Annotated in this window: 57 protein-coding genes and 4 pseudogenes (2 of these 61 running past the window's edge); 32 read left to right on the top strand and 29 right to left on the bottom strand. The window is 64.8% G+C overall.

All coding sequences use genetic code 11. The features are described 5' to 3' along the window. On the top strand, positions 1-950 hold the 3' portion of the coding sequence (locus O1A05_RS04790) for a LacI family DNA-binding transcriptional regulator (RefSeq protein WP_270106918.1). The gene continues 52 nt to the left of window position 1, outside the view; only the last 950 of its 1,002 coding nucleotides appear in the window; its start codon lies beyond the left edge, outside the window; the stop codon is at positions 948-950. A 15-nt stretch (positions 951-965) separates the two neighbouring features. Here O1A05_RS04790 and O1A05_RS04785 read toward each other — a convergent pair whose 3' ends face one another. After that, positions 966-1,853 carry an IclR family transcriptional regulator gene (locus O1A05_RS04785; RefSeq protein WP_270106917.1) on the bottom strand — a complete coding sequence of 296 codons (888 nt, stop codon included), beginning with the start codon at positions 1,851-1,853 and terminating at the stop codon, positions 966-968. Positions 1,854-1,972: 119 nt separating this feature from the next. Here O1A05_RS04785 and O1A05_RS04780 point away from each other — a divergent pair, with 119 nt between their 5' ends. The 3 genes from O1A05_RS04780 to O1A05_RS04770 are packed head-to-tail and all read left to right on the top strand — an operon-like array spanning position 1,973 to position 5,284. Then, the gene (locus O1A05_RS04780; RefSeq protein WP_270106916.1) at positions 1,973-2,932 is read left to right on the top strand and encodes a PDR/VanB family oxidoreductase; all 960 of its coding nucleotides are present in this window, start codon (positions 1,973-1,975) and stop codon (positions 2,930-2,932) included. 10 nt (positions 2,933-2,942) lie between these two features. After that, the gene (locus O1A05_RS04775) at positions 2,943-4,247 is read left to right on the top strand and encodes a cytochrome P450 (RefSeq protein WP_270106915.1); all 1,305 of its coding nucleotides are present in this window, start codon (positions 2,943-2,945) and stop codon (positions 4,245-4,247) included. 41 nt (positions 4,248-4,288) lie between these two features. Then, positions 4,289-5,284, top strand: a complete 996-nt coding sequence (locus tag O1A05_RS04770) for an ABC transporter substrate-binding protein (protein ID WP_270106914.1) — start codon at positions 4,289-4,291, stop codon at positions 5,282-5,284. A 61-nt stretch (positions 5,285-5,345) separates the two neighbouring features. Here the strand turns inward: O1A05_RS04770 and O1A05_RS04765 are convergent, their stop codons facing one another. From O1A05_RS04765 to O1A05_RS04755, 3 genes are read right to left on the bottom strand one after another with little or no spacing between them, the layout of a single operon-like run. Further along, positions 5,346-5,750 (bottom strand): arsenate reductase ArsC, encoded by a 405-nt coding sequence (locus O1A05_RS04765; RefSeq protein WP_270106913.1) that lies wholly within the window; start codon positions 5,748-5,750, stop codon positions 5,346-5,348. Then, on the bottom strand, positions 5,747-6,859 hold the full coding sequence (arsB, locus tag O1A05_RS04760; RefSeq protein WP_270106912.1) for an ACR3 family arsenite efflux transporter: 1,113 nt from the start codon (positions 6,857-6,859) through the stop codon (positions 5,747-5,749). Before arsB ends, O1A05_RS04765 begins: the two co-directional genes overlap by 4 nt. Before the next feature lie 16 nt (positions 6,860-6,875). Then, on the bottom strand, positions 6,876-7,019 hold the full coding sequence (locus tag O1A05_RS04755) for a hypothetical protein (RefSeq protein ID WP_270106911.1): 144 nt from the start codon (positions 7,017-7,019) through the stop codon (positions 6,876-6,878). A gap of 91 nt (positions 7,020-7,110) precedes the next feature. On the opposite strand from O1A05_RS04755, the gene O1A05_RS04750 reads away from it, so the two are divergent. Then, positions 7,111-7,512, top strand: a complete 402-nt coding sequence (locus O1A05_RS04750) for an ArsR/SmtB family transcription factor (protein ID WP_270106910.1) — start codon at positions 7,111-7,113, stop codon at positions 7,510-7,512. Between the two features lie 4 nt (positions 7,513-7,516). Next, entirely contained in the window at positions 7,517-8,143 is a 627-nt protein-coding gene (locus tag O1A05_RS04745; RefSeq protein WP_270106909.1) for a TIGR00730 family Rossman fold protein, read from the top strand. A 294-nt stretch (positions 8,144-8,437) separates the two neighbouring features. On the opposite strand, the pseudogene O1A05_RS04740 reads toward O1A05_RS04745, so the two are convergent. Continuing rightward, positions 8,438-8,758 (bottom strand): annotated as a pseudogene (locus O1A05_RS04740) (integrase core domain-containing protein); the annotation flags it as partial. Here O1A05_RS04740 and O1A05_RS04735 point away from each other — a divergent pair. Further along, on the top strand, positions 8,750-8,986 hold the full coding sequence (locus O1A05_RS04735) for a hypothetical protein (RefSeq protein ID WP_270106908.1): 237 nt from the start codon (positions 8,750-8,752) through the stop codon (positions 8,984-8,986). The pseudogene O1A05_RS04740 and the gene O1A05_RS04735 overlap by 9 nt on opposite strands. Positions 8,987-9,193: 207 nt before the next feature. On the opposite strand, the pseudogene O1A05_RS04730 reads toward O1A05_RS04735, so the two are convergent. The 3 genes and pseudogenes from O1A05_RS04730 to O1A05_RS04720 form a co-directional block, all read right to left on the bottom strand. Beyond that, positions 9,194-9,724, bottom strand: a pseudogene (locus tag O1A05_RS04730) (IS3 family transposase); the annotation flags it as partial. 54 nt (positions 9,725-9,778) lie between these two features. Beyond that, positions 9,779-10,279 (bottom strand): group II intron maturase-specific domain-containing protein, encoded by a 501-nt coding sequence (locus O1A05_RS04725; RefSeq protein WP_270107506.1) that lies wholly within the window; start codon positions 10,277-10,279, stop codon positions 9,779-9,781. Next, a pseudogene (locus O1A05_RS04720) lies at positions 10,262-10,963 on the bottom strand (reverse transcriptase domain-containing protein); the annotation flags it as partial. The gene O1A05_RS04725 and the pseudogene O1A05_RS04720, both read right to left, overlap by 18 nt. Here O1A05_RS04720 and O1A05_RS04715 point away from each other — a divergent pair. Continuing rightward, on the top strand, positions 10,943-11,176 hold the full coding sequence (locus O1A05_RS04715; RefSeq protein WP_270106907.1) for a hypothetical protein: 234 nt from the start codon (positions 10,943-10,945) through the stop codon (positions 11,174-11,176). The pseudogene O1A05_RS04720 and the gene O1A05_RS04715 overlap by 21 nt on opposite strands. A 659-nt stretch (positions 11,177-11,835) precedes the next feature. Here the strand turns inward: O1A05_RS04715 and O1A05_RS04710 are convergent. Then, a complete protein-coding gene (locus tag O1A05_RS04710) occupies positions 11,836-12,117 on the bottom strand; it encodes a transposase (RefSeq protein ID WP_270106906.1) in 282 nt (93 codons plus the stop codon). Positions 12,118-12,203: 86 nt separating this feature from the next. Between O1A05_RS04710 and O1A05_RS04705 the strand changes: the two genes are divergently transcribed. The 6 genes and pseudogenes from O1A05_RS04705 (at position 12,204) to O1A05_RS04685 (ending at position 19,715) form a co-directional block, all read left to right on the top strand. After that, on the top strand, positions 12,204-12,761 hold the full coding sequence (locus O1A05_RS04705) for an RNA-guided endonuclease InsQ/TnpB family protein (protein ID WP_270106905.1): 558 nt from the start codon (positions 12,204-12,206) through the stop codon (positions 12,759-12,761). Between the two features lie 60 nt (positions 12,762-12,821). After that, positions 12,822-13,397: pseudogene (locus tag O1A05_RS15715) on the top strand (RNA-guided endonuclease InsQ/TnpB family protein); the annotation flags it as partial. A 261-nt stretch (positions 13,398-13,658) separates the two neighbouring features. Continuing rightward, positions 13,659-14,057 carry a hypothetical protein gene (locus O1A05_RS04700; protein WP_270106904.1) on the top strand — a complete coding sequence of 133 codons (399 nt, stop codon included), beginning with the start codon at positions 13,659-13,661 and terminating at the stop codon, positions 14,055-14,057. A 756-nt stretch (positions 14,058-14,813) separates the two neighbouring features. Next, the gene (locus tag O1A05_RS04695; protein WP_270106903.1) at positions 14,814-17,318 is read left to right on the top strand and encodes a SpaA isopeptide-forming pilin-related protein; all 2,505 of its coding nucleotides are present in this window, start codon (positions 14,814-14,816) and stop codon (positions 17,316-17,318) included. Positions 17,319-17,382: 64 nt separating this feature from the next. Beyond that, entirely contained in the window at positions 17,383-18,756 is a 1,374-nt protein-coding gene (locus O1A05_RS04690) for a SpaH/EbpB family LPXTG-anchored major pilin (protein WP_270106902.1), read from the top strand. Positions 18,757-18,866: 110 nt separating this feature from the next. Next, positions 18,867-19,715 carry a class C sortase gene (locus O1A05_RS04685; RefSeq protein WP_270106901.1) on the top strand — a complete coding sequence of 283 codons (849 nt, stop codon included), beginning with the start codon at positions 18,867-18,869 and terminating at the stop codon, positions 19,713-19,715. Positions 19,716-19,908: 193 nt separating this feature from the next. On the opposite strand, the gene O1A05_RS04680 is transcribed toward O1A05_RS04685, so the two are convergent. Next, the gene (locus O1A05_RS04680) at positions 19,909-20,316 is read right to left on the bottom strand and encodes a hypothetical protein (RefSeq protein ID WP_270106900.1); all 408 of its coding nucleotides are present in this window, start codon (positions 20,314-20,316) and stop codon (positions 19,909-19,911) included. Positions 20,317-20,736: 420 nt separating this feature from the next. On the opposite strand from O1A05_RS04680, the gene O1A05_RS04675 reads away from it, so the two are divergent. Continuing rightward, positions 20,737-22,278, top strand: a complete 1,542-nt coding sequence (locus O1A05_RS04675) for an IS1634 family transposase (RefSeq protein WP_442867665.1) — start codon at positions 20,737-20,739, stop codon at positions 22,276-22,278. Between the two features lie 382 nt (positions 22,279-22,660). On the opposite strand, the gene O1A05_RS04670 is transcribed toward O1A05_RS04675, so the two are convergent. Then, the gene (locus O1A05_RS04670; RefSeq protein ID WP_270106899.1) at positions 22,661-22,954 is read right to left on the bottom strand and encodes a hypothetical protein; all 294 of its coding nucleotides are present in this window, start codon (positions 22,952-22,954) and stop codon (positions 22,661-22,663) included. Between the two features lie 18 nt (positions 22,955-22,972). On the opposite strand from O1A05_RS04670, the gene O1A05_RS04665 reads away from it, so the two are divergent. Continuing rightward, entirely contained in the window at positions 22,973-24,547 is a 1,575-nt protein-coding gene (locus tag O1A05_RS04665; RefSeq protein WP_270106898.1) for a DEAD/DEAH box helicase, read from the top strand. A gap of 4 nt (positions 24,548-24,551) precedes the next feature. On the opposite strand, the gene O1A05_RS04660 is transcribed toward O1A05_RS04665, so the two are convergent. Then, entirely contained in the window at positions 24,552-27,788 is a 3,237-nt protein-coding gene (locus O1A05_RS04660) for a cytochrome P450 (protein ID WP_270106897.1), read from the bottom strand. Further along, complete coding sequence (locus O1A05_RS04655; RefSeq protein ID WP_270106896.1) at positions 27,785-28,204, bottom strand: HtaA domain-containing protein; 420 nt, start codon at positions 28,202-28,204, stop codon at positions 27,785-27,787. The genes O1A05_RS04660 and O1A05_RS04655 overlap by 4 nt, the downstream gene beginning before the upstream one ends. 76 nt (positions 28,205-28,280) lie before the next feature. On the opposite strand from O1A05_RS04655, the gene O1A05_RS04650 reads away from it, so the two are divergent. From O1A05_RS04650 to O1A05_RS04640, 3 genes are all read left to right on the top strand, one after another. Next, on the top strand, positions 28,281-29,231 hold the full coding sequence (locus tag O1A05_RS04650) for a LysR family transcriptional regulator (protein ID WP_270106895.1): 951 nt from the start codon (positions 28,281-28,283) through the stop codon (positions 29,229-29,231). A 56-nt stretch (positions 29,232-29,287) separates the two neighbouring features. Beyond that, positions 29,288-30,325, top strand: a complete 1,038-nt coding sequence (locus O1A05_RS04645; RefSeq protein WP_270106894.1) for a C40 family peptidase — start codon at positions 29,288-29,290, stop codon at positions 30,323-30,325. 245 nt (positions 30,326-30,570) lie between these two features. Then, positions 30,571-31,701, top strand: coding sequence for a YkvI family membrane protein (locus O1A05_RS04640; protein WP_270106893.1), 1,131 nt, complete (start codon positions 30,571-30,573; stop codon positions 31,699-31,701). Between the two features lie 216 nt (positions 31,702-31,917). On the opposite strand, the gene O1A05_RS04635 is transcribed toward O1A05_RS04640, so the two are convergent. Genes O1A05_RS04635 through O1A05_RS04625 form a run of 3 tightly spaced genes read right to left on the bottom strand, consistent with a single transcriptional unit; the run spans position 31,918 to position 35,084 of the window. Next, entirely contained in the window at positions 31,918-33,036 is a 1,119-nt protein-coding gene (locus O1A05_RS04635; RefSeq protein ID WP_270106892.1) for an LLM class flavin-dependent oxidoreductase, read from the bottom strand. Positions 33,037-33,064: 28 nt separating this feature from the next. Further along, positions 33,065-34,345 carry a histidine kinase dimerization/phospho-acceptor domain-containing protein gene (locus O1A05_RS04630; protein ID WP_270106891.1) on the bottom strand — a complete coding sequence of 427 codons (1,281 nt, stop codon included), beginning with the start codon at positions 34,343-34,345 and terminating at the stop codon, positions 33,065-33,067. A 37-nt stretch (positions 34,346-34,382) separates the two neighbouring features. After that, entirely contained in the window at positions 34,383-35,084 is a 702-nt protein-coding gene (locus O1A05_RS04625) for a response regulator transcription factor (protein WP_270107504.1), read from the bottom strand. Positions 35,085-35,338: 254 nt separating this feature from the next. On the opposite strand from O1A05_RS04625, the gene O1A05_RS04620 reads away from it, so the two are divergent. From O1A05_RS04620 to O1A05_RS04605, 4 genes are all read left to right on the top strand, one after another. Then, positions 35,339-36,844, top strand: coding sequence for a SulP family inorganic anion transporter (locus O1A05_RS04620; protein WP_270107503.1), 1,506 nt, complete (start codon positions 35,339-35,341; stop codon positions 36,842-36,844). Between the two features lie 69 nt (positions 36,845-36,913). Next, a complete protein-coding gene (locus tag O1A05_RS04615) occupies positions 36,914-37,528 on the top strand; it encodes a TetR/AcrR family transcriptional regulator (RefSeq protein WP_270106890.1) in 615 nt (204 codons plus the stop codon). Then, on the top strand, positions 37,525-37,902 hold the full coding sequence (locus O1A05_RS04610) for a DMT family transporter (protein WP_270106889.1): 378 nt from the start codon (positions 37,525-37,527) through the stop codon (positions 37,900-37,902). Before O1A05_RS04615 ends, O1A05_RS04610 begins: the two co-directional genes overlap by 4 nt. 51 nt (positions 37,903-37,953) lie before the next feature. After that, positions 37,954-38,409 (top strand): MarR family winged helix-turn-helix transcriptional regulator, encoded by a 456-nt coding sequence (locus O1A05_RS04605; RefSeq protein ID WP_270106888.1) that lies wholly within the window; start codon positions 37,954-37,956, stop codon positions 38,407-38,409. Here the strand turns inward: O1A05_RS04605 and O1A05_RS04600 are convergent. Continuing rightward, entirely contained in the window at positions 38,374-38,610 is a 237-nt protein-coding gene (locus O1A05_RS04600) for a hypothetical protein (protein WP_270106887.1), read from the bottom strand. The two genes, O1A05_RS04605 and O1A05_RS04600, sit on opposite strands and share 36 nt — an antisense overlap. Positions 38,611-38,771: 161 nt before the next feature. After that, positions 38,772-39,515: a ubiquinone/menaquinone biosynthesis methyltransferase gene (locus tag O1A05_RS04595; RefSeq protein ID WP_270106886.1), complete on the bottom strand. Its 744-nt coding sequence runs from the start codon at positions 39,513-39,515 to the stop codon at positions 38,772-38,774. Between the two features lie 107 nt (positions 39,516-39,622). Here O1A05_RS04595 and O1A05_RS04590 point away from each other — a divergent pair, with 107 nt between their 5' ends. From O1A05_RS04590 to O1A05_RS04575, 4 genes are all read left to right on the top strand, one after another. Next, positions 39,623-40,690 carry an ABC transporter substrate-binding protein gene (locus O1A05_RS04590; RefSeq protein ID WP_270106885.1) on the top strand — a complete coding sequence of 356 codons (1,068 nt, stop codon included), beginning with the start codon at positions 39,623-39,625 and terminating at the stop codon, positions 40,688-40,690. Positions 40,691-40,814: 124 nt separating this feature from the next. Then, on the top strand, positions 40,815-41,483 hold the full coding sequence (locus tag O1A05_RS04585) for an SDR family oxidoreductase (protein ID WP_270106884.1): 669 nt from the start codon (positions 40,815-40,817) through the stop codon (positions 41,481-41,483). 405 nt (positions 41,484-41,888) lie between these two features. After that, positions 41,889-43,760, top strand: coding sequence for an HNH endonuclease signature motif containing protein (locus O1A05_RS04580; protein WP_270106883.1), 1,872 nt, complete (start codon positions 41,889-41,891; stop codon positions 43,758-43,760). Positions 43,761-43,899: 139 nt separating this feature from the next. Further along, complete coding sequence (locus O1A05_RS04575) at positions 43,900-44,100, top strand: hypothetical protein (protein ID WP_270106882.1); 201 nt, start codon at positions 43,900-43,902, stop codon at positions 44,098-44,100. Positions 44,101-44,196: 96 nt separating this feature from the next. Here O1A05_RS04575 and O1A05_RS04570 read toward each other — a convergent pair whose 3' ends face one another. The 6 genes from O1A05_RS04570 to O1A05_RS04545 form a co-directional block, all read right to left on the bottom strand. Further along, positions 44,197-44,979, bottom strand: coding sequence for an ABC transporter ATP-binding protein (locus O1A05_RS04570; RefSeq protein ID WP_270106881.1), 783 nt, complete (start codon positions 44,977-44,979; stop codon positions 44,197-44,199). Then, positions 44,976-46,001, bottom strand: coding sequence for a FecCD family ABC transporter permease (locus tag O1A05_RS04565; RefSeq protein ID WP_270106880.1), 1,026 nt, complete (start codon positions 45,999-46,001; stop codon positions 44,976-44,978). Before O1A05_RS04565 ends, O1A05_RS04570 begins: the two co-directional genes overlap by 4 nt. After that, positions 46,001-46,972, bottom strand: coding sequence for a FecCD family ABC transporter permease (locus tag O1A05_RS04560; protein WP_270106879.1), 972 nt, complete (start codon positions 46,970-46,972; stop codon positions 46,001-46,003). Before O1A05_RS04560 ends, O1A05_RS04565 begins: the two co-directional genes overlap by 1 nt. A gap of 64 nt (positions 46,973-47,036) precedes the next feature. Then, a complete protein-coding gene (locus tag O1A05_RS04555) occupies positions 47,037-48,065 on the bottom strand; it encodes an iron-siderophore ABC transporter substrate-binding protein (protein WP_270106878.1) in 1,029 nt (342 codons plus the stop codon). Positions 48,066-48,116: 51 nt separating this feature from the next. After that, the gene (locus O1A05_RS04550) at positions 48,117-48,827 is read right to left on the bottom strand and encodes a Pr6Pr family membrane protein (RefSeq protein ID WP_270106877.1); all 711 of its coding nucleotides are present in this window, start codon (positions 48,825-48,827) and stop codon (positions 48,117-48,119) included. Beyond that, the gene (locus O1A05_RS04545; protein WP_270106876.1) at positions 48,824-49,399 is read right to left on the bottom strand and encodes a YbhB/YbcL family Raf kinase inhibitor-like protein; all 576 of its coding nucleotides are present in this window, start codon (positions 49,397-49,399) and stop codon (positions 48,824-48,826) included. Before O1A05_RS04545 ends, O1A05_RS04550 begins: the two co-directional genes overlap by 4 nt. Positions 49,400-49,590: 191 nt before the next feature. On the opposite strand from O1A05_RS04545, the gene O1A05_RS04540 reads away from it, so the two are divergent. The 3 genes from O1A05_RS04540 to O1A05_RS04530 all read left to right on the top strand — a co-directional run bounded on the left by O1A05_RS04540 (position 49,591) and on the right by O1A05_RS04530 (position 52,713). Beyond that, entirely contained in the window at positions 49,591-50,127 is a 537-nt protein-coding gene (locus O1A05_RS04540; protein WP_270106875.1) for an NADPH-dependent FMN reductase, read from the top strand. Positions 50,128-50,220: 93 nt separating this feature from the next. Next, positions 50,221-52,023 (top strand): FAD-binding protein, encoded by a 1,803-nt coding sequence (locus O1A05_RS04535; protein ID WP_270106874.1) that lies wholly within the window; start codon positions 50,221-50,223, stop codon positions 52,021-52,023. Between the two features lie 135 nt (positions 52,024-52,158). Then, the gene (locus tag O1A05_RS04530) at positions 52,159-52,713 is read left to right on the top strand and encodes a YceI family protein (RefSeq protein ID WP_442867664.1); all 555 of its coding nucleotides are present in this window, start codon (positions 52,159-52,161) and stop codon (positions 52,711-52,713) included. Positions 52,714-52,734: 21 nt separating this feature from the next. Here O1A05_RS04530 and O1A05_RS04525 read toward each other — a convergent pair whose 3' ends face one another. From O1A05_RS04525 to O1A05_RS04505, 5 genes are read right to left on the bottom strand one after another with little or no spacing between them, the layout of a single operon-like run. After that, a complete protein-coding gene (locus O1A05_RS04525) occupies positions 52,735-53,331 on the bottom strand; it encodes an alkaline shock response membrane anchor protein AmaP (RefSeq protein ID WP_270106872.1) in 597 nt (198 codons plus the stop codon). Then, positions 53,328-53,888, bottom strand: a complete 561-nt coding sequence (locus O1A05_RS04520) for a DUF6286 domain-containing protein (protein WP_270106871.1) — start codon at positions 53,886-53,888, stop codon at positions 53,328-53,330. The genes O1A05_RS04525 and O1A05_RS04520 overlap by 4 nt, the downstream gene beginning before the upstream one ends. Next, positions 53,885-54,298 (bottom strand): Asp23/Gls24 family envelope stress response protein, encoded by a 414-nt coding sequence (locus O1A05_RS04515; protein ID WP_270106870.1) that lies wholly within the window; start codon positions 54,296-54,298, stop codon positions 53,885-53,887. The genes O1A05_RS04520 and O1A05_RS04515 overlap by 4 nt, the downstream gene beginning before the upstream one ends. A 5-nt stretch (positions 54,299-54,303) precedes the next feature. Further along, positions 54,304-54,486 (bottom strand): hypothetical protein, encoded by a 183-nt coding sequence (locus tag O1A05_RS04510; protein WP_270106869.1) that lies wholly within the window; start codon positions 54,484-54,486, stop codon positions 54,304-54,306. Between the two features lie 5 nt (positions 54,487-54,491). Beyond that, positions 54,492-54,953, bottom strand: a complete 462-nt coding sequence (locus tag O1A05_RS04505) for an Asp23/Gls24 family envelope stress response protein (RefSeq protein ID WP_270106868.1) — start codon at positions 54,951-54,953, stop codon at positions 54,492-54,494. 226 nt (positions 54,954-55,179) lie between these two features. Here O1A05_RS04505 and O1A05_RS04500 point away from each other — a divergent pair, with 226 nt between their 5' ends. Further along, complete coding sequence (locus tag O1A05_RS04500; protein ID WP_270106867.1) at positions 55,180-55,749, top strand: RNA polymerase sigma factor; 570 nt, start codon at positions 55,180-55,182, stop codon at positions 55,747-55,749. Further along, positions 55,746-56,055 carry the 5' portion of a hypothetical protein gene (locus tag O1A05_RS04495; RefSeq protein WP_270106866.1) on the top strand. Its footprint extends 245 nt past the window's final position, so only the first 310 of its 555 coding nucleotides appear in the window; its start codon is at positions 55,746-55,748; its stop codon lies beyond the right edge, outside the window. The genes O1A05_RS04500 and O1A05_RS04495 overlap by 4 nt, the downstream gene beginning before the upstream one ends.

The following is a 56,055-nucleotide window of genomic DNA, read 5'->3' as shown; positions in this document are numbered from 1 at the left end:
TCAACGCCTCCACCGTGTCTCGGGTACTCAACAACCCGGATGCCGCTAATGGGCGCTGGGCCTCACCGGAGACCGCTCAACGCATTTTGGATTTGGCCCGCGAGCGCGGATACTCGAAGAATCCGTACGCCGCCTCGCTGCGCACCGCGAAGTCGCGGATGATCGGCGTCGTGGTCCCGCGCCTACAGGACTTCGTGCTGGCGACCATCTATGAGGGCATCGACGAGGCTGCCACCGAGCAGGACTACTTCACCGTGGTGGCCAACTCCCTGGACCACCAGGAGGCGCATCGGGCCAAGGTGGAGAAACTCTTGGACCGGCGTGTGGACGGGCTCATTCTCGGCGACGCGCTCTTCGAGGACCCTTACCTGGATGAGCTGAAGGACCGCGGCATCCCGTTCGTGTTGGTCAACCGACGCTCCACCGGACATCTTTCGGTGACCTGCAATGACTACGAGGGCGGGCGCCTCGCCGCCCAGCATTTTCTGGCCAGCGGGCGCACCAGTTTCGGCGTGATCGCCGGCGACCTGCGCGCCTCCACCGCGCGCGACCGCCTGGCCGGATTCCGCGCAGCCCTTGAAGAAGCCGGACACACCCTGCCGGAAGATCGAGTAATTCCGGGCGGGTTCGACGCCGACGCCGGACGTGCCGCGGCCGAAGAACTCATCCAGCGCGGGCCCCTGCCGGAAGCCGTATTTTCCGCCAACGACTTCTCCGCCATTGGTGCGATCGGAATTTTTACCCAGCACGGCGTGCGCGTGCCCGAGGACTTGGCCCTCATCGGGTTCAACGACACTCCCCTGGCTTCGGCGGTACACCTGACGACGGTCCGTTCCCCCATGCATGAGATGGGCCGCACCGGGTTCCAGGCCCTGATAGATCTCCTCGCCGGCCGTGACGTCGCCGCCCAGCAGCTGACCCCCGAAATGGTCATCCGTGCCACGGCGTAATGGCCACGAGTAGCCCTAGTGCCCCGGGGCGCCCCGCTCCGAGATAGTTCCCGTTTCCTCATCGAAGTACTGCATCGACGAGGCCGAAGAATTGATCAGCACACGAAATTTTGCGCCAGGCAATGCATGTGGGTGCCGAGGATCAACATACGCTCTACGCAACTGCTTGGTGATCGCTGCAGCAGCTGAGCGTAGCAACTCCACGTCCCGAGATTTCACCGGATCAGCTGACGGGACCACCACTCCCAAGCCGGCTACCACCGCGCCGTCAGGTCCATAAATGGGCGCCGCCATGCCTCGCGCGAGCGGATGAACAAAGCCGTTGGCGATCGCCACACCTCGACGTCGCACCTCGTCCAGCACGCTTTGCAGCTCCGCCACGGTGCGAGGGGTGGCATCCGTGTAATGCCGAATCCCGGAATCGACGAGTTCTTGCAGGAATTCCGTTGACTTGTTCAAGAGCAAGACATGCCCGATGGCAGAGGCCCCCAGGCTGATCCGTCCTCCCACGACGGTGGCGTTGACCACCGCGTCATGCCGCGAGAGTCGGTCGAGATACACCACGTCATATCCACCATCCACCCCCAGCTGCGTATGCTGCCGAATCTGGTCCTGCACCAGGCGCATCAGGGGCGCAGCGATTTCCCGCAACCCCAAGGCTCGTGGTGTCCGCGCGGCCAGCTCCCACAGGCGCAACCCCAGTTGATACGAACGATCCGGCAACCGTTCAAGCAGGCCTTCGTGCTCCAACTCGGCCACCAGTCGATGCGCCGTGGAGATCGGGAGCTCTGACCTCCTCGCGATGTCTGACAACGTCAAAAAAGCAGTGCCCACTGCAAAGGCATCAAGAATGCGCAGATGCCGCCCCAAGGCAGACACCGGCCCTTCGCGTCGTTGCGGCACATTCTCCTCATTTCCGGTGACTGGAAACCTTGCATCACCATCTTACGTGATGCATGTCACAGTGGGCGGGCGACGCGTCAGCGTCATTCACCACCACTTCGGCGGATCGGAGGAGTCCATTGCACGACAGCATTTCTCAACACGGCGATGATCTCGTCATCACTCAGCGCACTCCGGTGTCTGACAGTGTCGTCGAGCTCACTCTGCAGCGCGGAAATGGCGGCCGACTCCCAGACTGGGCCCCTGGTGCTCATATTGATCTCATTCTGCCAAGCGGCCGCGTACGGCAGTATTCCCTGTGCGGTGACCGCTGGCAGGCACACCAGTACCGAGTGGCCGTACAGCGAGATCCTCGCGGTTCCGGAGGCTCACAGGAGATCCACGACCAGCTCAGGGTCGGCGACCGGGTTCGCTTCGGCGGGCCCCGCAACAACTTCCGGCTGGCCCCGGCCACTGAGTATCGCTTCATTGCCGGCGGAATCGGCATCACCCCGCTGCTACCGATGATTCAGCAGGCAGAGCATCTGAACATCCCCTGGCGTCTGCTCTACCTCGGCCGCGATCAGCGACGCATGGCTTACCGTCAAATGGCCTCTCGTTATTCGAACCAGGTCACGGTGCACACCTCAGGCCATGGCCACCGTGCCTCCGTGAAGCAGTGGCTGGGCACACCAGACCCGCACACCCTCGTGTACGCCTGCGGGCCGGAGCACTTGCTGGACGCTCTACCGGATGAATGTGCTGTCTTGCCGCCGTCACAGTTGCGCCTCGAGCGATTCAGCAGCCCCCTGGCAGATGTGCCGGTCAGCCGGGAGTCCTTCGACATCGTGCTGTCGCGCAGCGGTCGCCGCATCACCGCAAAGAGCTCCGACTCCGTCGTGAATGTGCTCTCGGACGCGGGCATCGACGTCATCACGTCGTGCTCCCGTGGTGTCTGCGGCACCTGCGAGGTGGGCGTCATCGAGGGGCGGGTCGATCATCGCGACGCGCTGCTCGACGACGACGAACGATCCCGCAACGACTGCATGTTTCCGTGCGTATCCCGGTCCCTGTCCGACTCTCTTGTCCTCGATCTCTGAAAGGATTCCCATGACGTCGCTCGCCGCCTCTCGCTGCCCGTTCTCGGGAGCCACTGGTGCTCCATCATCATCCGCGGATGGTCCCGCTACTCATGAAGCACCTCGGATCGCATCGACGGCAGCCGTCGTGGACGTTGATCCCTTCGACGAGGCCGTCCTCGCCAACCCCCACCCGATGCACGAGCAGCTGCGTGAAGCTGGCCGTGATCTCGTGTATCTCCCCCAGTACGACACCTACGCGGTGGCCCGCTACGAGGTGGTCCGCGAAACCCTGGAGAATTGGCAGGATTTCGCCAGCGGTGCTGGCGTGGGCCTGAGTAACTTCAACCGGGAGGAACCCTGGCGCGCACCATCTCTGCTGCTGGAAGCAGATCCGCCGCGCCACGATGCACCGCGGGCCGCACTGGAGAAGATCCTCGGTCCTCGGCGGTTGCGCCATTATGAGTCGGGTTGGATGGACACGGCTCACCGGCTCGTGGACTCGCTGCTGGGTCAGGGAATCGGTGGCACCCGGGAGCTGGATGCTGTTACCGCCATCTCGGAGGTGTATCCGCTGCAGGTCTTCCCCGATGCGGTGGGCCTGACGCAAGGCGGGCTCGAGAATCTGCTCCCTTACGGCAACTTCGCATTCAACGCCTTCGGTCCGCGCAACCGCCTCGTCACCGACGAGATGGAGTCCATCAAGCCGGTCATGGCCTGGGTTGCCCAACAATGCCCGCGCGAGGCATTGTCAGCGGAAGGCTTCGGTGCCGACATTTGGGCACGGACGGATCATCGCGATCTCACCGAGGAGCAGGCCCCGATGATCGTCCGGTCCCTGCTAACTGCAGGCGTCGACACCACGGTGTACGGAATCTCCGCGGTGCTGTATCACCTGGCGTCGAACCCGGAGCAGTATCAGCGCCTCCGCAACGATCCGAGTCTGGTTCGCCGGGCTTTTGAGGAGGCGCTCCGCTTAGAGTCTCCGGTCCAGACCTTCTTCCGGACCACCACCCGCGAGGTGAGTATCGGCGGCACCACGCTTCCCACCGACCAGAAGGTCTTGATGTTCTTGGGTGCCGCCAATCGTGATCCGCGGCGCTGGGAGAATCCAGACGCTTTCGACCTAGACCGGAACCCCTCCGGTCATGTGGCCTTCGGCAGCGGCATTCATCAGTGCGCCGGCCAGCATGTGGCACGGCTAGAAGCCGCCTGCATTCTCATCGCCCTGCTGGAGCGAGTCGAGCATCTCGAGTTCGCCGCCGCACCGGAGCGCAAGATCAACAACACCCTACTGGGATGGGCCTCGCTGCCCCTGCGCCTGCACACCACCTGACCATTAACGCACGTCATCACCACCATCTGAGGGAGAACACCATGTCCACGACCACCACACCCCGTCCGCGCCGCCTCTGGGGAGTCATCGGTCTCGTCTGCGCGGCCTTGGTTGCCACCGGATGCGGCTCCGCCTCGTCTGCACAGGAGCCCCCGGCCACGGAAGGCTCCGCCGCTGGTGGCGACGGCTCCGAAGTGACCATCGGCTATTTTCCGCTGGTGCATACCGCAAGCATCGTGCACGCGGAGCAGGCTGGATACCTCGCCGACGGCGGGATTGATGCGGAACTCACCCAAACCGAAGGTGGTGCCGCTGCTATCCCTGCCCTGATTTCCGGCGACGTCGACATCCTCTACAGCAACTACACCTCAGTGCTTCTGGCGGCCGAGCGCGGTCTGCCCGTGGTGATGATCTCTGGCAACGATATTGCCGCCGACGATCACGGGATCTTCGTCCCCGAGGATTCCCCCGTCGAGAGCCTGGAAGACCTGGACGGGAAGAGTTTCGCCGTCAACAATCTTCAGAACATCGGCACCGTCGCTCTCTACGCACAGCTCGAGGAACTAGGACTGACCCGCGACGCGGTGGATCTGGTCGAGATGCCGAATCCCGACATGGCCGCTGCCGCCACGAATGGGAACGTCGATGCGATCTGGCAGGTCGAACCCTTCCAGACCCTCGCTCGTCAGGCTGGCCTGAAGCGCATTGCTGACATGTTCGCTGGCCCCGCCCAGGACATGCCCGTCGGCGGCTGGGTCACCACCCGCGAATTCGCGGAGAACAATCCGGAAGTGATCGCAGCCTTCCAGGAGGCCCTGCGCCAGTCCACCGAAGACCTGACGGACAACCGCGAACTGCATCTGGAGCTGGTCCCTGAATACACGCAGATCAGCGCCGACGTCGCGGAGGAGCTGGCGCTGCCCCACTACGATGCGGAGCTGAAAGTCGACGCCCTGCAGTCCGGAGCGGATCTGATGGTGGAATACGGGATCATCTCAGAGGAGTTGGACGTGGCCAGCCTGACAGTCGCCCCGTGAGGGGCAACCGCGCCAGCGCGTGAAACGGAAACGCTGGCAGGTCCTCCGGAAGGTTCGTTGGTCACGTCAGCTCAGTGATGAGCGCACGGACTCTGCTCTCGATGTCGTCGCGGATGGGGCGCACCGCCTCGATCCCACGCCCGGCGGGGTCATCCAGTTGCCAGTCGTCGTAGCGTTTGCCAGGGTAGATCGGGCAGGTATCGCCGCAGCCCATGGTGATGACGACGTCGGCAGCTCGCACAGCATCGGCGGTCAGCAGCTTCGGGTGTTCGGCCGTGATGTCGATGCCCACCTCGTTCATCGCCTCGACCACGGCTGGGTTGAGCCGGTCGGCGGGTTCGGAGCCGGCAGAACGAACGTCGACCCGCCCGGCCGCCAGCCGGGTGAGGTAGGCGGCGGCCATTTGGGATCGTCCGGCATTGTGGACGCAGACGAACAACACCATCGGGGACTGTGAGGTGGTCATGATGCCTCGGTTTCTTCTGGGTAGGGGTTGACGTGGAACCACCGCTGGGCTGTCCAGAGGGAGACGTAGATGAGGCCGACGAGGACGGGAACTTCGATCAGCGGCCCGACAACCCCGGCTAGGGCCTGTCCGCTGGTGGCTCCGAAGGTGCCGATGGCGACAGCGATGGCCAGCTCGAAGTTGTTGCCTGCCGCAGTGAACGCCAGCGTGGTCGAGCGTGCATAGCCCAGTCCGAGAACCTTGCCGAGCAGAAGGCCTACGAACCACATGAGACCGAAGTAGACCAGCAGTGGAAGGGCGATGCGTGCAACGTCGAGTGGGCTAGACAAGATGGCTTCGCCCTGGAGGGCAAACAGCAGCACGATGGTGAACAGCAGACCGTAGAGCGCCCACGGCCCGATCGTCGGAACGAAGCGCTCTTCGTACCAGTCGCGACCTTTGCGCTTCTCACCGATCCACCGGCTGACAAACCCGGCGAGGAGCGGCACTCCCAGGAAGACGAGCACGTTGAGGGCGATCTGCCATACCGAGACGTCCAGTCCCTGGGTATCGAGGCCGAGCCAGCCAGGAAGCACCGTGAGGTAGAACCAGCCGAGGAATGAGAACGCGATGACTTGGAAGATGGAGTTGATCGCGACTAGCACGGCGGCGGCTTCTCGATCGCCGCAGGCCAGGTCGTTCCAGATCACCACCATCGCGATACACCGCGCGAGGCCCACGATGATGAGCCCGGTGCGGTACTCGGGCAGGTCGGCCAGGAACACCCAGGCGAGGGCGAACATGACCGCCGGTCCGACGAGCCAGTTCAACACGAGCGAGGACACGAGGAGGGGCTTGTCACCGGTGACGGCCGCGATCTTGTCATAACGGACTTTCGCCAGCACCGGATACATCATCACTAGCAGACCCAGTCCGATCGGCGCCGAAACACCGGCAACTTCCATTCGCGCGAGCTGGTCGGCCAAGGCTGGAATGAAGCGACCAAGGAGAAGGCCAGCGATCATCGCCAGCCCGATCCAGAGTGGCAGCCACTGATCCAGGGTTGACAACCGTCGCCTCGTCGCAGCCGCAGGCACTGGGGTCTTCGTGGTATTCAGGGGTGTCGTCATATCGGAAACGCAGGGATTAGTGGGCGGGTTTGGTAGCGCGGATGATCGCGGCGTGCATCCCATCCGCGGCCTCGTGGGTGAACTCGACGCTCACACCCGTGAACCCGGCCTGGGCGTATCGAGCGCGGACCTGCTCGCGCAGCTCAATGCTTGCACTCATCGTCGTGCTCCTTCGTCCTTGGATGGCCAACAATATATCGATATTCTTCGATACATCGATACTTGTCAATACGTGGCGTAGAATCAGACGCATGACGACATCACTGCCCTTGATCTCCGCTGGTGCGGGTGAGTGTTGCACTCCGGTCACCGGCGGAGTACTCGCGGTCGAGGACGCCCAGCAGTTGGCTCGGATGTTCAAGGCCCTGGCCGATCCGACACGCGTCCGACTGCTGTCGATGATCGCGGCGCGGTCCGACGGGGAAGCCTGTGTGTGCGACCTAACCGAACCGGTGGGCCTGTCTCAGCCCACGGTCTCTCACCACATGAAACAGCTCGTCGATGCCGGCCTGGCCACCCGTGAGCAGCGCGGCAGATGGGCTTACTACGCCATCGCGCCCGAAGCACTGTCCATGCTGAGCAATGCGCTCGCGCCGCACACCGTCCCTGTCGCGGCGGCAACGAGAATCGACGGCGAGGCTCGGGCAGAATAAAGGAATGACTTCACTGCGCATTGCCTTGTTCACCGGTGCCGCTCTCGGGGATGACCCGCGCTGGGTGGACGACGTCACAGTCGTCACCCGGAGACTGGCCGAGGCCGGCCACGCGGTGGTCTACGGTGGCGGTCGCTCCGGACTGATGGGCGTCGTCGCCGATACGGCTCTTCAGGCCGGCGCCGAGGTGTTCGGGGTGATCCCGCAGACTCTGGTGGATGCCGAGCTGGCACACCCGGGGCTGACGGACCTGGCCGTGGTGCCGGATATGGGCGCCCGCAAAGCGCAGATGACGCTGCTCTCGGACGCAATGGTCGCACTACCCGGCGGCGGTGGCACTCTCGAGGAGTTTTTCGACGTCTCGGTGGGTCAGGTGCTCGGCAACCACCGCAAACCGGTCGCCCTGTACTCGCCCGCCGGGTTCTGGGACCCGCTGCTGGCCGTGCTGGGCGACCTGGTGGAGAAGGGGTTCATGAAGCCGGAGGCCCGGGCCGGACTGATCGTGGCCAGTACCCCGGAACAGCTACTGGACGGGTTGGCCGGTTGGACCCCGCCGGCCCCGCGCTGGGCCGAGCGCACCGCGGCCAACGAAAATGAGAGACACTGGGACAAGTCAACACCGACCCGGTAGTTCTTTTGGCAGTGTCCAGAACTCGCCAGCGACGGACGACTGCTTTGACTTCGCTTCCTGATCAGTCAGCACGTCCGGGATGTTCACGGTCACCCAAGGATGAACGTCAAGTTCTGCCAAGCGCCTTCACTACGCAACTGCCAGCGAGACGTGACACTCTCAAAACCCGCCAGGCCGGATTGTTGATGGCAAGGCTCGTTCGGTCAAGACCTCGGCGGAAATAAGAATCACGGTCTGATGTAGGAGCAGGTGACATCATGACCTGTCCTACGGTCTGGTTTCCACGCTTGGTCGCTAGCTTCCGGTGGTGGTGAGTGCCCGCGGGGTGCGGGCGAGGTCGTAGTCGTGGGGTGTTGCGTATTCGAGGGAGGAGTGCCGGCGACGACGTTTGTAGAAGACCTCAACGTACTCGAAGATCGCGTTCGCGAGCGCGATGCGCGTCTTCCACTTCTTCCGGTTCGGCAGATCGATCTGCATCGTCGACCAGAACGAATCCATCATCGCATTGTCGAAGCCATCGCCGACGGTCCCGAACGACGACAGCAGTCCCGCTGAACGGATCTTCTGAGCGAAGACCCAGGAGGTGAATTGGACTCCGTGGTCCGCATGAACGATCTGAAACTGAATTCGGATCACCTGACCGCTATCGCTTGGGGATTCGTCGAGCGCTCCGCCCTGGTGTTCTTGGGCGGACTCGCTGGCGGTGAAATGGGCAACCTGCGCGAGGTGTTTGACCTGTCCCGCCGAGAAGTCTCCACTATGGCTGATTGGACGGCCCCGGCCCCAGTGGGCCTGTGGTCAGGTCGGGTCGGGATCCGCCGGGCGCGGGAAACTTCCTCCTGAAAACCGGGAAAGAACCAGGCGTGCCACTGCATGTGCAGCTCACCGATGTCGAGCATCCCACCACGGACTCGAACCGTGATTGGGAGATGATGACCCGTCGCAGATCAGCGTGGAAGCCGCCTAAACCAACCTGGTAGTTCGGAGACGCCCTGGATCGTGGCCCTGGCCGGGCTCAGGGTCTGATGTAGGAACTGGTGACACTTCTAGTTAGGCCGCGAGGGCCAGGTCGTTGTTCATGATGGTCTCAAACTCGATCGGCGTCAAACGGCCCAGGCGGGCCTGGCGACGCCTGCGATGATAAGTCCGCTCGATCCAGGTCACGATCGCGATGCGTAGCTGTTCGCGGGTGGCCCAGGAACGCCGGTCCAGGACGTTCTTCTGCAGCAGGCTGAAGAACGATTCCATTGCCGCGTTATCGCCGCAGGACGCCACCCGGCCCATCGACCCGACGAGGTTGTGCGCGGCGAGTTCTCGGCGCAGCTTCCTGCTTCGAAATTGCGATCCTCTATCGGAATGAACGATGCAGTCGTCCACGTTTCCGCGCATCCGGACGGCGTTCCTGACAGCGCGGACCGCGAGAGACGCCTTCATCCTCGAGTCGATCGAGTAGCCCACGATCCGACCGCTGAACGCATCCTTGACCGCGCAGAGATAGAGTTTGCCCTCACCTGTGTGGTGTTCGGTGTAGGGGTCGGCCAGCGGCGCCCTGCATGGCTCTCGCCGTGTGGGTTTCCGCTGGCCGCCCTCCGAACCGGACGTGCCCATTCCTGAGCATCCGGCTCTCCATCGGATTCATGCCGTGGCGTTGTCCCATGGTGCCAGGATGCGGGTTCCCCGGTACCGGTAGCGGGTCACAGGGACCTGCCAGGCCCGGAAGAACTCGATCCCTTCGCTGCGTATCTCCCACCCGGGTAGGAACCGGCGCACCACGGTGTGCTTATTCAGTTTCGGGTGCCGCTTGTTCAGCCATCCCACGATCCGCCAGAAGGCGAAGTGATCTACATAGCTGAACGTCGCTTTCGACACTCCGTGCTGAAAATAAGCGCACCACCCTCTGAGCACCGGATTGATCCGGCGCAGAAGGTCAGCCAACGTCCTATGCGCTGCCCGGCGGGTCAGGACCCTGATCTTGTCCTTGATCGAAGACAGTGACTTCTTCGATGGGTAGGTATAGACCTTGGTCTGCACGCTGGTTCCCTTCTTGTTCCGGCGCTGGATGGGCCAGCCGAGGAAGTCGAACCCCTCATCAATATGAGTCACTCTCGTTTTCTCTGCCGATAGGCGCAACCCCATCGGCGCGAGCACTTCAGCGACCTCGCCCCATAGGGCTTCAGCATCAGCGCGTGGACCATGGACCAACACGACGAAGTCATCCGCGTAGCGGATGTGCTTCATCAGGGTCCCGCCATTGCGCCGGTACTTAGCCCTGGTCCATTCCGGCCCCAGAGACTTCCACTTCTGCTGGAAGTGCGCATCCAGGCCAGAAAGGACGATATTCGCCAATAGTGGTGAGAGTATCCCTCCGTGCGGGGTGCCGGTATAGGTGTTCCTGTTGAGACCTTCCTCGGTGAGGATGCCAGCTTTCAGAAACGCCCGGATCAGCCGTAGGACACGCTTATCAGTGATACGTCCACGAATGCGACCCATCAGGGCGCTGTGGTCGATCTCATCAAATCAGGCTGTGATGTCAGCTTCGAAGACCCACTCATAGTTCGAGGGGTTCGAGGTGAACTTGTGTATCTCAGCCACCGCGTCCTGTGCCCGCCGCCGGGGCCGGAAGCCATAAGAGGACGGATAGAAGTCCGCCTCGAAGATTGGCTCTAGCACCAGTTTCAGGGACGCTTGCACGATCCTGTCAGCCATGGTGGGGATCCCTAACGAGCGGGTCTTCCCATTGGCCTTAGGGATCTTATGCTCACGTACCGGCTGCGGCACGAGCTCACCAGACTTCACCTGGTGGCGAAGATTGGTGAGCATCACGACAGCCTGACCACCGAGCAGGGATCGCGGAGCGATCCCATCAATCCCGGCGGTCCGGCCGCCCTTATTGCCCCGCACACGATCCCACGCTGCCAGCAGGAAAGCGGGATCATGGACAAGGTTGAACAGATCATCGAAGCAGCGAGCCTCATCAGCTCGCGCCCAACGGTGCAGCTTGGCCTGCATCGTAAGTACTCGATGCCAGGCTGAGGAAACCTCAACTGGTCTCGAAACACCCGTATTCACCGGTGTATCTCCTTTGCATGCAGCTGATGCTGCGTAAATCAGACTGAGCCCCTTCGCCATGTGACCGGCTTTCCCGACCTCGGACTACTACGAGCTCTCCGCCCCCTGCCTCTGGTACCAGCTGGCGACGAGCCTCCCACCCCATCGGCCACTGGCCGTGACCATAAGGCGGGACCAACAACAGGGTTCCCACGTTCACTATTTGATCGATCAACAGGATCGGCACCCAGCTATGCTCCTGCATCCTCGCCACGGCTACGCCGCAGGCCTTCACCATGGCCTCCGGTGCCGACGACATTCTCCGGCCCCGAAGTTCCCCACCACCATCAGGCAGTGGGTACGCGATGCGACCCAGCCCATATCCGCCAGATTCCGGGCTGGTGGGCGTGACTTGAGAAGCGTTCAGTCGCTGGTTCCTCTCGTATACCTCTCCGTCTCGTTAGCCGAGCACACACCATCTGGCAGTCCTGGTGCGCCTCGTCGTTGTCAGGGCTGCTGTCCACCTTTCTCCTCGTCCCAGGATTCAGGCTGCCCTCAACTTCATTACGCTGCTGCGACAGCACAACGGTGCAGGTCTCTCACCTCCACTCGATCAAACAGCGCCTCGTGGCGCACGATGTCGGTCAGCCAGATCTGGTTCGGCCGAGTGGCATCGAACCGGTGACGCTCACGCCCGTCCTCGTCGATGACGACGCAGAGATCGTCGTGAGATGGTCGGTGTCCGTCTCAAAGGCATCGAGGGTTGCTCCGTATCTTCCGCACACCTCGGTGAAGGCGTCGGCAAGTTCGTCCCTCACTCTGTTTGTCATGACTTTACGGCGGTATTTCGGCGTCAGGACAATGAGGGCGTGAAGCCGATAGACCACATGCCTTCCATTGCGCCAATCGTCAGTGCTCTCAGTCATATGCGATGTGATAGACCACATGTCGGTTAAGGCGCGTCTCTACACCACAGAGGATCAACTCCCTGTGCTGACGATGCACTGCGCCCATGCCCGATATGTCTACAACAGGACTCGAACAACGCTCCATGTGGCGTCCGGGAATGAAGTCGATAGGCATCTATGAACAAAAGCGTCAACTCACCGAAGCCAGAGCCGAGTTCGGCTGGCTAAGAGAAGGTTCGACCGTGGTCCAACAGCAGGCGTTGTTCGATCTCGACCGAGCATTCTCCAACTTCTTCGACGCAGGCAAGGGGCGTGGCCGCGCCCGATATCCGAAGTTCAGGCGACGTGGCATTGACGAGAGTTTCCCCGTGCGCGACATAAGCCTCAAACGCATCTCACGACGTCATGCAACGGTTTACATCCCCAAGCTCGGCTGGGTCAGATTCCGAGCACACCGCGAGTGGTCACACGATGAATCCGCGATCTCAGCGCGTGTCTCACTCAACAACGGGCACTGGCACATCGCCTTCACGACACCTCCGGCGCCGAAGATCGAAGCCAAGACCGGGGCTGCTGTCGGAATCGACCGGGGAGTGAACAACACCATTGCAACCGCCGACGGACAACTGCTCCACATGCCCTGCTTCACCGCCGGTGAGTAGAAACGGTTCCTCGCCCTCCAACAACAACTTGCCCGTCAGACCCGCTCGGCAAAGAAAAACGGACGCAAGTTTGACGACTGCACCAGACGTAAATCCACCCTCGCTTCGCTGGCATCTCTGCGCCGCAGACTCAACAACCGCCGCACCGACTGGGTCGAACAAACCACGACCCGATTGGCCCGGACATATGATTTGGTCGCCATTGAGGCACTGAACACAACCGGGATGGTCCGTCGACCCGCACCCAGCCCAGACCCCGATACCCCTGGGGCATTTCTACCCAATCGAGCACGCGCCAAAACATCCCTGAACCGGACCATCCATGCCTCACGATGGGGCAGTATCCATCGCCGACTTACTGACAAAATGATCGACGGAGCCGTCATTGCCGTTGATCCACGTAATACCAGCCGGACATGCTCCAATCCGTCCTGTGGGCATATTGCAGCCGAGAACCGCGAGAGCCAAGCGGTCTTCGTCTGCATCGCCTGCGGGTACACCGCACACGCCGACATCAATGCCGCTGAGATCATCTTGTCCTGCGCGCTCAACCCTAACCCGAGGACATCGGCGGATCGGACGCAGAAGTCACCGCACGAACGGAGCCGCGTCAACCATCCTCAGGGCGCCGCATAAGCGGCAGACAAGGAAGCCCCGTCCGTCAGGGCGAGGAGGATGTCACAGATCTTATGACAGACAACCTGACCCTCGACATCAGCGACTTCACCGCCGAGGAGGTTGCCCACGTAGTGACACTCGTGCGCTCGATGCGCGAGGGAAGCGCAGCATCCACTGGCATAGTGATCGACACATCATGGGAAAGACGCCATCTCTACCGGCTGGACGCTGGACCTGGTCTTAGTGCTCCGCGAGAGCCTGAGACGCCGGGGGAACACCGTGCAGTTGGAAGCGTTCAATCAGGCAATCAGAAACGGTGGTGAGATCAGCCGTGGAGAGATCTTCCGGATCGGCGGCTACGAGCCCAAGCGGCAACTGAAGAATTGGACCAAACCCCTGCGGACGATCACTTCCGAACTGATCCAGCAAGGTAGCCTCCCTGAATCGGCCGAGCCTCCAATGGAGGCCGACTACGCGGAAGGCTCCGGTTACAGGCAGGCGCATGTCTTTCGAGTGACTCCGGAGATCGTCAAACTCGTGAAAGAGGGGATGTGCGACGGCTGCTGGAAGCTCGTCGACACCGGCACGAACGGGCGCCACATACCGCCGCATGAGGGCCTCAAACGGGTTGGCGATTATCGACATTTCGGCAGCGCGGGCAAAGTCGCTGATGAGTAGGACTACTGCTGTTCCATCTGCTGCAAAGAGTGGTGCACGAGACCGGGAATTACGGCATGGGATGGGTCGAACCGGCTTAGCCCCGCGCGGTGCTGACCAGCTCTGTCGCGCCGGCAGTGCTGATCCAGCTGGAACACTTCACCAGTCACTATTATGGGGAGGACTGCCTGGCCTCTCAGGCGTTTTACGAGGCCCAGGCGAGCGGTCGGGCAAGCGCTGGCAGCTGGTAACGGCGGCCTCTTTCATGGCTAACCTATACCGATCAGTACAGGATCGGCCCTTCGTCTGATCGATCAGAGGATCAAATCGAAACTGTGATTCGGTTCAGCAGCAAGGGAGTAAAGCCGAGATAGGTCGTGTTTCCCTGAGCATCCGTAACGCGCGCTCACGCGTCTCGGGCGAGTAGTTCCTGTTCCTCGCATTTCATTATTACTTGAGACTTGGAACGAAAGATAGGTCGATTCACGTCGATATACCGAATCGTGGTCATTGGGTGACCTGAGGTCTTTACAGACGAATAAATTAGATATTACGGTTATGCACATACCTTTGGATGAGCACGATCACTCATGTGCGCTTTCTATGACTCCTCTCGGTTGATGCCCGGGAAAGCGTGGGGCATCCTTCACTAGCAGCGGTCCAGCAGTTTCTGGATCGCGCCCGATCGACCTGTGCCCGGGGGACCCAGTGAGCTTGTACGCCAGACTTTACCGTCGACGTCAAAGCCTCAATATCGATCGAATTCACCGCATCATCATGGCGTTCACTGCGGCGGCGCTGGCGATGCTCGTCGCGATCTCCGGGGTCGGAACCGCCTATGCGACTCCTGTGTTGGCAGTCGAGTCGACGGAAGACACCTCGGATACGGGATTGGAAGACCAGGTAGAGCGACCTGTCGTTCCGCTATCGGAAACAGACGGTGAGCAACCAACCGATGCTGGGGATGAGGCCACCGAGGACCCGGAAACAGACGGTGGCGACGATGCCACAGAGGCCCCCGAGCCGGCGCCGACACCTAGCCCACGTCAGTCGCGCGAGGTCGGAACTCTCGCGGCACTGACTTGCACCCCGGGAAGCTTCTATTCTGTCTCCGCGACCGGCCAACTGCGAAGTGTCACCAACGGCACCATCGCCGATGTGGGCACTGCGGCTTCGGGTGTAACGAGCTTCAACGGCCTCGGCGTGAGCACGGGCGGAACTCGGGCGATGGCTTACGAGCGCACCAACTCCAACCGCACAGCCACCATCTACGACTTCAACACGACGACCAACACCTGGGCGTCGACGGGCCGGTCGCTGAACACCAACCTCGCTGCGAATGGCGGCTTCACCGGTTCCCTTGTCGCAGGTGCCATCAGTCAAGCGACCGGCGACTTCCTGTTCGGCGGTTTCCAGACGGTGACCACCGGAAACACAACGCAGCTACAGTTCCGCATCTGGCGCTATTCGCCAGGCAACCAGTCGTTCGGGTACCTGGGCTATATCAACGGCGGCAACGTCGCTGCTGGGACCACCGCGAATGGCGACCTCGATCTCGACGCCAACGGCAATATGTTCATCGTGAGGGGTAGCGGCACGAGCGCGATCATTTACTCGGTGACTGCAGCGAACTTAGCGTCGGCAAACGGCGGGCTGATCCCGTCATCCGCCTCAAACAGCTTTACCGCGAGCACCAACGTTAACGGTGCGGCTTTCGACGCCAGCGGGCGTCTGTACCTGGGGTCGCAGACCACCGTCGACAGTTTCGCCATGCCGGGATTCACCGATCGACGCACCGTGACGACGGGGCTCACCGGCAGCACGGACCTCGCATCGTGCTCATCGCCGCCGACCATCGCTGTCGAAAAGGTCGTTAATGGGCGGGCGAAAGCCGAGGATCAGTTCACGCTCTCACTGTCGAGCGGCGGTGTCGCGGTGGCGTCAGCCACGACGGAGGGCTCGAGCACCGGCGTGCAGGCGCAGCGCATCGGGCCGCTCCCGACCGGACGCGGTTTGTCTCTGACGTTCACTGAGACCGCCGCGGGTCAGGCGCGTCTTTCCGACTACACCACCAGCTGGGAGTGCCGCGTCGACGGCGCGACCACCCCGTTCGCTAATGGGACCGGAACCACGGGGACTATCACTGTCCCGAACTCAGGTCAGGCCATCAGGTGCGCATTCACGAATGCCACCCGACCTGCCACCACTCGGGTCGATAAGGTCTGGGTGATTGATGGGCAGCGATTCGCGCATGGATTGCAGCCCCAGGGATTCAACGCCACGCTGCGTCTGTCGCCCGCGGGCACCCCAAGTGGAGAGACACAGTGGGGTCAGGTGCGCAGTGGCTTCGCGATCGGGCAACAGGTCACGGTCAGCGAGGACGTGACGATCGACAGTGCCCGCATGCCCGGTTGCCGGGTGAGTTCGGCGCGTCTGACGGGATCGGGGATCACCGGCAGCGTCGATGCCAGCTCAGGCGCGCTCGTGACTCTGCCCGGTGCGGCGAACACCTACACACTCACCAACACGGTCACCTGCGAGCAGACTCTCACCCTCACAAAGCAGCTCGACCACCGTCACGGCGGAACACGCGTTCCTGCGGACTGGAACGGCCGCCTCTTCGCCGACTCATCGGGCGCCGGTCGACTCACTTTCGCTTCGGGTCAGACCCAGACCGTACCCACCGGAAGCTTCGTCATCAGCGAGAATCAGCTCGCAGGGTACGAGCTCGGATCCGTCTCCTGCCAGGGTGCGACGTTCAACGCGTCGACGCGAACCGTGACCCTCGCCCGAGGGCAGCAGGCACAATGCACCATCGTGAACCGCGACCTGCCAGGAACGCTGTCGTGGACGGTCACCGACCCGGCAGGGACACCGATCGGTGGTTCGACGTGGACTCTTATCCGGCCCGGTGGCGCCGATCCGCTCCTGATCGAGGACTGCGTTGCCGCATCCGCCGCCAGCTGCACTGGCCTGGACCGTAACCCGGCTGCTGGAGGGTTCTCGCTGGATAATCTGCGTTGGGGCGATTACGTCCTCGTCGAGGAGAGCGCTCCCGCCGGATTCCAACCGAGCACCACACGGTATCCGTTCACGATCTCCGGCGAAGAACGCTCCATCACCACGACTGCGTTCGTCAATCAGCAGGTCGTGCCGCCCACCCTCCCGCGGACCGGTGGAACCGGCTCCGACGGATTCACGATCGCCGGCGCGATCCTGCTCGGCGGAGGACTCGCCGCGGCGATCCCGCTCTGGCTCAGGCGAAGGGCGGTTCGTCCATAATCCTGCTCTTGCTTCGCCGCCGCGCAGCGGCACTCCATCATCACCCTGAAAGGACACCACTCATATGAAATCGAAGAAGTTCAGCGTCTGGGGCGTGATTGTCGCAGCAGCGGTCGCTGTCGGCGTCATGGCCCCGGCTTCCCCGGCCCTGGCCAACAACATCGACCCCGCGGCCGATTCGTCACTGACGATCCACAAGTACGCCGGACCCGAGAACCCCAGGGGCGATGGCACCGAGGTCGCAGATACCTCGGGCCTCGGAACCCCGCTCAGCGGCGTGGAATTCACCATCACGCCGGTCACGGAGCAGGGCGGACAACCGATCGACCTCACCACGCAGGCCGGTTGGGAGCGCGCCGAAGATGCGACGCCGCAGAACGTGCGTGGCGACGGGTACACCCTCGGAACTCCGGTTACTGCAGTGACCGGAGCGGACGGCACGGTCGTGTCGGATCTGCCTCTAGGCCTGTACCTGGTCGAAGAGACCGATGCGGGCGACAACAATGTGGTCTCCGAGGTCGATCCCTTCCTCGTAACCCTGCCGATGCCGAACCGCGGCGCCTGGATCTACGACGTCCACGTGTACCCCAAGAACCAATTGAACGAATCCATCCCGCAGAAGACGGTCTCGGACCCGACCGGGTTCACGATCGGTTCGCAGGTCACCTGGTCGATCGCGGCTCCGATTCCGCAGTTGAACTCGGGGGCCACCTACACGCAGTTCCAGATCGTCGACCCTCTGGACTCCCGGCTCACCTTCGACTCAGCCACGATTAGCACGGCCGGGTTCGCGGAGGGTACCGACTACACGGTTGCGACCTCGGGAAACACCGTGACAATAACGTTCACCGCCACCGGACGCGGCAAGCTGGTCGCTGGCGAGTCGGTCACGGCGTCGATCACGACCACCGTGAATGAACTCGGCGCTAACGGCGTCGTACCGAACCAGGCGACCGTTGTGACGAATGGCTCGTCAGTCGCCACTAACGTCACGACCACGAATTGGGGTGCGCTGCAGATCCTCAAGCACGTTCAGGGCGACCGCGCCTCGCGTCTCGCGGACGCCGAGTTCGCTGTCTTCACTGATGCCGCAGGCGAAAACGAGATCGCGCGCGGTGTGACCGGTGACAACGGCCTCGCGAACTTCAGCCTGTGGACCGGCAGCAATACCGAAGAGCCGCGGAGCTACTGGATTCGTGAGACCCGCGCACCGGCAGGATTCGTGCTCGATGACCGTCTGCGTCAGGTCTCGATCGCCCCGTCGAGCGCGGCCGAGCCGGTCGTTCGCGAGATCTCGAACGTGCAGCAGAACGGGCCTGAGCTTCCCCTTACCGGTGCTGCAGGTCAGCTGTGGCTCACCATCGGTGGCGCAGGGCTGCTTGTGATCGCGGTGGGTGCGGGCATCGTGATCTCGCAGCGTCGAAAGCAGCGCGCCTGATCACTCGTACCCACCATCGAACCGGGGGGCGACGTCACCGTGCTGTCGCCCCCCGGCGTTGGCGTACGCCCATCGCGCCGCTCATCATCGCCTGCGTCGCGCTCACGGGTTTGACGATCTGGACCTACCCGTCTATTGCCTCTTGGTTTTCCCAGCTCGATCAGGCGCGGGTGCTCGAGAACGCCGACGAGTACCGCGATCACGATACGGGTGAGCCGCGACCATCGGATCGAGAGCAGCTTGAGCGGGCGCACGCCTACAACGAAGCGCTGCAATCGGGCGCGCGTATCGAAGCGAACGAGCGCCTTCCGCTGGGCGGTGGTGAGATCGATGATGATGCTCTCGAGTACCGTTCGGTGCTCGACGACGGTGCCACCGGTTTGATGACGCGCGTGCGCATTCCAGGGATCGATGTTGATCTGCCGACCTTCCACGGCACCGACGACGCTACGCTCCTGGAGGGCCTGGGTCATCTTGAGGGCACGTCGCTCCCCGTCGGCGGGGAAGGCACGCACGCCGTCATCACGGGGCACCGCGGGCTCGCAGACGCCCGCATGTTCACGGACTTAGATCGCATCGACGTCGGCGATACTTTTACGCTCACCACATTTGGCGAGGTCCTCGCCTACGAGGTCATCGAGACCATAGTGGTCGAACCCGATGAGACGGAGTCATTACGGGCGCGCGAGGGCCTGGATCTCGTGACACTTGTTACTTGCACTCCGCTCGGCGTTAACTCGCAACGCATCCTGGTAACCGCCGAAAGGATCTTTCCGACACCGGATGCTGATCGTGACGCTGGACTCTCCTCGCCCGAGGGGGTGCGCTTTCCTTGGTGGGCGGTGATCCTCGGTGGAGGCACCCTGATCGCCGGCGTTTACATCTGGAGATCGGGCATTCCGCCGCGCACCGCTTCCCCCACGACCGTGAGGGAAGGTATTCCCACTTCCGCTGCTTGAGGGCCGCGCGAGCGTAGAATAGAACTACATAGCCCCGTGTGTACCGCTGGTTTTGACCAAGTCGCCGGGGCTTTGACATTTCTATAAGCTTCCTCGCCCAAGGCAGAACCCGCGCTTCACAATGCGAGATGTCCGGTCCTGGATCGCCAGCGACTCAGATTCAGGCGTAGGTGTGTTGCTTCGGCAGTGAGGTTTAGGCGTGCTGCTTAAGTTCTCGCCGGGTGAAGATCACGAACACAACAGCCCCTATCGAAGCAGGCACAATAATCAGCATCGCCACGAGGATAAGAAGTCCTCCACCGATGCTGTTGGCGCCGCCGGACAAATCATCCAGGTAATTCGAGATGAATGTTATGACCAGGATCAGACCGACGACGGCGTAGGCGGCACTCGTCAGGGCCGGTACTGGGCGCGGGAACGTTGTCTCTAGCCCGGCGTAGATCCCCGTTACGGCGGCCACGCAACTCGCGACAATCATGAAGAGCCACGGGGTGGGCGTGTTCGGAAAGAGAAGTACAACGCCGAACGAAAGGGCAACAGCGATCAGCGCTGTGGCTGCGATGATGCTGCACACGAACGCGCTTGCTTTGGGGCTCTGCATGGGAATCGTATTCCGTTCCGGAGTCGTATCGCGAGATTGCTCGTCCGTTGGGGGTGTCCGCTCGACTTCAGAGCGGAGGGCCGTGACTGAACGCTCGTCGACCCGGAGGCGGAGGAGAGCACCCGCCTAATCGTACTCGGTCGCATTGAGACCGAGGTCCGCAGCGAGGTCATCGAGGGATCGGCCCTGTCCGCTGTGAAGGTCACGAACAATTTGGGTCATCTCTATGTCTTCGATCGCTGGTAGCAGTGACGAGTACAGCTCGAACGGTATTACTACGGCCTCGGGTCGGCAATGTGATCCGACCTGAGTCGTGCCATGTTTGTTGAAAATAAGTGGTCGAGGGGTGTAGATCGTTGATATTCCGCGGTTCGGGTTCCTGAATCTACGCACTAATCGTGTGCCGACTAGACTGTGCGGGTGGGCTTGTTCGTGCGGAAAGTGAAGACCGCTTCAGGAGCGACCGCGGTCCAGATTGCTCATACCAAGCGCGGGATCCAGAAGATCGTAGAACACATCGGCTCCGGGCATACTGATGCCGAGATCGCCGCACTGGTTCATATCGCGAAAACCAAGATCGCAGGGGATCAAGAAGAACTCGACCTCGAACTTCCCAGCACCCCGGACCAACCGGGTGCTCAGCCCAGCGTTGCGCTCATCGGGCCGAGGGTGACGGGTTCCTCAGCTCAACTGCTGTGGAACGTGTTGGAGGACGCGTATCAGCATCTGGGCTTCACCGGGGTGGGGAACACGGTGTTCCAGAAGCTGGTGTTAGCCCGACTGATCGAGCCGACCTCGAAAACGGACACGATCCGTGTCCTGGAAGAACTCGGCGTGAAGGCCCCGTCATTGCGCACGATCTGGCGTACCCTGGCTGAATCCATTAGCCAGGACTGGCGGGATGGGTTCAGCCGGGCAGCCTACGCGCACGCCCTGAAGACCGCAGGCCATGCTGGCTTGTCTGTGGTGCTTTATGACGTCACGACCTTGTACTTCGACGCCAATGACGAAGACGAGCTACGCAAAGTCGGGATGAGTAAAGAACGCAGAGTCGATCCACAGATCGTGGTCGGGTTACTGGTGGATCGTGAGGGGTTCCCTTTAGAGATCCACTGTTTCGAAGGCAACAAGGCCGAGACCTTGACCCTGGTCCCGGTGCTGCGGTCTTTCCAAGACCGTCACCAGGTCAAGGATCTGGTGGTCGTCGCTGATGCGGGGATGCTCTCAGCAGCCAACCTCAATGCTTTGGAGGATGCGGGGTTCTCTTTCATTGTCGGCTCGAGGATCACGAAAGCCCCGTATGACCTGGCGGAGCATTTCGACCGTCATGGCACTTACTTCACCGACGGGCAGGTCCTGGAATCATCACGCACCATGGGTACCGGCACTAATGCCAGGGCGCGCAGGGTGGTGTATCACTACTCGTTCCAGCGTGAGAAGCGCGATAACTACTCGTTGAATAAGCAGATCGAGAAAGCAGAGAAAGTCGCCTCCGGGGCCCGGCCAGTGCGCAAGGACCGGTTCGTGAAACTCACCGGGAAGAAACCCGGGGTGGATTGGGCGCTGGTCGAGCGAGCCAGACAGCTACTGGGTTTGAAAGGCTACGTGACGAATATTAGCCCGCAGGTCTTGGAGGGTGGCGCAGTGGTTGCTGCGTATCACGATCTGTGGAAGGTCGAGAAGTCGTTCCGGATGGCTAAGAGTGATATCCGGGCTCGGCCGATGTTCCATCATCAGCGGGACTCGATCGAGGCGCACTTGACGATCGTGTTCTGCGCGCTGGCCGTAGCTCGTCACCTGCAAGCAGTGACTGGGGTGAGTATCAAGAAACTCGTGCAAGCGCTGAGACCTTTGCGGACGGTCACGATTGATATCAATGGGCAACAGCTCACCGCGGCTCCGTCCATCCCCGCAGACGCCCAGAAACTGCTCGACTCGTTGGTCTCAAAAACTACGCACTAAATCTGGCACGACTCAGGTCCGAGGATGACAGGTTCGGCCATCGGACCATCGGTTCGGAATCGGTGCAGCGCCTTGCGGATCGCAGCGAGAGCCTTGCGGCGGGGTGGCAGGGGAACGATAGTCACTCGAGAGTCCCGCTTAACTGCACATTAATTGCACAACGGATTTCTCTTCTCTCGCAACGGCAACAGAGGAGACGATGACGAGCAAGCTACAGGAGATTCTGTAGACGTTGCCTAGAGTCAATCAGCACAAACGTTCCACAACGTCTAGCCTCATGGGAGGCTCCTTCGTAGGCGCCATAGTTCAATCGAGGTTGCGTTGAAGCATGCATTTTCATGACCGACCCATATCCGCTGTCACCGAAACTAAGTAACGATCCTCAATGTCCGTTTATCCCAGATGGCGTTGAGACATTGATTTCTTGAACCTCGGACTCGTTACTGATTCGGGGAGCCCTATCCACGCTCATGCAGGTGATTGTCAGCTTGGCAAGAAACGCGATGCCGTCTTCGACGTCGTCGTAGCGTAGAATGGAAAGTACCCATCGACCTGGACCTTCCTCGTTGATGCCGGTCAGCACCACTCTTTTCCGCACCATCCCGGCGCCCTGACGGGCCGCCCACTGATGCCGCTGCGATTTTCCGATGTGCCAGGGCCGGGACCTTTCATCCACCCGGACGGATTATTTTTCGTGACTTCTTCTGTACTTTCTGTTGACGCGCCCGCAGGCTTCACCGACCTCGGTGTGCCCGCTGTTCTGGCAGCGGCCCTCATCCCGCGCGGCATCACCTCCCCCACCCCGATCCAGCAGACCACTCTGCCGGACTCGCTCGCCGGGCGCGACGTGCTCGGCCGGGGTCGCACCGGCTCGGGCAAAACCTACGCCTTCTCGCTGCCGCTGGCGGCACGGCTCATGGAAGCCGCATCCGGCCGCACCCAGCCGCGCCGTCCGCGCTCTCTCGTGCTGGCTCCGACCCGGGAGCTGGCCCTGCAGATCGCCGAATCCCTCGACCCACTGGCCGAGGTGGCCGGGCTGAGCGTGACCACCATCTTCGGCGGCGTCGGGCAGAACCCCCAGGTCAAGGCGCTGCAGCGCGGCGTCGACGTGATGGTGGCGTGCCCCGGCCGTCTGCTGGACCTGATGGGCCAGGGCCACGCGGATCTCTCCGGCATTGAGGTGCTGGTGATCGACGAGGCCGACCACATGGCCGACATGGGCTTCCTGCCGATGGTGCGCCGCATTCTCAACCAGGTGCCGCGCCCTGCGCAGAAGATGCTGTTCTCGGCGACCCTCGACGCCGGCGTCGGGGTGCTGGTGGACCAGTACCTCAAGGACCCGGTGACCCACGAAGCAGATTCTGCCGTGTCTCCGGTGGCGAAAATGGATCACCACGTGATGGTGGTCAACGGTGACGACCGCCTGACCACCCTGGCCGAGCTGACCGCCACCCCGGGCCGCACCATCGTGTTCACCCGCACCAAGCACGGCGCCAAGCGCACCGCCAAGCAGCTGCGCGGCCGCGGCGTGGCCGCCCTGGAACTGCACGGCAACCTGAGCCAGAACGCCCGTACCCGCAACCTGAACGCCTTCCACGATGGCTCGGCCGGAACCCTGGTGGCGACGGATATTGCGGCTCGAGGGATTCACGTCGACGACGTCGCCCTGGTGGTGCACGCGGATCCGCCTGCCGAACACAAAGCGTATTTGCACCGTTCGGGCCGCACCGCCCGCGCCGGTCAGGCCGGCACCGTGATCACCCTGGCCGGGCAAGAACAGCGCGGAGAGGTTCGCTCGCTGATGCGCGCCGCGAAGATCAACCCGACCGTTCACGCCGACGGCATCACCGAATCCCTGCTCGACGAGCTGGCCCCCGGACCACGCGTGTTCCTGTCGCCCTCCGAGCTGGATGCCCAGCTGGCCGTGGCGGCACCGGCGCCCCAACAGCCTGCCCGCTCCGGTGGCTCGGGCCATTCGAATGGCTCGCGCAACGCCGGACGCGGCGGCGCCCAGCGCAGCGGTTCGCACAGTCGCGGTCGAGGCCGCTCCGGCGGCGAGGCCCAGGGCGACCGCACGCAAGGTGAGCGCCCTCAGGGTGGTGGCCGTGGCGGCCGGAACCGCGGTCACGGCAACGGCTCCTCCGGTGGCTCATCCAGCAACTCAGGCACCCAGACACGCTACAGCACCAGCACCGGTGGCTCCTCCTCCGGAACGGCAGCTCGTTCCGGCGGCCAGCGCCGTCGCACCAACCGCCGCGCCGAAGGCTGAGTGATCAGCTCACGGTGACGGGCTGAGTGTCCATCAGCGCAGTCACCGCAGCATCGGCCCAGTCCCGAGCGACGTCGGTGGCGAGCAGCCCACCGGCGGCATCATGGCGGCCGTACTCCCCAACCCGCTGAGCACCGCGGTCGCGCAGCGCGGCGTCGAGAATCTCCGAACCGCGCGAATACGTGGCGTGATAAGAGCGATCACCGAGCCCGAACATCGCGTACCGCAGGCCGGACAGATCCGGGGTGTACTCGGCCAGGCCCGCGTGCAGCGGACGTGCTGAGGCCGGAAGTTCGCCGTCGCCGTAGGTCGAGCAGATCACCACGGTCGGGACGTCAGTGCGCAGATCCTCCGCACCCGTGAGCTGGGCGGCATCCACTAGGGTGACCGCGAACCGGTCGGCCAGATACTGTGCGAGCTCCTCGGCTACCAACTCCCCGTTCCCGGATTCGGTGGCGAACAGGATGCTCAACTCTGCCAGGTCCGTGCGTTGCTTCCCGGATCCCGCCGACGACGCCGCACCGGCGCTCCGCTGGCGCTGCGGCACCGAGGTAGCTGAAGCGGCGATGAGCCGCAGGGTGCGGGCATCCGTGATCTTGGTGCGGGGCCGGTTCCCGTGTTCTCCGGTTTTTCCGGACTCGAGGCGCTCCCGGGCGTCCACCATCAGCCACCCGTCGTAGGTGGTGGACCGAGCCAGATGCGCGCGCAGCGGGGTCAGCCCCGGCGCGTCGGAGGCGTCAACAACACCCCTGGATTCCAGGTCGGCGGCGATGGTCTCGGCGAGTTCCCGGGCGTCGGTGCGCTGCGAGGGGATCGTCCCGACGGGGCCGCGGCGCAGCCACCCGGCCACGTACAGCCCCGGCTCCACCCGTCCGGTGCTCGAGGCCTCGGGATCCATGCGCACCAACGGATCGGTGCCGACCCCGTGCTCGGCCTCGAACCCGATGGCGGTGATCACCGCGTCCACCGGCAGCCGCACCAAATCCTCCAGGCGCTCATGTTCGGCCGAGCTCAGGTGCAGCTGGGACACACGGGACTGGTCGGGGGTGCCGATCACCGCTTGCGGGGCCGTGCCGAACCACCAGATCAGCTTCAGCCCGTCCGGATCTTCACGATCTTCCGATTCCCCGGCCTCACGCAGCTCGGCCACCAGCTGGCAGCGCGGGTCACCGGCGGCCAGCCCGCGAGCCAGCTGAGCCTCGTCGACCCCGCGCACCTGATGCCGTAGTCCCGGCACGTCCACCATCTCGCGCAGCATCACCGGGTCGAATTTGGCCTGCTCCGGCTGCGAGCGCCCCACCACGTGCAGGGTGCGCAGCCCGTTCCGCAGCCGGCGGTGCGTTTCAGCGTGCACATCGGATGCGGCCAGCGCCTGCTCTGATGAGGCCAGCAGGCGCACCACATCCATGGCCACATTGCCGTGGCCGATCACCACCGCCGTCTCGCCCAACTCCGGCCAGGCGCCGTCGTCGAGAAGCCGCCCGTGCTCGGTGGGGCACGAATTCAACAGCCGGGTGATCCGCCCCGATCCGTACACCCCGGGCAGGGTCGCGCCCGGCACCGGCAATTCACGATCGGCGTGCAGCCCGGTGGCCACCACCACGACGTCGTGCGACTGCCGCAGCTGGGACAACGAAAGCTCGGCACCCTCGGCCTGCTGGCTGGTCAGCTCCGGGGCACCCACAGCGGGGCGACCGTGAATCGAAACATCTGCCACCGCACCGGGCCGCACCCGCGTGGAGCCCACGAATTCCACGCCGTCGCGCTCAAACAGGGTGGCGAACTGAGAGGCCACCGCTTTGGTGCCCTGATGGTCAGCCGCCACCCCGGTGCGCACCAGCCCGTAGGGCACCGGGGCGGCATCGAGCACGGTAATCCGCGCCTCCGGCAGGCGACGACGCAGCGCCTGGGCCGCATAGCAACCAGCAGGGCCGGCTCCGACCACCGCTACCGCCGGTACCGCCGCCGTCTCAGGTGCCTCGGGTACCGTCGGCGACGCCGATGCGGGACCCCAGCGCACCGGCATCTCGTCCATGCCGCGGAACACCCAACCGCCCGGCACCGCCGGCCGCTCTGGCACCAACCGCAGCTCCGGAAGCTCCGCGAACAACCGCGGCAACGCCACCTCGGCCACTTCCGCGCGGGCCACCCAGGCGCCCAGGCACACGTGCACGCCCTTGCCGAACGCCAGGTGCGCGCCCTCCCCGGACCGCCGCTGCTCAAACCGCTCCGGATGCGGCCACTGGCTCTCGTCCCGGTTCGCCGAGAGCAGGCAGATACCCAGCTTCGCCCCGGCCGGCAGCGCCACCCCCTGCAGCACGGTGTCGCGGGTGGTCTGACGCGAATACATTCCAATCGGCGCCACCCAGCGGATTGCCTCGTCGAACACGGCATCCCAGTTCCCGGCCCCGGCGGTGGCCAGTGCGCGCTGTTCCGGATCGCGCAGCAGCGCCCAGGCCGCCACCCCGATCGCGTCGCGCGGCTCGTTGAGTCCGCCGCCGATGGTCATCTTCAGATTTGCCCGGATCGATTCCACCGGCATCTGCTCCTGCCCCGCGGCCAGCAGCGCCGAAATCAGCGACTCGTCCGGGTGCTTCCAGTGCCAGGCGAGCATCTCGTCCAGCGCCGTATCCACCTCACTAAACGAGGCTTCCCCGCGCGCCCACACCTCGGGGTCGTCCGCATAGTTGCCGGTGGCGTCGATCAGGGTCTGGCTCCACCGTTGCAGATCAGCTTGGGTCACGTTGTGCAGCCCTGTGATCGCGCGCAGATTCTCCGACACGTAGGGTGCGGCAAAATCCCACACCAGGTCGGCCTCCGGACCTTTCGCCCTCAGCTCGGCCAGATAGCGTTCGGCGTTCCGATGGAAAATCGGCATCCACGCTTTCTTCACCGCCGAGGGTCGCAGCACGGGCTGCCAGGCCCGACGCTCCACCTGGTGAGCCGGGTCGTCCTTGCGCAGCATCGAGTGCCCCATCGCCCGGATCATCAACGACCCCTGCTCATCGGCAGAAAAGGTGCCCTGGTCTAACTCGGTGTCGTGCACCGCGTCGTAGCTGGTCACCAGATACCGGCCCACCGCGGGCACCCAATGCACCCCACCCTCGGCACGCAACCGCTCAAACGTCGGGAACGGGTCGCGGTACAGCTGGGGAATACTCACCCAGTCAGCCACCGGCGCCGGACGCGCAGAACCGACATCAACAGGCATATCAGCAGTCATTCCAGCAGACGTGGTCATCCGTTTCCTCCACAAGTCACAGTCACCGGGTCGAAGCTCATCCCCGGCGCGTAGGTGCCCAAAAACAGGTCGGCGCCGGCTTCGGTCAGCGTCGTGGTTCCGTCGGTCTCATGCACGACGACGACGTCGAGCCGCGCCCCCGGAACCGAATCCGGAAACGGATCCTCCACCGTGAGCAGACCGTCCATCAACTGCGGGCGCGCCAGTGTGAGGGCGAGCGTCCCGTGATGTCCGGTGAAGTGAACGGCCCCGGCGAAGCACCCCGGCTCCTCCGCCATCGCCGGGAAAAAAATTCGCTGGTCGGGCTCGATCAGAGCGCCGTCACGTACCTCAATGCGGCCATCCTCCAAGCGCTCGAGGTAGCCGCGGAACCGGGCGTGCACGCCCCACAGCAGTCCGATCTGAGTCGTCGTCATACCGTTAACTGTGAGCCACCTCTCAACCGGAGTTCAACTGAGAATCTCTCCGATACAAACGCACTATTCTTGCGTTATGGATGCAAACTCCTCGTCACCGGCCTCGCCGAGCTCCCCGCAAATCACCCTGCGTCAGCTCGAACTCTTCTGCGCGGCCGCCCGCACGGGCTCCTTTACCGCCGCAGCCCAGGAACGCTACGTCACCCCCAACGCCGTGGCCGGCGCCGTCACCGATCTGGAAACCGCGCTCAAAGTCCGCCTCTGCGTGCGACGCCGGGCCCGCGGCCTGGAACTCACCGGAGCCGGGGAGGCCCTCCTCGCCCGCGCGCAACACCTTCTCGTCACCGCCGAGGACCTCGTTCTAAATATTGGCGACCACGACGGCGCCCCGCGCGGCCCGGTCCGCCTCGGCTGTTACACCACCCTGGCCGCCACCCTGATACCGCCACTCTGGGAACACGTCAGCGCCCACCTACCCGGAGTGCGGCTCGACATGGTGGAGGGCACCGCCACCGAGCTTGCCGAGCAAGTCACCGCCGGGCGCCTGGACATGCTGATCGCCTACGAGGTCGGCCTCTCACCCGAACTGGCCGCGCGCACCCTCTTCACCACCGAGCCGCAGGTCATCCTCCCCGCCGACCATCGCCTGGCCGCCCACCGCGCCCCGGTCCCCCTGACGGAACTCGCCGAGGATCCACTGATCCTCTTGGACCTGCCACCGGCGGGCGAGAACACCCTGGAGCTGATGCGCCAGCACGGCCTACGCCCTCGCATCGCACACCGCACCACCAGCTTTGAACTGGTCCGCTCCATGGTCGCCCGGGGATTCGGCTACTCCCTCCTTTTTCAACGCCCTCACATTGACGTCTCCCATGAGGGCCGAGCCTTGGTGTCACTACCCACAGAACCAGCCCTGCCAGCGGAGCCGATCGTGCTCGCTCATGACCATCAGGTTCCTCTCACCTCGCGTGCAGCAGCCGTTGCGGCAGCGGCCAGCGAACTTTTCGCGCGCACCCCGCATCAATAATCACAGTTTAATAACAGGTTGCATTCAGACTCCGCCTGGATCCGCATCATGGCGCGGTGCACACCCCGAGCATCTGGCCGATTTTCGCCACCTCCGGTGAGATCAAGTTGCGTTTTGATAACGAGACTGTCACGGTTGATAACGATCTGATCACGAAGCAGTCGTCAACCGAAAGAAACACCATGTCTTACCTGACCCGCCGCGCCCGCATCGAAGCCGAGCGCATCGAAGCCGCCCAGCAGGCACGTCAGCACCGCCTCGGCCGCGCCAAGTCCCTGACTTTCGGCCTGGCCGGTGCCGCAGCAGTTGCCGGCGTTTCCGTCGCTGGCATCACCCCCGCCTCGGCCTCGCTGGAGGATACTACCGCTCCCGCCACCGAGCAAACCCAGCAGGGCTCCGCCACCACGGAGACCGCCAGCACCGGCGGCAGCTACACCGTGCGCTCCGGTGACACCCTCTCCTCCATCGCTTCCGCTCAGGGCGTGTCCCTGAATGAGCTGATGTCGGCCAACGGCCTGAGCACCTCCAGTATCATCTACCCCGGCGATACCCTGCAGCTCTCCGGCTCCGCTGGATCCACGAGCAACACCGCCGAGACCGCCTCCACGGGCACCTCCGCCGAGACCACGCAGACGGCGTCCGCCGACCCGGCCTCCACCGAGTCCGCCGGCATAACCATGCAGACCGCCTCCACCACCAGCTCGGCCAGCGGCTGGCAGGGTACCGCGGCATCCACCGCGATCTCGATCGCAAACTCCGGTGCCACCTACTCCTACGGCGGCAACGGCCCGACCAGCTACGACTGCTCCGGCTTCACCAGCGCCGCCTTCGCCGCAGCAGGCATCGACCTGCCGCGCACCTCCGGTGCCCAGTACTCGGCCGCCAGCCAGTACGTCTCCCTGGACAACCTCCAGGTCGGCGACCTGGTGTTCTGGTCCTCCAACGGCTCGGCCTCCGGCATCTACCACGTTGCCGTGTACGTCGGCGACGGCCAGATCGCCCAGGCCCGCAATCCGCAGTCCGGCATCTCGGTCAACTCGCTGGCCCACTACCAGCAGTACAACCCGCCGATGAGCACCGCCGCTCGCTACTGATCTGCCCCACCGGCAGTTCATAGACAACTCAGCCGCCGCCTGTTCCCCAAGACGGGCGGCGGCTTTGCTGTGCCCCGAGTCTTCTGTGATCACAGGTGGTGTAGACGCACACTAGTAAATCAACGGAAGAAATCACTTGACCGCTCCACTCCCTCGGAATACGATCTGAATCACTGATATATCAGTGATGCGGTGTCACGTCGATCAGGCTGTGCCCCCCTCCAACCGAAAGTAAGAGAGCGCATATGTCGCAGAAAGCGCCGACTCAGGCACACCTGCAGAGCACGGAGAAGTCCTCCTTGCTTCGCGTCGTCACCTACGCGGGTGCGATCATCGCCTTCCTCATTGGCTCCGGCTTCGCCACGGGCCAAGAGATCATGCAGTACTTCACGTCCTACGGATACTGGGGCATCTTCGGTACCGGACTCGTGGTCCTGCTGCTCATCACCTACGTCAGCGTCGAGTTCCTCGTGGTCGGCCAGGCCAAGAAATTCGACAAGCCCAAGTCGATCTTCCACTACTACTGTGGCAAGTATCTGGGCACCTTCTTCGACTTCTTCTCCATCCTCTTCGTCTTCCTGAGCTTCACCGTGATGGTGGCCGGAGCGGGCGCGGTATTCCAAGAGCACTATGGCCTCTCCAAATACATCGGCGGCGTCGCCCTCGCACTGGCCGTGGGTGTCACCGTCTGGTTCGGCTTGAACTCACTCGTGGACGTCATCGGCAAAATCGGCCCGCTGATCGTCATCATCGCGATCGCCCTGGGTATCTACGGGGTCATGAGCAATCCGGGCGGCATCGCCGAAGGCAACGCACTACTGCCCACCCTGGACGTCACCCAGGCCTCGAGCAACTGGTTCATGGCCGCCCTGTCCTACGTCGGATTCTGCATGCTGTGGCTCGCAGCCTTCCTGACGGCCCTGGGCAAGACCGCCCCCAGCCGCAAAGAAGCCGCCTCGGGTGCGGTGACCGGTGGCGTGGCCTTCTCCGTGGCCTGCATGATCGTCGCACTGGGCCTGCTGGCACACATTTCCCGCACCGCCGGCACTGAGATCCCCATGCTGGTTCTGGCGCGCGACGTCGGACCCGTGGTGGCGGGCGCGATCTCCGTGATGATCCTGGCCGGCATCTACACCACCGCGATTCCGTTGCTGTGGACCGTGTCCTCGCGCTTCTACGAAGACAAGACTAAGAAGTTCAAGTACCTGACGATCATCCTCGCGGCCGTCGGCACGCTGATCGGTTTGGTGTTGCCGTTCTCGCAGATGGTCAACATCGTGTACGTGATCAACGGCTACGTCGGCATCATCCTGTTGGCGATGATGCTGATCACCACCGTGTTGCGCCTGACCGGACGTCGCAAGCTCGACGCCTGATCAGCTCCCAAAAACAACGATGCACGCACCGGCAGGGGTGCGTGCATCGTTGTCTAACCTGGTTCCTTATTAAAGGTTAGCGAAATAACCTTGCGTATACTGGGGTGATGTCCCACGTTAGTAGCGGGTCAAGCGCATGGGCCTCAGTCAGCTTCGAGGAACGGCCCTGGTCCGCCGAACATCAGGTGATGGCCTCTCGCCGGGCCCGGCGTGGTCTCAGGACTCGCTGAGCATGTCCAGCACCAGAGGCTTGACCCGGGTGCCGTACAGTTCGATGGACTCCATCATGTACTCGTGCGGCAGCCGTCCGTTGCCGTACTTCATGCCAAACCGGGTCGCGCCCAGGGATTTCACGGTGTTCGCGATCTTCCGGGCCACGGTCTCCGGGCCGCCCAGGTGCAGGGCGCCGTGGCGGACTTCTTGTGCAAACTGTTCGGGGCTGGGGGCGGGCCAGCCGCGCTCGCGCCCAAGGGTACTGATCGCGTTGTGCCAGTACGGGTAGTACCGTTCCATGGCTTCCTCATCGGTGTTCGCAACGAACCCGTGAGAGTGCACGGCCACCCGGCGGGGCGCGAACCCGTTGGCCTCGATCTGCTTGCGGTACAAATCCGCGAAGGGGGCGAAGCGCTGCGGGGCGCCGCCGATGATGGCCAGCTCCAGGCCCATCCCGTAGCGGGCGGCTCGAATAGCGGACTCAGGTGAGCCGCCGACGGCGACCCAGGTGGGTACGCCGTCCTCGTGCGCCGTCGTCGGGAAGATCGACTGGCGCTCGAGCGCACCGCGGGTGGTGCCGGACCAGGTCACCGGTTCCTCACGGCGGACGTGATCGAAGAGCTCCAGCTTCTCCTCGAAGAGCACCTCGTAGTCACTCAGGTCATAACCGAACAGCGGGAAGGATTCGATAAACGAGCCGCGCCCCAGCGACACCTCGGCGCGTCCGGAGGTGATCCCGTCGAGGGTGGCGAAGCGCTGGTAGACACGCACCGGATCATCGGAGGAGAGCACAGTGACGGCGGAAATCAGCTTGATGCGCTCAGTCTGCGCACCGATGGCGGTGAGCACGACGTCGGGTGCGGAGACGGAATAATCCGGGCGATGGTGCTCCCCGATGCCGATGACGTCGACGCCGACCTGATCGGCCAGTACCCCCTCGGACACCAGATTGCGCAGCACCTCCGGGTGATCGAGCACCCGGGTGCCGGCGGCGTCCTGGGTGACGTCACCGAAGGTGTGCAGCCCGAACTCGATGACGCCCTCGGGCAGAGAGTCAGCCAGCGGAGTGGACGGGTTCGGGGTGGGCGCGGCGCCGGGGTGCCGGGCGGAAAGCTCAGTCATGTCTATCTCAACCATCCAGCGCGCCAGATCATTCCTTCAAATATGAATTGCCTGTGGGCAGGGTGACCGTGAAGGCGGTGCGGCCGGGGCGGGTCTCGACGACGACGTCGCCGCCATGCGCCTGGGCGACCGAGCGGACGATCGCCAGGCCCAGCCCGGTGGAGCCCTCGGTGGTGGAGCGGGCGGCGGCGTGCGCGTCCATGGCGGCGTCAACCACCAGCTCGCCGAGGTCCACCTGTTTGCGGCGCGGCACCGCCCGGGTGGCAGACTGTTCTAACTGTTCTGGCTGTTCCGCAGCGTCGAGCCGGGCGAGCAGCAACAGGGATTCCACCAGGTCGCTCATGCGCCCGGATTGGAGCATGACCCGCTTCAGCTGGTCGCGCCCGGAGGGGCTGAGCGGTTCGCTGAGCTGCAGCATCTCCGCGTACCCGCGCATGGCGGCCAGGGGGGTGCGCAGTTCGTGGGAGGCATCCGCCACGAACTCCCGCAGCCGTCGCTCGGAGTCATTCCGGGCGCTCAGGGCGGTATCGACCGAATCGATCAGGGTGTTCAGGGCGGAGCCGACGTCGCCGATCTCATCGCGGCGCTGTTCCAGTTCAGCAGGCACCCGGTGCTGCTGCAGCGCCACCGCCCCCACCGACATCGGTGCCTCGGCGGCTTCCACGGCGGCATCGGCCACCTGGCTCAGCGGAGTCAGGGCGCGCCGGGTCCACCACCAGCCCAGCCCGCCGACGGCTAGGAGCGCCACCACGCCGCCGGCCACCTGCACGCTGAGCAGCGTGGCCACCGTGGTGTCGGCCTCAGCGGAAGACACCCCTACCACCAGTGTTTCGATCTGATCGGAACGCTCGACGGCGGCCGCCCGCACTAGGTACCTACCCGTGGAGAGTTCCACCCGCTCGGTGGTACCGGGTTCCATCTGGGCGGCCAGCGCTTCAAGCGCGGCGGCGTCGGCGTCGCTCATGGTGCCGGTCTCGCCCTCCACGGTGAGGTGACCGGCGTCGAGGTTGCCCTGCGCGTCGATGACGAGCGTGACCGAGTCCAGCGGCACGCCGGGAGCACCCAACGGGTCCGGGGCCTCGGGGCTTCCCTCCGGTGGTTCGAGCCGGTCGATGTCACGATCATCGCGCCCCTCGGAGAGGAAGCCCGCGGTGCGCTGCCACACCTCGTCGAGGCGGTCCTGCAGTTGAGTCTCCACCACCCGGGTGGCCAGCGTCATCGTGGTTGCCGTGAGCGCGATGAGCACGACGGCGAGCACGGCGAGCACCCCGGCCACCGTGCGGTTCGCCACCGAGCGTCGCGGGCGCACCCGCTCAGGCTGGCTCGTGCGCTCACGGTTCGTGCGTTCAGGCCGGACGGATGACATACCCGGCCCCGCGCAGGGTGTGGATCATCGGTGAGCGTCCGGCGTCTATTTTTTTGCGCAGGTAGGAGATGTACAGCTCCACAATGTTGGCCTGACCTGCGAAATCGTACTGCCACACGTGGTCCAGAATCTGCGACTTCGACAGCACCGCCTTCGGGTTCTCCATCAGATACCGCAGCAGCTCGAACTGGGTGGCGGTCAGCTCGATGTCCTCCCCGGCGCGGGAGACCTCGCGGGTGCGCACGTTCAGCACGAGGTCCCCCACCACGAGCTCATCGGCGTCCTGGGCCACCACACCAGAGCGCTGAACGAGCCGGTGCAGCCGGATGAGCACCTCCTCCAGCGAGAATGGCTTGGTCACGTAGTCATCCCCGCCGGCCGTGAGCCCGGTAATCCGATCCGCCACCGCATCCTTCGCGGTCAGGAACAGCGCGGCCACCTCGGGCATCGAGGCCCGAATTTTCGCGAGCACCTCGGTGCCGTCGAGTTCGGGCAGCATCCAGTCCAGCACCAGCACATCCGGGTGGAAGGAGCGTGCCGCTTCCACAGCGGCGCGGCCGGCGTGCGCCGTCTTGACCGTCCAGCCGCACATGCTCAACCCCATCGACACCAGGTCCGCGAGCATCGGCTCATCGTCGACGACGAGGGCGCGCACCGGGGAACCATCCGGGTGCTGCAACATCGGCAGTACCTTCTTGAGCTCGGCCAGTCCGGTGCCGGATCCGGGTTCCAGGGGCGAAGCGGAGGAGTCATTCGAGTCATTCGGGGTGACCATGTCCTCATTATCCACGCCCCGGTTGTGGCCAGCAGCGGCGCACGCTGTGACGAACCTATGCGTCGTCGAGATGAGCCCACTGCCCCGACATCGATGACCTTCCAGTTGGTAGGTATTCTGCAGAAGTGACTAACTCCTCCAGGGACGAGACCTCTCGGCTCATGTCCGACGATCGCATTCGCTACCAGCCCGACCCCTCGGTGGTGACCGCGCTGAAGACCCCGCGCATCCTCACCCGCGAAGTCCTCGCCGGCCTGGTCGTCGCCCTGGCGTTAATCCCGGAGGCGATCAGCTTCTCGATCATCGCCGGCGTTGACCCGAAGGTCGGCCTGTTCTCGTCGTTCATCATGGCCGTGACCATCGCCTTCACCGGCGGACGTCCCGCGATGATTTCCGCCGCCACCGGAGCGGTCGCGCTCGTCATCGCTCCCGTGGCCCGCGATTACGGGATGGACTACTTCATTGCCACCGTCCTCCTCGCGGGCGTGCTGCAGATTGTGCTCGCCGTGTGCGGGGTGGCCAAACTCATGCGATTCATCCCGCGCAGCGTCATGGTCGGCTTCGTCAACTCCCTGGCGATCCTCATCTTCATCGCCCAGCTCCCGCACCTCATTGACGTGCCCTGGCTCGTGTACCCGCTCGTCGCCGTCGGGCTGGTGATTCTGGTGGTCCTGCCGAAAATCACCCACGTCGTCCCGGCGCCGCTGGTGGCGATCGTCATCGTCACCGCCATCGTGGTGGTCTTCGCGATGCAGGTGCCCACCGTGGGGGATCAAGGTGAACTCCCCCGAAGCCTGCCCGAGCTGTTCATCCCCAACGTCCCCCTGACCTGGGACACCCTGGCGATCATCGCCCCCTTCGCCCTGGCCATGGCGCTGGTCGGCCTCATGGAATCACTGATGACGGCGAAGCTCGTCGACGACGTCACCGACACGCACTCGAACAAAACCCGCGAATCCTGGGGGCAGGGCGTGGCCAACATCGTGTCCGGTTTCTTCGGCGGCATGGGTGGATGCGCAATGATCGGCCAGACCATGATCAACGTGAAGGCCTCCGGTGCCCGCACCCGCATCTCGACCTTCCTGGCCGGTGTGTTCCTGCTGATCCTCATCGTCGTCCTCGGTGACGTCGTCGCGATCATCCCGATGGCAGCGCTGGTCGCCGTGATGGTCATGGTCTGCGTGGGCACCTTCGATTGGCACTCCATCAAGCCTTCCACCCTGCGACGGATGCCCAAGAGCGAGACGACCGTCATGGTCATCACCGTGGCCGTCGTGGTGGCCACCCACAACCTCGCCATCGGCGTGATCGCCGGCGTGTTCGTCGCCTCCGTGATGTTCGTGCGCCGCGTCGCCCACCTCATCAACGTCCAGCGCGAGGTCACCGACCACGACGGCGTACCCGTGGCGCACTACACGGTCGAGGGGCAGCTCCTTTTCGCGTCCAGCAACGACCTCACCACCCTGTTCGACTACGCGGACGACCCCGATCGCGTGATCATCGACCTCACACGCTCCCATGTCTGGGACGCCTCCACCGTGGCGGCGCTCGACGCAATCGAGACGAAGTACGCGCGACACGGCAAAACCGCAGAATTCGTAGGCATGAACGAGCACACGACCGCGTTCCACACCCGGCTCACCGGCGCACTGGGCGGCGGAGACTGAGCCTCTCACCGGGGCCAAACACCTCCCCGGCAGTTCGCCTACCTTCCAGTTGGTAGGTAGCCTGCAGGGGTGACCTATTCCTTCATGGACGAGAGCGCTCAGCCCACCACCGACCGCCACGTCGTGAACGCCGCTCTGGAGCTGTTGCGCGACGGCGAGGTCCTCACCATCGACGCCGTCGCTCGTGCCACCGGCCTCACCAAACCCGGGGTGCTGCACCACATCGGATCCAAGCAGAATCTGATGCTGCGCGCCGTCGACGAAGTGGTGGACCGGTGGACTGTCGAGCTACGTCGCTTCCCCTCACAGATGGGGCCGGACGCGGGCGATACCCCCTTCCGTAGCACCGCCACCGCCCGGTTACGCTCCTACCTGGATTTTGCCTGCGCGCATGACTTTGACGCCTCGGATCTTGCCCTGTTCGCCGATCCCCGCCTGCGCGAGCGACTACGCGAACAGTGGGCTCAGCGCCTGCGCCCCTGGCTCGGCCCGCCCGCCGGAGAACGTAGCCCGGCCCAGGTGGCGGTGCGTCTGCTCGCGGACGGCATGTGGTTCAACGCCGCGCTGGGCACGGGCGCCGCCGACCCACAAGAAAAGGAGCAGGTGCGGGTCCTGGGACAACAGCTGCTCGACAGAGAATCAGCAGCTGCAGCAGAAGACTCGGTAGGAGCCAGCACACCATGACGATCGGAGCGCTCGACAACGTCGCCGAGGATGTGCCTTCGCACCGGTTCAACCGCCGGGGCTGGACCTTCTTGACCGTGGCTATCGTCTGCGAGGTGGCCGGTTCGCTCTCGCTGCGCGGCGCCCTCGACCAGCCCGGACTGTACCCGGTGGTCGCGCTGGCGTATGTGTGCGCGTTTGCGTGCCTCGCCCAGGTGCTGCGCACCGGGTTCGGGATCGGCATGGCCTACGGTATCTGGACGGCGGCCGGGGTGGCACTCACCGCGATCGCCGGGCGTGTTCTGTTTCAGGAGCGGCTGACCTGGGTGATGACGCTGGGGATCGCGCTGATCATCGGGGGCGTGCTGCTCATCGAGCTCGGCGCGTCACACTGAGTGTCTCGCCGCGCTTCCCACTCCTCGCCCCGGATAGGGCATCCTGGTGATATGACCTCGCCCCGTGAAGATCCGCTCGCCCTGGAGAACCAGGTGTGCTTTGCCCTGTCGGTGGCGTCCCGCTCGGTGATCGGGGCGTACCGGGAGGTGCTGGATCCGCTGCACCTGACCCACCCACAGTACCTGGTGATGCTGGCGCTGTGGCAGTCCGCCCCGATGGCGCTGAAGGACCTGGCCGCGGTGCTGCGCCAGGAGCCGGCCACCCTCTCACCGCTACTGAAGCGGCTCGAAAATCAGGGATATCTGACCCGCGAGCGCAGTACGGCCGACGAGCGCACGCTCATCGTGGAGCTCACCGAGGAGGGCCGCCAGCTGCGCGAGCGCGCCCTGGAGGTGCCCGAGATCATGCTGGACCGGCTCGGACTCGACGAGGAGGGCTTCGTCGAGCTGCACCGGACCCTGACGAGTCTGTTAGCCGGACTCGACCATGCGCAGCAGCTCCGCTGAGGGCTCGGTGCCGGCGTCGCGGTGCCCGGCCACAGTGAGTCGGGCACGCTCCTGGCGCAGCTGGGCGCGGGGGTCGATGCCGGTTTGCCGGTCCGCCGGGCCGAAAATGCTCAGCACGGTGTAGAGCACGGTCCAGCGGATCCGGTACCAGCGGGATAATCCGGTGTGATCGTCACTCAGGACGGCGGGAACGAAACCCATGGCGAACCTCCACTAGTTAGTGCACTAACTATTGTAGTGCATTCCCGACGGCGTCGCGCCGAATCTGCTCCAACTGGGACCGCCCCCCCATGCCGATGCGCCGCAGCCCCGGGAAAGCATGAGCGGCAGCGTGGCGTTCTCCTGCGCGGTGGACCCGCGGGTCATCCCGTCGTCGTCACCGGTTTCTGCGCCCAATGAATCGCCATGGTGCCGAACAGGTGGGTTTCGTGCCCGATATTCACGAATCCGGCGTCGTCAAGCAACCCGTGGATTTCAGCCGGGGTCTTGAACCCGCGGGTGGTGGCGGAGAGATACTCGTAGGCCTCGGCGTTGCGGGTGATCAGGTTCGCCAACCTCGGCACCACCCATTTGATGTACGCGGTGGAGAAGGGTTTGATCACATTGTCCGGGGCCGGGGAGGTTTCCAGGGCCACCATCCAGCCGCCGGGTTTGAGCACCCGGAACTGCTCGGCCAGCGTGGTGGGGATATCGGTGACATTGCGCAGCAGGTAGCCGTGGGTCACCGCATCGAACACCCCCTCCTCAAAGGGCAGGTCCATGGCATCGGCCTCGACCCAGCTGATCTGCTCGCCGCCGGGGCGCCGCCGGCCGACCTCCATCATCTCCGGGGCGAAATCCGCGCCGATGATGTGGGCGCCGTAACGCTGGCGCAGGATCTCCAGAGCAATGTCGCCGGTGCCGGTGGCCAGATCCAGCACGGTGGGGGCATCCGGCAACTGGGCGCGCTCGACGGTGCGGCGCACGAACCGAGGCTCCTGACCCCAGGTCATCACCAGGTTCATCAGGTCATAGCGCTCGGCGATGCCGTTGAACATCTCGGAAACCTGCTCGCCATGGGCGTCGCGGGCGGGCGGGGTCTGTTCGGGGCGCGGGGATTCACTCACCCCTTCAGGCTACCGCGTTCGACTGGCCCCTTTCTGGCAACGGCACCCACAGAACTTTAGGGTAGGCTAACCTCATATCAATCTTGATCCACCCGAAAGGCACCATCGTGTCCCCTCGTCCGCTGAACCGCGCGTCCCGCCGGCTACTGATCCTGACCGCTATGCTCGCTGCCTCCGGCCTGGCCCTGTCCGCCTGCTCCGCTGACGACGACGGCGCCGCCGACACCGTCTCCGAGAACGGTACTGCCTCCGGCGAGTTCCCCCGCAGCATCGAGCACGCCTTCGGCACCACCGAGATCCCCGAACAGCCCGAGCGCGTGGCCACCGTCGGCTGGGCCTCCCACGACATCTCACTGGCCCTGGGCGTGGCCCCGGTGGGCATCCCTGAGCAGTCCTACGGCGGCAACGAGGGCGGCGCCACGGATTGGTACGACGACGCCGTCGCCGAACTGGGTGCGGATGCCCCCGAAACCTACGTGGAAGCCGAAGAGCTAGCCTACGAGGCGATCGCGGCCACCGAGCCCGACGTCATCCTCGCCGTGCAGTCGGCCATCACCCAGGAGCAGTTCGACCAGCTCTCTGACATTGCCCCGGTGGTGGCCTACCCGGAGGATTCCCCGAACTACACCACCTCCTGGCAGGACGGCACCACCCTGGTCGGCGAGGCGCTGGGCAAGGAAACCGAGGCCGAAGAGGTCATTTCGTCCACCGAGCAGGCCCTGACCGACTACGCATCCGAGCACGCGGACGTCCTCGAGGGCACCACCTTCATCTACGGCGCCGTAGACCCGGCCAGCGCTGACCCGGTGAGCGTTTACACCGAGGGAGACGCCCGCGTGCAGTTCCTGCAGAGCCTGGGCCTGGAACAGGCGCCGACTGCCGTGGAAGCCGCCGACGGTGCAGAGGGCTTCAGCGTCGTCGTCTCGCCCGAGAACGCCGCCAGCCTCGAATCCGACCTGCTGATCACCTGGGCCATGGACGATTCCGTGCGCGAGGCCGTGGAGGGTGACGACCTGCTCTCCTCCATCCCTGCGATCACCAACGACGCCTGGGTGCTGCAGACCGACGCCCCGCAGATCTACGCCATCTCGACGGCGACGCCACTGTCCGTGCCGTGGGCGCTGGACAACACCATGCCGGAGATCCTGGAAGCCGCCGAGGCCGCACAGGGCTGATCCGCTGGGATTCTGACGGCGGCGGCCCGGGCATGGAATAGTGCTCGGGCCAATGCCGTTATGCGCCATGAGACCCGGTTCATTCCGGACCGGGAATCACCATGGACGCAATGGAAGGACTCACATGGCTGACTACGTCATCATCGGTGGACACGGCAAGGTCGCACTGCGCGCCGTCCCGCTGCTCGTCGAAGCCGGACACACCGTCACCTCGGTGATCCGCAACCCCGAACACGTACAGGAAGTGGAAGCCACCGGCGCCACCGCCCTGGTGCTCGACATCGAAAACGCCACGGTGAACGATTTCGCGGAGATCTTCGTGAACAAGGACGCCGTCATCTGGTCCGCGGGCGCCGGCGGCGGCAGCCCGCAGCGCACCTACGCCGTCGATCGTGACGCCGCCCGCCGCTCCATCGACGCCGCACGTCAGGCCGGGGTGGCCCGCTACGTGATGGTCTCCTACGCGGGTGCCAGCCTGGAGCACGGCATCCCCGAGGACCACTCCTTCTTCCCCTACGCCCAGTCGAAAGCAGAAGCAGATGCTTATCTGCGCGATTCCGGACTGGATTACACCATCCTGGGGCCGGGCAAGCTCACCCTCGAAGAGCCCACTGGACGGGTGCGCATCGACGACGGCACCCCCGCCCAGAACGAGAACGACGGGCGCGACACCTCCCGCGGCAACGTGGCCGCCAGCATCCTGGTCGCGCTGGAGGAGGACGCCACCATCGGCAAGACCATCAACTACTACGACGGCGACACCGATCTGCGCGAGGCTTTCGCCGCCCTGTAACGGCCTGCCCTGATAGGGCTTGAGACAGCGGTGTGTCGCGATGGGGTATCGAAGCCCTGGCTCGGGCCACCGAGCGGCACCATCTGCCCGAGAGCGCCGAGTGCGCACTGGTTCCTTCATGAAGCCGGTGCCGCACCCGGCGCTTTTTCGTGTTCGATAGGTTCTCGGAGTCGAGCTCTCTGACTTCGATGGATATTCATGCCTCTTCTGATGCGTACGGGTGCGCGCCAAAATGCTGCTGTTTACCTGCAAAGTCAACCCCTTTGACAGTATCTGTGGAGAACTTCTTCAGCCACAGAAAATCTGTGGATGAAACGCCTGTACTATTTATGCTCGTTCATGTAGGCTGGACGTATCAAACGCTCGACGAGAGCCGATGTAGATCCGGGAAGGCGGTGAGTGCTCATGAGTGCCGTGCGCGTTGATGACGCCGCGCCCACCCGGGCCGAATCCGCCGCCGTCGAGTCGTGGTTTGATGGACTCTCGCTGGAGGAGGCCTTCCGCACCCTGGAACAGGGGCTCCGGGTGGTGTCACGCCGCCTCTCCGCACCCGATGCGCGCTCAGAGTTCACCCAGTTCACGTCGACCAATACAGAGCAGCCCGCGGGCACCCTCCCGGCCCTGCTCCGCGCCGGCGAAACCCTATCCAAGCTGGTATCTGGTGTGACGTCGCGCCTCGATGGCTTCACGACGGAAGTCTTCGCTCAACCGAAGGATCGTGCCGCCCTGTTGGGTCTGCCTGAGAAGGGTAAGGTCGGATTCCGTAACCCCGGGGAATTCCTGCAAGACGCCACGGATATCTCCCGTCACGCCGCCCAACAGCGCGCCCGTCACGCCGAGCATTTCCAACCTCACGCTCCCCGTCGGCCGCACGATGCCGAACAGAACCACCGTGAGAAGCCGGGAAGCGCGGGTCAGCTGGGGCGGTTGCTGCCGTCCATCGCGCAAGGACTGCAAGACCTGTGGCTCGGCGCCGATCGACTGGCCGTGATCACCCGGGCCATCGACAAAATTCGTTCGGCGGCTCATCAGGCTCACGTGCCCACCCACGAGGTGGATGAATACCTCACCGCCAGCGACGCGTTCCTCGCGGAGGCGGCGAAGAACGCCTCCTTCGGCGAGTTCAGCGCGGAAGTCTCCCGCTGGCGCAACTCGGTGCTGATGAACCTCAGCCCGCAAGACGACCTCAGCCCCGGCGAGCGCGATGCCTACCAGGAACGCTCGCTCATCTTCCTGCGCCGCGACGGCGATCTCTTCCTCTGGCAGATGGCCACTACCCAAGAGGGCCACGAAATGCTCTCCGTGGTGGAGTCGGCCGCGAATAGCCCGCGATCTCGTTCGGCCAAGAACTGCTCTGAGACCACGGATGAGACCGATCCTGGCGCTCCCGTCGTCGCGGATGACCGTACCCGCGCCCAGCGTGCTCACGATGGCTTCATGGGCGTTCTGACATCCGGGCTGCGCGGCTTGGACAACGGGCTGCCCGACCAGGGTGGTGCGCGTCCACAGGTGGTCATCACCGCAGGGATCATCCCGATGCTGCGCATGGCTCACCACGGCGGGTTATTGCCCGAAGGATTTGACCCGGTACTCCTGGCCTCCAGCTCCTCACAGGAATTGCTGGTCTCCACTGGCTTCAGCGGACCCGCCGGGGCGGGCGTCCTGCGCCGGATGCTGTGCAATGCGGAGATTCTTCCGGTGGTGCTGGGCACCGAGGGTGAAGTTCTCGACACGGCCAAGTCGCACCGGCTGTTCAGCACCAACCAGCGCAAGGCACTGGTGGCACGAGACGGTGGCTGCGCTGTTCCCGGGTGCAGTTTCCCCGCGAGCTGGTGCGAAGCCCACCACATCACCCCGTGGAAAGACGGCGGACCCACCACCATCGACAACGGGGTGCTGTTGTGCACGCACCATCACCACGCTGTCCACGAAGGACACTGGGACATCACCATGGATCGGGGCGTCCCCTGGTTCACCCCGACCACCAAATTGCGCCCGTATCTGACGCACGCGGAACGCAAGCCAGCCCGTAATACCTATTGGCGTGACCACCCGCGCCGGTATCGGAACTCCGCATGCGACGGCGAGTCAGGTGCGGCAGGAGAATCCACTCCACCGGAACAGCCCGCCCTGCTCTCGGGGGAGGAGTGTGTCACGGCCGCGGATCCACCGGAGGACCCGCAGTTCACCACGCCGTCATGCCAATTACGCAGGCGCGAGCGACACATGGTGCACCGGCTCAAAATCCCGGTATCCGACGACGAACCTGCCGCCTGAAACCGCTACGCGAACCCGGCGGAACCAGCGATCCGCCCCGAGCAGGTGAACCGAGCACCCGTGAAGCACCCACGACCCACAGCGGTCGAGCCCTACCCTGACCAGATAAACTGCTCGGGCGGGTCATGACCGGTCTGAATTGATCGAGCGGTTCGCCGACTACTGGGCTATCAAAGGCGCCTCGCGCATCGAAGGCCGCATCGCCGCCTATCTGCTGCTCGATGACTCGGCCGGGGTCAGCGCCGCCGGCATCTCCGAGGAACTCGGAGTGAGTCGAGGATCGGTGTCCACTATTACCCGCCGGCAGCCCCGCCCACACCCGCCTCGAGAATATGCGTGACTACATGGGGTGGCTCGTCGACGACGCCCGACTGCCCGAGGCCTGGGCCCGGTTCAAAGCCGAGCGCAACGGGTAACGCACCGGAACCCGCGCAGCTCACCGCGCCAGGGGCACCACAATGGGAGTGCCGGACTGCGGGTCGGCGACCATCTCACAGGCCAGCCCGAACACCTCGGCCACCAGATCCGAGGTCATGACCTCCGACGGCGCGCCCGATGCAACCATCCTCCCGTGGTTCATCACCACCACCTCGTCGGCATAGCGGGCCGCCTGATTCAGGTCATGCAGCACGGCCACCACGGTGCGACCATCGGCCACCATGTCCTGGCACAGGTGCAGCACCTCGATCTGATGGGCCACATCCAGAAACGACGTCGGCTCATCGAGCAACACCAAAGAGGTGTCCTGGGCCAACACCATCGCAATCCACACCCTTTGCCGCTGCCCACCGGACAGCCCCAGCACCGGTTCATCGCGCAACTCCGCCACTCCAGTGGCCTTCAGCGCGGACTCCACCGCGTCGTCGTCGCCCGGGGCCCACTGCCGCAACGGCCCGTGGTACGGGTGCCGTCCACGCGCCACTAACGAGCGCACCGTCACGCCGTCGGGTGTCACCGGGTGCTGAGGTAGCAGCGCCACTCGACGCGCGATCTCTTTGGTCCGCCACTGCTGCAGCGGTTTCTCCTCCAGCACCACGTGCCCGGACTCGGGCTTCAGGGTGCGCGCCAAGGTTTTCACCAGGGTCGACTTCCCGCAACCATTCGGTCCGATCACCGCGGTAAAACGGCCCGGCGGCACCGCGAAATCCAAGTCCTGCAGCACGGGAGCGCCGCCGTAGCCCACCGTGATGGACTCGGCGCGCAAGGTGGATTGCGTCATATGCTGGTCTTCTTCCATTCGGTCACGAGCAAGTAGCCGAGGTAGGCCCCGCCCACCCCGGCGGTGATGATGCCCACGGGCAGCCCGTCAAACACCTGCTGCGCCAGCAGATCCGCCGCGAGCATGATGACTGCACCGGTGAGCCCGGCCAGTACGAGGTTCGGACCCGGGGCATGCGAGAGTCGACGGGCGATGTGCGGAGCAGTCAGCGCCACGAAGGCAATGGGGCCGGAGACGGCGACAGCCGATGCCGCGAGCAGCGTCGACAGGACAATGGCCGCGGTGCGGGTGCCCACGGCCGAGCCGCCCAACCCTTCGGCGACGTCGTCTCCGAGATCCATCAGTTGCAGCCGCGTGGACCACCATCCGACCACGGGCAGCAGGACGAGCAGCGCCACCCCGATGATTGCGGCGTGCCCCAGCGACCGCGAGTTCAGGCTGCCCGCAATGTAGGCGGCCAGCTGGGATCCGTGGTCACGCAACACCACCGCCACCACGTACTGTGTGACGGCAGTCGCCATCGCCGCCACCGCAATGCCGGTGATGATCACCCGCGCCGGGGAGGCAAACCCCAGACCGGTGGACACGTAGACCAACCCGATGGCGGCGCCGGCACCCAGCACCGCGCCCACGGGGGTGGAGAGCCCGGGTGCCATCAGCGTCGCCACTGCCACCCCGGCTCCGGCACCGGCGGCCAGGCCGAGCACGTCTGGGGAACCCAGTGGATTGCGGGTCACGGTTTGGAACAACGCGCCGGAGACACCCAGCGCGACACCGACCCCGATCGCCACCAGCAGCCGCGGCCCGCGCAACCGCTCCAGCACGAACCGGGTCGACGCACTCATCTCCCCCTGCACGGCTGCCATCACATCAACCGGGCCGAGTCCGAGGTCCCCCAGGGCTAGGGTCACCGCGGCCAACAGCACCACCGCCGCCACCAGCATCAACGCCAGTCGGCGGGACCGACGTCGCACCGGAAGCAGCACCGGGCCCAGACGGTACCAGGTGACAGAGTGGGTCATCACACGCCCGCCCGTCCGCGGCGGACCGCCAGTAGCAGGAACGGCGCCCCCACGAACGCAGTCACCACGCCGACCATCAGTTCTTGGGGCCGGGCGATCACCCGCGCGACGACGTCGGAAGCCAGCAGCAACGCGGCCCCGCCGAGCGCGTTCAGGGGGATCTGCCAGCGCACGTCGGCCGGGGCCACCGCCCGCATCATGTGGGGAACCGCCAGCCCCACAAATGCCACCGGCCCGACCGCCGCCGTCGCACCCGCGGCCAACAGCGTCGCGGCCAGAATCCCGCCAGCGCGCACCCACGGCACGTGCACCCCCAGCGAGGTGGCCACATCGTCGCCGAGCGCCAACGAATTCAGGCCGGAACTCAGTGCGAGCGCGAGCAGAAACCCGAGTAGTAGCGCCGGCGCCACCGCCGTCACGGTGTCAAAACGAGCCCCGGCCAGCGAGCCCACCACCCAGTGACGGTAAGAGTCGAACGCATCCGGGCGCGTGAGGATCATGGCCTGAATGTAGGCGTACAGCACCGCGGAAATCACCGCCCCGGCCAGCACGAGCGGAATCACGGAGTCGGTTTTCGAGGGCCGCCCCAACAGGTACACCGCCAGCACCGCGATCACCGCCCCGGGCAACGCAATCCACACCGCCCCGCGCACGCTGGACGCCCCAAAGAACGCGACGGCGGTCACCACCGCAGCGGAGGATCCGGCGGTCACCCCGAGCAACCCGGGCTCGCCCAGCGGGTTGCGCGTGATCGCCTGGATGATGACCCCGGACACCGCGAGCGCCGCGCCCACCAGCGCGCCCATCACGGTACGCGGCACCCGAGTCGCCACCACCTCGCGCACGTAGGCCAGCGAATCCCCGGCCGACGTGGCACCGGTGACCACCGCCCAGGTATCCGCAGCGCTGATCACCCGCGAACCGAACAGGATGGAACACGCGACGGCGAGGCCCAGCACGAGCGCCGTCACGGTCAGGGTAGCCGCACCCCGACCAGCCGCACCCCGACCAGCTGCACCCCGGTGCGTCGTCGAGCTACTCCGCGTCGACGTTCTCAATGGCCTCCTCGATCATGGGCTCGTACCGCTCGATCACCCACGGCACGGTCAGCGGGTTGATGATGGACGACGCCGTCACGAACGATTGGTCCTCGGCAGCCACCACGGCGCCGTTGTCGATGGCGGGGATAGAACCGTAAAGCTCTTGCGATTCGATTTCTTGGCGGTTCGCCGCGTCCGAGTAGAAGGTGAAGATCAGGTCGGAATCGTTGAGCATGTCCGCATTTTCCAGCCCGATCATGGCGGAGTCGGTGCCGGGCACGTCGTACTCGGCGAGATCTTCGGCGCTCAGATCGGGGGTCAGGCCGAGTCCGGAGAGCATGGCCACGCGCTGCTCGCCGGGGTAGAACACACCCAGGGTGCCCGGTCCGTCGTTGTAAATGTAGGAGAACGTATAACGAGACCAGTCCTCACGGACGGCCTCGTCGAACTGGTTCTCAATGTCCTGAATCAGCGTCTCCGCCTGGTCCGCTTCACCCAGCGCCTCGGCCACCACGTTAATCTGTTCCTCCCAGGTGATCACCCAGGGCTGCTCCGCGTAGGCCACGGTGGGCGCAATGTCGTTGAGCACGTCGAACTGTTCCTGGGTGACGCCGGACCAGGGTGCCAGAATCACGTCGGGTTCCAGGGCGACGATCGCTTCCACATCGAGTTCGGTGGAACCGGTGAACTGTTCGGGCAGTTCGTCTCCGGACTCCTCGACGGCGTCGTGAATCCAGGGCAGGTACCCGGTCTCATCCGCGCCCCACGGGTACTCTTCGATGCCCACCGGGGTCACCCCGAGCGCAATGGCGGTCTCGGCTGAACCCTGGCCCAGGGTTACCACGCGCTCCGGCTTGTCGGTGATCTCTGCGGTGCCCAGGGCGTGCTCGATCGTCACCGGGGTGAAGTCGTCTCCCTCAGCACCGGTCTCGGCGCCGCCGTCGTCGGAGGAGCAGGAGGTCAGCGCGAACAGCAGGGCAAGCGAGCCTGCCGCCAGCGTTCCACGCGTGCGTGAAGAGACCATGGGGAGGCCCTTTCCGTAGCCATCACAAAGTTGTGCGGCTATGAGTTTAGGTTAGCCTCTCTTAAATTTCAAACGGTTTGAAGCGAGAACTCGGTCGACGGCGAACATCACCCCGACGACGACGAGATACACCACCAGGATCACCCCGACCGTGGGGCCCACCACGCCCCAGCCCCGCCCCGGCACATCCAGGATGTCGTAGGGGTACCAGTCCAGCAGCGGGCCGCGGAAAAGTGTGGCTCCCAGCCAGGTCAGCGGCAGGATTGTCGAGGCCAGTATTCGTCGCCCCGTGATCTCCCCGCGCGGGCCGAACACCAGCCACACCGCGGGCGCCAGCACCGGCAAGACCACATGCGCCAGCGTGTCGTTCCACCACTCGACGCCGACCAGGGGCGAGTCGTCGCGCAACAGCACGTTAAACACCAGCCCGGTGATCGCGATGCAGCCGATGGAGGCGATGCGCACGACGGCGAACACCGCGCCCCACCGGCCCACCACGCGGCCAACCACATGGCCCGCCGGGCGTACCGCAGCAGCCACCGACGCGATCAGCACCAGCAGGCACGAGGTCACCGTAAAGTACGCGGGCTGATTCGCCATGTGCTCCCACCCGGCGTCGAACCCGCCGGCGTAGCCCACATGGTCGGGTAACTGGCTGTGTTTCCAGCTGCCGATATTCATCGACGTCGACACCGCGGCCAGTGCCACCAATGCGACGACGCCGTGGGCGATCCGCGCCGCCCGGTTGAACTGAACGCTCACTCGGTGATCTCGCCGGTCACCACCAGGGTCGCCCGGCCGATCTCGTGGCCGAAGCGGTTGAACCCGAAGAACGCGTTCGAGGCGTCCGCGGGAATGTCCAGCTCCGGTACATCCAGGGCGTGCACGGTGATGAAGTAACGGTGCTCCCCGTGTCCGGCCGGCGGGGCGGCACCGATGAAGCCGGCTCCTCCGCCGTCGTTCTTCAGTTGGAACGCACCCACTGGCAGCCCGGAACCATCCGCCACCCCGGCGTTTTCTGCCAGCTCGGTCACCTCAGCAGGAATGTTGCCCACCGACCAGTGCCAGAACCCTGATCCGGTGGGAGCGTCCGGGTCGTACACCGTCACCGCGTAGGACCGCGTGCCCTCGGGCGCACCCGACCAGCTCAGCTGCGGGGACGCGTCTTCGCCCCCGGGCACCCCGAAGGCCCCGGAATACTGCGCCGCCGGCCACGCCCCGCCGTCGGTCACCGTGGTGGAGGTGACGCTGAATTCGGGCACCGTTTCCAGTCGGGAGTAGGGGTCGTTGCCGCGGGAGTGGAATTCGGAGATGCCAGCGGGTGTGTCGGTCATGATGACTCCTATCTTCGGTATCCTTCGGCCAGAACAGCCAGAGTTTCCTTCAGCCTAAGCCGCCCACCGCGGGCTCGTCACGCGCAGACATACAGCTGGCTTCGCCCCCTGCCCGTCACCACCGGGACCGGTACGGTATAAACAGCAACGGTTAACCCAGCCCGCACAGCACCTCTTTCGAAAGGACCACCGTGAAACTCGGCGTCGTCATTCTTTCCGTCCGCTCCCCGCGCAAGGCCGATTCGGTGAGCGCCTGGGTGCTTGATCGCCTGAACACCCGCGCGCTGGACGACGTCGAGTGGACCACCCTGGACCTGGCCGACTACGACGTCCCCGCCCTGCGCCGCTACGGTCAGTCCGGGGAGGCCGACGCCCCGGCGGATCTGGTGCGGTGGCGCGACGACGTCGATCGTTGCGACGGGTTCCTGTTCATCACCCCCGAGTACAACCGCGCCATGCCCGGGTACGCGAAGAACGCCTACGATCTGCTCGATGCACCCTGGATGAACAAACCGGTCGCGTTCGTCTCATACGGGGGCGTGGGCGGGGCGCGCGCGGTGGATGCCTGGCGGGTCAGCATTCAGCCGTACAACCAGCCCAGCATCGGGCACCAGGTGCTGCTCTACAACCGCTTCGATTTTGAGGGGGATACCCTGAACCCCACCGACCGGCACACCCAGACCCTGGATAAGGTGGTGGACGAGCTGGTGCGGGTCGCCGCGCGCTGAATCACTCCCGATCAACGGGACCTGTGTGGTCCACAGCACCCGCTTGTCGCGACGATGGACCAAAATCCCCCGTTACGAAGGGCAGAAATCGTCATGTCTTCCTCGCACGCCGACGCGCCACGCACCGCCACCCACCGGTCCGACGCCGCTACATCCGCCCACGCCGATCGTGAGGTGGACCTGCTGGTGCTGGGCACCGGTGCGGCCGGACTGTCCGCCGCGCTGACCGGCGTCGCCGGAGGCATGACGGTGCTCGCCCTGGAGAAGACCGACTGGATCGGCGGCACCACCGCCTATTCTGCGGGCACCGCCTGGGTTCCGAACAACCCGTATCAGCGGGCCGAGGGCAATACCGACGACGCCGAACGCGTGCAGCGCTACCTCGACACCCTGGTGGGCGAGAAGTCCCCGCGAGAAATGCGCACCGCCTACGTGGAGAACGCCCCCCGCATGCTCGACGCGATGGCGGACCTGGGCGTGCGCTTCCTGCACTCCCCCGCCGTCGTCGATTACCACTCCGAGCTGCCCGAAACCGGTGCCACGGGCCGGGCTTTGGAGCCCGAACCCTTCGACGGGCGCCTGTTAGGCCACCGTTTCGCCCATGTTCGCCCGCCGGTGCACGAGTTCGCGCTGATGGGTGGTGAGCTGATGGTCCGCCGTCCCGAGGTCAACACGCTGCTCGGGCTGTTCTCCGGCCAGGCCAAAAAGACCGCTCAAGCCGCCATCACCGCCCTCGGCCTCGGCGTGCGCTGGGCCGCCGACCGGGTGCGCCAGCATCCCCGCGGCACCCGCCTGGTGATGGGCAACGCCCTGGTGGCTCGCCTGTACTACCAGCTGGTGGAACGCGGCGGCGAGGTGTGGCGTCATGCCCGCACCGTCGAACTGCTCCGCGAGACCAGCACAGAAACCGGCGCAGAGACCGGAGCCGTGACCGGCGCCGTCGTCGAGTATCAGGGTCGCCAGCTCACCGTGCGCGCACGCCGTGGTGTGGTGCTGGCCGCCGGCGGGTTCGCACAGTCTCCGCACCTGCGCGCCAAATACCTGCCCTCACCCACACCGCAGTTCTCCCGCGCCGCGGAGGGCGTCACCGGCGATACCCACGCCCTGGCCACCCAGATCGGCGCGGCCCTCGGCCCAGACAACGGCGAAAACGCCCTGTGGTTCCCCTCCTCCGTGGGCACCCGCGCCGATGGCTCCATCGCCGTCTTCCCGCACATTTGGGACCGCGGCAAACCCGGGGTCATCGCGGTGAACTCCGCCGGTGAGCGTTTTGTGGACGAGTCGACGTCATACCACCGTTTCGTGCGCGCTATGTACGCGGCGCATGAGACCACCCCGAGCATCCCGGCCTGGCTGGTGGTGGATTCCCGCACCCTGGCCCGCTACGGGCTGGGCATGATCACCATGCCGCACCTGCCCAAGCTGGCACTGCGACGCCACATCGACTCCGGTTACCTGCACACCGGGCAGACCCTGCGCGAGCTGGCCGAGAACATCGGGGTGGACGCCCAGGGGCTGATCAACACGGTGAGCCGCTACAACGGTTTTGCCGCCACCGGGGTGGACGAGGACTTCCATAAGGGCGAACTGCTCTTCGGGCAGGTGGCCGGCGATCCGAACCACGGGCCTAACCCGAATATCGGCCCGGTGGCGGAGGCGCCCTTCTACGCCATCGCCGTCGTGCCGACCCCGCTGGCCACGTCCCGCGGCATTGCCACGAACCCGAACGCTCAGGCGCTTGACGCCGACGGCGCCCCGATTCCCGGCCTGTACGCGGTCGGCAACGATGCGCAGTCGCCCTTCGGTTCGGAGTACCCGGGCGCCGGTGCTCAGGTAGGTGGCGGCATGACCTTCGGTTGGGTGGCCGCCCGCCACGCGGCCGGGACACGGGACTGACCTTCCGGAAGACCGGCGGGGCCGTGACACGGATCTCGTCGGTCTCTGCCGGGCACGGTCCGAACATGGCACAATGTTCAAGCGATGGTTGTACCATTAGTCGCGCCGTCCATGACTCCCGAGAGGAACAGTACCGTGACCCTTCATCCTGATTTCGCCGGCACCTGGGACATCGACCCCGCGCACAGCCGCATTGGGTTCCAGAGCCGGCACGCCATGGTGGCCAAGGTCCGCGGGGCCTTCAACTCCGTCACCGGCTCGGTTCGCTTCGACGGTGACGCGCCCTCCGACGCCGCCATCGAGGTGCGAGTCGACATGGCCAGTGTGGATACCCGCAACGCCGAGCGCGACAACCACCTGCGCGGCGCGGACTTTTTCGACGTCGAGACCTATCCGGAGATGGTGTTCGTTTCCACCGCCGTGGATGAGGTGGAGGAGAACAGCTTCATCGTCACCGGTGACCTGACCATCCGCGATGTCACTCGCCACATGTCGATCCCGCTGGAGTTGCTGGGCCTGGAAACTGATCCGTTTGGGCAACAGCGTGCCGGGTTCGAAGGCAGCCGCCGCATCGACCGCAAGGAATTCGGCGTCTCCTGGAACACCCCGCTGGATTCCGGCGGCGTGCTGGTCAGCGACAAGGTGACCCTGGAGTTCGAACTCAGCCTGGTCAAGCGCCGCGAGGGCTGACCGTTCCTCGCGAGGGGGTCCTTACTGCACCCGCACCTCGTGGCGGCGCCCGGACTGACGGGTCACGTCCACGAGGATTCCCGCCGCGCTGAGCGGTACTCCCAGGGCCTGCACGGCCTGCGGGAGGACCTCGTCATGCACACGACGCACGACGGCGGCCACATCTCCGCGTTCCTGCACGGTGACCTGCACCGCCAGCTCGGCGTCGCGGCGTGCCCCGCGCAGCACCGCCCGGGCGGCGACGACGTCGTCGAGCGTTTCCGCGGTGGCGGCCACCGCATCCGTGAGCACGGCCGCATCCATCACGGTGGTTCCGGTGCGCGCATCGGCGTGGAAACGCAGCGTGGCGGCCCGGCGGCTGCGCGGAATCTGGGCGATCACCCAGGCCAGGCCGGCCGCCGCGAGCATCATCCCCACCGCCACCACCACGGCGGGCAGCCACGCCAGAGTCTCCACGGTCGTCGCACCCGCCCACGGTCTCGCCTCCGGGGCCAGCACGGGGTCCACACCAGCGAACACTCCCGCGGCGATCAGCCCCCAGGTCACACCGATGGCCAGCAGGAGCGTGCCCAGCATTCCGAGCAGCACCCGGTTCAGCACTCCGGCACGGGTTTTCATGAGGCCTCCTTCACCTGAGCGGTCACGCGCACCCGCGGCACCCGGGTCAGACCGGTGCCGGCCAGGCGCTGTTCCACGTGCTCCCGCACCTCGGCCACCAGAGTCTCGGTCTCGCGTAGCGGCGTCGTCACCGTCACCACCACCGATCGCGGCCCAGCGGAGGTGCGCACACCCGCCACCCCATCGACCTGTGCGGCCACCGCCGACACCAGCGTGGCCATCCCCTGGGTGAGCAGCAGTGCCTCCACGGGCGTGCGGGTGGCTTCGGTCGGCTGGGGCGCGTCCAGGGGTGCGGCATTCTGTGCGCCCGGGATCACCGCGCACAGCACGAGCACCAGCCCCACCAGCGCAGCCACCACCGCGACACTCCAGCCGGCAACACCGTTCCACGACAGGTCGCTCACCCCGGTCAGCAACTCCGCCACCGCCGGCGGCCAGTCCCCGGTGAACAGCGCGGTCAGCCCCGCCCACAGGGTGGCCCCGGCGATCGCCACCACGACGACGGCAACCACCAGGGACACAGCGGTCCGCGGGGGACGGCGTCGCAAATGTTTCATCGCAGCACCCGCTCATCCGCTCGGCCCACCCGCGGATGCAGGTAGCGCACCCGCACATCCACCTGGCGCACGCGCACCCCGGTCAGCTCGGTCACCCGCTGCGCCAAGCGATCGCGCAGCCGCTGAGTGGTGTCTTGAATCGACGCCGGGAACGGCAGCCCGACTTCAACCTCCAGCGCGGCCGAGGTGCCGGAGAGGTTCACGTGCACCCGTGGCCGGGCCTGCGAATCCCCTTGAGCGCCCAGACCCAGAAATCCACCGGAGCGACCCTCGATGTCCGCCATTTCGGAAGCGCACTGAGAGGCGATCTTCTGCACCACCTTCTCGGTCAGGACCAAGCCACCGCGCTGCGCGGCGGCCGTGCCCGCACCCGCAGGCGCCCCCGGACTTTCGGTCGTCGTCGCACCCATCTCGGTCACCGCCGGTCGGTGGCGCGACCCACCAGGGCACCCAGGTCCAGGCGCCCGTCGAGCACCAGGCCCACCACCAGTCCGACGGCGGCGAAGAACGTCACCACCAGGAAGGCCATGAATCCGCCAAAATAGGCCACGATGCCGAGCACCAGGCCCACCACCAGGCCCAGGCTGGTTCGGCTCATCCCGTTCACAGCAACACCTTCGCCTCTGCGTGTTCGACGTCGTCGTCCTCGGGCAGGTGCACATCGGAGACGTGGACATTCACCTCGATCACGTCCAAACCGGTGGCGGATTCCACACTCTCGATGACGTCGGTGCGGATCTGCTCGGCCACCGCCACCACCGAGGAGCCGTACTCCACAATGATGGTCAGATCGATGGCGGCCTGGACGTCGCCCTTCTCCACGGAGACCCCGCCGGCCACGTTCACCTGCGAGCCGGGAATCCGGTTCGACACCGCGTCAAACATGCGACGGGCGGCCGTGCCCATCGCGTGGACCCCGGGCACATGACGCGCCGCGAGTCCCGCCAGTTTGGCGACGACGCTGTCGTTGATGGTGGTGCGGCCCAACGAGGTCTGCAGCGGCGAGGCGATCTCGTCCCCGACCGTGGTGACCGATGGTTCGACCCTGGTCTCGGTTGCGTCCATGGGCGTATCCTTCTCTCTGGCTTATGCACCCGGATGGGGCACGATTCTCGTTCCTGCTCAGGATCATGCCCGGCGAGCGATCACAGTACCAGTTCTGCGTGCCAGAAGATTTTTCGCACTTGACCTGTTGATACTCAAAAGTAGCCGTCTTATAGCTGGCATGGTTGAAAGACAGAAACGTTGACCGACACTGAAACTATCATTCGAACCGTCGAAGGGAGGCATCATGGACGCCGAGCCGGATCCTCATCTCATCACGCTGGTACTGCGCGCCCAGGACGGCGACGTCGCCTCCTTCGAGGAGCTGGTCTTGCGCTATCAGACGCCGCTGTTTCGCATGGCCTACCGCACGCTCAATTCTCGCGTCGACGCCGAGGACGCCGTCCAGGACACCTTCACCTCCGCCTGGACCAAGCTGGACCAACTGCGCCAGCCCGAAGCGTTCTCCTCGTGGCTGTACCGGCAGTGCGTGAACCGCTGCCGGGACCTGTTGCGCCGACGTGGCTCCCTATCCGCCGCTCTGCTCAGCTCCGATTTACTGGATGAAACCACCGCTACCAGCGCCGCCGACGCCGACCCGGTGCGTCAGGCGGAACAGTCGTCGTCCATGGATGAGCTGGGCCGACTGCTGGAATCATTGCCCGAAGAACAGCGCATGGTTTGGGTGTTACGCGAACTGCAACACTTTTCTTATCAGCAGATTGCTGATGCACTAGAGATCACAGAACCCACGGCACGCGGACGCTTAGCCAGAGCGCGCAAATCTCTGGCCGAGGGAATGGAGGGGTGGCGATGAGCACCGATGACATTCTCGAGTGCGGCCGCCCCATCGACGACGTCTGGGACCATCTGGACCGTCCACCCACGGAACACGAGCAGTCCTGCACGTACTGCATCGAGGCGCGACGACGATTCACACGACTGCGTGATCTCACCGAACAAGCCCGCGAGGCCGACGAGAAGCACGAGATCAGCCCCGAGTTGGCTCAGCGCGTCGTCGATTTCGCCCGCTCCCACGTCCGCCGCGGCAAACCGGTGCCGGTGTATCGCACCCCGACCACGGATCTCAGCTTCAGCGAGTACGTGTTCCTCTCCACCATCC

The organism is Citricoccus sp. NR2, assembly GCF_027594385.1.
Classification (GTDB): domain Bacteria; phylum Actinomycetota; class Actinomycetes; order Actinomycetales; family Micrococcaceae; genus CmP2.
The sequence above is the reverse complement of the archived record's forward strand: the minus strand, read 5'-3'. Positions and strand labels throughout refer to the sequence as shown.

What these genes read in the sequence shown, in the direction of transcription:
- O1A05_RS04775 (WP_270106915.1), top strand. Translation starts at nt 2,943, where the DNA reads ATGACGTCGCTCGCCGCCTCTCGCTGCCCGTTCTCGGGAGCCACTGGT.
- O1A05_RS04770 (WP_270106914.1), top strand. Translation starts at nt 4,289, where the DNA reads ATGTCCACGACCACCACACCCCGTCCGCGCCGCCTCTGGGGAGTCATC.
- O1A05_RS04765 (WP_270106913.1), bottom strand. Translation starts at nt 5,750, where the DNA reads ATGACCACCTCACAGTCCCCGATGGTGTTGTTCGTCTGCGTCCACAAT.
- arsB (WP_270106912.1), bottom strand. Translation starts at nt 6,859, where the DNA reads ATGACGACACCCCTGAATACCACGAAGACCCCAGTGCCTGCGGCTGCG.
- O1A05_RS04755 (WP_270106911.1), bottom strand. Translation starts at nt 7,019, where the DNA reads ATGAGTGCAAGCATTGAGCTGCGCGAGCAGGTCCGCGCTCGATACGCC.
- O1A05_RS04750 (WP_270106910.1), top strand. Translation starts at nt 7,111, where the DNA reads ATGACGACATCACTGCCCTTGATCTCCGCTGGTGCGGGTGAGTGTTGC.
- O1A05_RS04745 (WP_270106909.1), top strand. Translation starts at nt 7,517, where the DNA reads ATGACTTCACTGCGCATTGCCTTGTTCACCGGTGCCGCTCTCGGGGAT.
- O1A05_RS04735 (WP_270106908.1), top strand. Translation starts at nt 8,750, where the DNA reads ATGAACGATCTGAAACTGAATTCGGATCACCTGACCGCTATCGCTTGG.
- O1A05_RS04725 (WP_270107506.1), bottom strand. Translation starts at nt 10,279, where the DNA reads ATGGGGTTGCGCCTATCGGCAGAGAAAACGAGAGTGACTCATATTGAT.
- O1A05_RS04710 (WP_270106906.1), bottom strand. Translation starts at nt 12,117, where the DNA reads ATGACTGAGAGCACTGACGATTGGCGCAATGGAAGGCATGTGGTCTAT.
- O1A05_RS04705 (WP_270106905.1), top strand. Translation starts at nt 12,204, where the DNA reads ATGCCCGATATGTCTACAACAGGACTCGAACAACGCTCCATGTGGCGT.
- O1A05_RS04695 (WP_270106903.1), top strand. Translation starts at nt 14,814, where the DNA reads ATGGCGTTCACTGCGGCGGCGCTGGCGATGCTCGTCGCGATCTCCGGG.
- O1A05_RS04690 (WP_270106902.1), top strand. Translation starts at nt 17,383, where the DNA reads ATGAAATCGAAGAAGTTCAGCGTCTGGGGCGTGATTGTCGCAGCAGCG.
- O1A05_RS04680 (WP_270106900.1), bottom strand. Translation starts at nt 20,316, where the DNA reads ATGCAGAGCCCCAAAGCAAGCGCGTTCGTGTGCAGCATCATCGCAGCC.
- O1A05_RS04660 (WP_270106897.1), bottom strand. Translation starts at nt 27,788, where the DNA reads ATGACCACGTCTGCTGGAATGACTGCTGATATGCCTGTTGATGTCGGT.
- O1A05_RS04655 (WP_270106896.1), bottom strand. Translation starts at nt 28,204, where the DNA reads ATGACGACGACTCAGATCGGACTGCTGTGGGGCGTGCACGCCCGGTTC.
- O1A05_RS04650 (WP_270106895.1), top strand. Translation starts at nt 28,281, where the DNA reads ATGGATGCAAACTCCTCGTCACCGGCCTCGCCGAGCTCCCCGCAAATC.
- O1A05_RS04640 (WP_270106893.1), top strand. Translation starts at nt 30,571, where the DNA reads ATGTCGCAGAAAGCGCCGACTCAGGCACACCTGCAGAGCACGGAGAAG.
- O1A05_RS04635 (WP_270106892.1), bottom strand. Translation starts at nt 33,036, where the DNA reads ATGACTGAGCTTTCCGCCCGGCACCCCGGCGCCGCGCCCACCCCGAAC.
- O1A05_RS04625 (WP_270107504.1), bottom strand. Translation starts at nt 35,084, where the DNA reads ATGTTGCAGCACCCGGATGGTTCCCCGGTGCGCGCCCTCGTCGTCGAC.
- O1A05_RS04620 (WP_270107503.1), top strand. Translation starts at nt 35,339, where the DNA reads ATGTCCGACGATCGCATTCGCTACCAGCCCGACCCCTCGGTGGTGACC.
- O1A05_RS04610 (WP_270106889.1), top strand. Translation starts at nt 37,525, where the DNA reads ATGACGATCGGAGCGCTCGACAACGTCGCCGAGGATGTGCCTTCGCAC.
- O1A05_RS04605 (WP_270106888.1), top strand. Translation starts at nt 37,954, where the DNA reads ATGACCTCGCCCCGTGAAGATCCGCTCGCCCTGGAGAACCAGGTGTGC.
- O1A05_RS04600 (WP_270106887.1), bottom strand. Translation starts at nt 38,610, where the DNA reads ATGGGTTTCGTTCCCGCCGTCCTGAGTGACGATCACACCGGATTATCC.
- O1A05_RS04585 (WP_270106884.1), top strand. Translation starts at nt 40,815, where the DNA reads ATGGCTGACTACGTCATCATCGGTGGACACGGCAAGGTCGCACTGCGC.
- O1A05_RS04580 (WP_270106883.1), top strand. Translation starts at nt 41,889, where the DNA reads ATGAGTGCCGTGCGCGTTGATGACGCCGCGCCCACCCGGGCCGAATCC.
- O1A05_RS04570 (WP_270106881.1), bottom strand. Translation starts at nt 44,979, where the DNA reads ATGACGCAATCCACCTTGCGCGCCGAGTCCATCACGGTGGGCTACGGC.
- O1A05_RS04565 (WP_270106880.1), bottom strand. Translation starts at nt 46,001, where the DNA reads ATGACCCACTCTGTCACCTGGTACCGTCTGGGCCCGGTGCTGCTTCCG.
- O1A05_RS04555 (WP_270106878.1), bottom strand. Translation starts at nt 48,065, where the DNA reads ATGGTCTCTTCACGCACGCGTGGAACGCTGGCGGCAGGCTCGCTTGCC.
- O1A05_RS04545 (WP_270106876.1), bottom strand. Translation starts at nt 49,399, where the DNA reads ATGACCGACACACCCGCTGGCATCTCCGAATTCCACTCCCGCGGCAAC.
- O1A05_RS04535 (WP_270106874.1), top strand. Translation starts at nt 50,221, where the DNA reads ATGTCTTCCTCGCACGCCGACGCGCCACGCACCGCCACCCACCGGTCC.
- O1A05_RS04525 (WP_270106872.1), bottom strand. Translation starts at nt 53,331, where the DNA reads ATGAAAACCCGTGCCGGAGTGCTGAACCGGGTGCTGCTCGGAATGCTG.
- O1A05_RS04520 (WP_270106871.1), bottom strand. Translation starts at nt 53,888, where the DNA reads ATGAAACATTTGCGACGCCGTCCCCCGCGGACCGCTGTGTCCCTGGTG.
- O1A05_RS04515 (WP_270106870.1), bottom strand. Translation starts at nt 54,298, where the DNA reads ATGGGTGCGACGACGACCGAAAGTCCGGGGGCGCCTGCGGGTGCGGGC.
- O1A05_RS04510 (WP_270106869.1), bottom strand. Translation starts at nt 54,486, where the DNA reads ATGAGCCGAACCAGCCTGGGCCTGGTGGTGGGCCTGGTGCTCGGCATC.
- O1A05_RS04505 (WP_270106868.1), bottom strand. Translation starts at nt 54,953, where the DNA reads ATGGACGCAACCGAGACCAGGGTCGAACCATCGGTCACCACGGTCGGG.
- O1A05_RS04500 (WP_270106867.1), top strand. Translation starts at nt 55,180, where the DNA reads ATGGACGCCGAGCCGGATCCTCATCTCATCACGCTGGTACTGCGCGCC.